The organism is Mycobacterium hubeiense (assembly GCF_002838065.1).
Lineage (GTDB): Bacteria > Actinomycetota > Actinomycetes > Mycobacteriales > Mycobacteriaceae > Mycobacterium > Mycobacterium hubeiense.
This window is the reverse complement of record NZ_PIZU01000004.1, coordinates 1-56,693: the sequence shown is the minus strand read 5'-3', so window position 1 is coordinate 56,693 and position 56,693 is coordinate 1. Positions and strand designations below refer to the sequence as shown.

At 67.1% G+C, this 56,693-nt stretch carries 55 protein-coding genes (1 of these 55 running past the window's edge); 32 read left to right on the top strand and 23 right to left on the bottom strand.

Features of this window, described 5'->3' with window-relative positions; all coding sequences use genetic code 11:
• The 9 genes from CWS39_RS04915 to CWS39_RS04875 form a co-directional block, all read left to right on the top strand.
• On the top strand, positions 1-79 hold the 3' portion of the coding sequence (locus tag CWS39_RS04915) for an adenylate kinase (protein WP_102141796.1). The gene continues 470 nt to the left of window position 1, outside the view; only the last 79 of its 549 coding nucleotides appear in the window; the start codon falls outside the window, past its left edge; it ends in the stop codon at positions 77-79.
• Positions 76-873, top strand: a complete 798-nt coding sequence (gene map, locus CWS39_RS04910; protein WP_199177971.1) for a type I methionyl aminopeptidase — start codon at positions 76-78, stop codon at positions 871-873. The genes CWS39_RS04915 and map overlap by 4 nt, the downstream gene beginning before the upstream one ends.
• 104 nt (positions 874-977) lie before the next feature.
• Positions 978-1,493, top strand: a complete 516-nt coding sequence (locus CWS39_RS04905; protein WP_102141795.1) for a sigma-70 family RNA polymerase sigma factor — start codon at positions 978-980, stop codon at positions 1,491-1,493.
• Positions 1,490-2,218 (top strand): anti-sigma factor family protein, encoded by a 729-nt coding sequence (locus CWS39_RS04900; protein WP_102141794.1) that lies wholly within the window; start codon positions 1,490-1,492, stop codon positions 2,216-2,218. Before CWS39_RS04905 ends, CWS39_RS04900 begins: the two co-directional genes overlap by 4 nt.
• 72 nt (positions 2,219-2,290) lie before the next feature.
• Positions 2,291-4,009, top strand: a complete 1,719-nt coding sequence (locus tag CWS39_RS04895) for a thiamine pyrophosphate-binding protein (RefSeq protein WP_199177970.1) — start codon at positions 2,291-2,293, stop codon at positions 4,007-4,009.
• Positions 3,990-4,658: an SRPBCC family protein gene (locus CWS39_RS04890; protein WP_102141792.1), complete on the top strand. Its 669-nt coding sequence runs from the start codon at positions 3,990-3,992 to the stop codon at positions 4,656-4,658. Before CWS39_RS04895 ends, CWS39_RS04890 begins: the two co-directional genes overlap by 20 nt.
• Before the next feature lie 8 nt (positions 4,659-4,666).
• A complete protein-coding gene (locus tag CWS39_RS04885; protein WP_102141791.1) occupies positions 4,667-5,674 on the top strand; it encodes a 3-oxoacyl-ACP synthase III family protein in 1,008 nt (335 codons plus the stop codon).
• The gene (locus CWS39_RS04880; RefSeq protein ID WP_102141790.1) at positions 5,674-6,714 is read left to right on the top strand and encodes a pyridoxal phosphate-dependent aminotransferase; all 1,041 of its coding nucleotides are present in this window, start codon (positions 5,674-5,676) and stop codon (positions 6,712-6,714) included. The genes CWS39_RS04885 and CWS39_RS04880 overlap by 1 nt, the downstream gene beginning before the upstream one ends.
• Positions 6,715-6,729: 15 nt before the next feature.
• Complete coding sequence (locus CWS39_RS04875; protein ID WP_102141789.1) at positions 6,730-7,236, top strand: MarR family winged helix-turn-helix transcriptional regulator; 507 nt, start codon at positions 6,730-6,732, stop codon at positions 7,234-7,236.
• An 81-nt stretch (positions 7,237-7,317) separates the two neighbouring features.
• Here the strand turns inward: CWS39_RS04875 and CWS39_RS04870 are convergent, their stop codons facing one another.
• Both CWS39_RS04870 and CWS39_RS04865 read right to left on the bottom strand, forming a co-directional pair.
• Positions 7,318-8,523, bottom strand: a complete 1,206-nt coding sequence (locus tag CWS39_RS04870) for a GAF domain-containing sensor histidine kinase (RefSeq protein ID WP_199177969.1) — start codon at positions 8,521-8,523, stop codon at positions 7,318-7,320.
• Positions 8,520-9,185, bottom strand: coding sequence for a response regulator (locus CWS39_RS04865; protein ID WP_102141787.1), 666 nt, complete (start codon positions 9,183-9,185; stop codon positions 8,520-8,522). Before CWS39_RS04865 ends, CWS39_RS04870 begins: the two co-directional genes overlap by 4 nt.
• 77 nt (positions 9,186-9,262) lie before the next feature.
• On the opposite strand from CWS39_RS04865, the gene CWS39_RS04860 reads away from it, so the two are divergent.
• Complete coding sequence (locus CWS39_RS04860; RefSeq protein WP_102141786.1) at positions 9,263-10,081, top strand: HAD family hydrolase; 819 nt, start codon at positions 9,263-9,265, stop codon at positions 10,079-10,081.
• 150 nt (positions 10,082-10,231) lie between these two features.
• On the opposite strand, the gene mmsB is transcribed toward CWS39_RS04860, so the two are convergent.
• The 5 genes from mmsB to CWS39_RS04835 all read right to left on the bottom strand — a co-directional run bounded on the left by mmsB (position 10,232) and on the right by CWS39_RS04835 (position 15,569).
• Complete coding sequence (mmsB, locus tag CWS39_RS04855; RefSeq protein ID WP_102141785.1) at positions 10,232-11,104, bottom strand: 3-hydroxyisobutyrate dehydrogenase; 873 nt, start codon at positions 11,102-11,104, stop codon at positions 10,232-10,234.
• Between the two features lie 8 nt (positions 11,105-11,112).
• On the bottom strand, positions 11,113-12,279 hold the full coding sequence (locus tag CWS39_RS04850) for an isobutyryl-CoA dehydrogenase (RefSeq protein ID WP_102141784.1): 1,167 nt from the start codon (positions 12,277-12,279) through the stop codon (positions 11,113-11,115).
• A 12-nt stretch (positions 12,280-12,291) separates the two neighbouring features.
• Positions 12,292-13,809: a CoA-acylating methylmalonate-semialdehyde dehydrogenase gene (locus CWS39_RS04845; RefSeq protein ID WP_102141783.1), complete on the bottom strand. Its 1,518-nt coding sequence runs from the start codon at positions 13,807-13,809 to the stop codon at positions 12,292-12,294.
• A gap of 101 nt (positions 13,810-13,910) precedes the next feature.
• Complete coding sequence (locus CWS39_RS04840) at positions 13,911-14,663, bottom strand: EamA family transporter (RefSeq protein WP_233213362.1); 753 nt, start codon at positions 14,661-14,663, stop codon at positions 13,911-13,913.
• 294 nt (positions 14,664-14,957) lie between these two features.
• The gene (locus CWS39_RS04835; RefSeq protein ID WP_199177968.1) at positions 14,958-15,569 is read right to left on the bottom strand and encodes a TetR/AcrR family transcriptional regulator; all 612 of its coding nucleotides are present in this window, start codon (positions 15,567-15,569) and stop codon (positions 14,958-14,960) included.
• Positions 15,570-15,667: 98 nt separating this feature from the next.
• Here CWS39_RS04835 and CWS39_RS04830 point away from each other — a divergent pair, with 98 nt between their 5' ends.
• Positions 15,668-16,765: a DmpA family aminopeptidase gene (locus CWS39_RS04830; RefSeq protein WP_102141781.1), complete on the top strand. Its 1,098-nt coding sequence runs from the start codon at positions 15,668-15,670 to the stop codon at positions 16,763-16,765.
• Positions 16,762-18,171, top strand: coding sequence for an APC family permease (locus tag CWS39_RS04825; RefSeq protein WP_102141780.1), 1,410 nt, complete (start codon positions 16,762-16,764; stop codon positions 18,169-18,171). The genes CWS39_RS04830 and CWS39_RS04825 overlap by 4 nt, the downstream gene beginning before the upstream one ends.
• Here CWS39_RS04825 and rfbC read toward each other — a convergent pair.
• A complete protein-coding gene (rfbC, locus tag CWS39_RS04820; protein WP_102141779.1) occupies positions 18,168-18,779 on the bottom strand; it encodes a dTDP-4-dehydrorhamnose 3,5-epimerase in 612 nt (203 codons plus the stop codon). The two genes, CWS39_RS04825 and rfbC, sit on opposite strands and share 4 nt — an antisense overlap.
• A complete protein-coding gene (gene rfbB, locus CWS39_RS04815; RefSeq protein ID WP_102141778.1) occupies positions 18,776-19,762 on the bottom strand; it encodes a dTDP-glucose 4,6-dehydratase in 987 nt (328 codons plus the stop codon). The genes rfbC and rfbB overlap by 4 nt, the downstream gene beginning before the upstream one ends.
• Positions 19,763-19,792: 30 nt before the next feature.
• Between rfbB and CWS39_RS04810 the strand changes: the two genes are divergently transcribed.
• Entirely contained in the window at positions 19,793-20,071 is a 279-nt protein-coding gene (locus CWS39_RS04810) for a YdeI/OmpD-associated family protein (RefSeq protein WP_102141777.1), read from the top strand.
• On the opposite strand, the gene CWS39_RS04805 is transcribed toward CWS39_RS04810, so the two are convergent.
• The 4 genes from CWS39_RS04805 to CWS39_RS04790 all read right to left on the bottom strand — a co-directional run bounded on the left by CWS39_RS04805 (position 20,061) and on the right by CWS39_RS04790 (position 25,026).
• The gene (locus tag CWS39_RS04805) at positions 20,061-20,903 is read right to left on the bottom strand and encodes an LLM class F420-dependent oxidoreductase (protein WP_102141776.1); all 843 of its coding nucleotides are present in this window, start codon (positions 20,901-20,903) and stop codon (positions 20,061-20,063) included. The genes CWS39_RS04810 and CWS39_RS04805 overlap by 11 nt on opposite strands.
• A gap of 11 nt (positions 20,904-20,914) precedes the next feature.
• Positions 20,915-21,751, bottom strand: coding sequence for an LLM class F420-dependent oxidoreductase (locus tag CWS39_RS04800; RefSeq protein ID WP_102141775.1), 837 nt, complete (start codon positions 21,749-21,751; stop codon positions 20,915-20,917).
• A gap of 145 nt (positions 21,752-21,896) precedes the next feature.
• Positions 21,897-23,345, bottom strand: a complete 1,449-nt coding sequence (locus tag CWS39_RS04795) for an ATP-binding protein (protein WP_102141774.1) — start codon at positions 23,343-23,345, stop codon at positions 21,897-21,899.
• Positions 23,346-23,358: 13 nt separating this feature from the next.
• The gene (locus CWS39_RS04790) at positions 23,359-25,026 is read right to left on the bottom strand and encodes an NAD(P)/FAD-dependent oxidoreductase (RefSeq protein WP_102141773.1); all 1,668 of its coding nucleotides are present in this window, start codon (positions 25,024-25,026) and stop codon (positions 23,359-23,361) included.
• Positions 25,027-25,274: 248 nt separating this feature from the next.
• Between CWS39_RS04790 and infA the strand changes: the two genes are divergently transcribed.
• From infA to truA, 8 genes are all read left to right on the top strand, one after another.
• Positions 25,275-25,496 (top strand): translation initiation factor IF-1, encoded by a 222-nt coding sequence (infA, locus tag CWS39_RS04785; protein ID WP_003418601.1) that lies wholly within the window; start codon positions 25,275-25,277, stop codon positions 25,494-25,496.
• Between the two features lie 27 nt (positions 25,497-25,523).
• Positions 25,524-25,637 (top strand): 50S ribosomal protein L36, encoded by a 114-nt coding sequence (rpmJ, locus tag CWS39_RS04780; RefSeq protein ID WP_003879483.1) that lies wholly within the window; start codon positions 25,524-25,526, stop codon positions 25,635-25,637.
• A gap of 149 nt (positions 25,638-25,786) precedes the next feature.
• The gene (gene rpsM / locus CWS39_RS04775; RefSeq protein WP_102141772.1) at positions 25,787-26,161 is read left to right on the top strand and encodes a 30S ribosomal protein S13; all 375 of its coding nucleotides are present in this window, start codon (positions 25,787-25,789) and stop codon (positions 26,159-26,161) included.
• A 3-nt stretch (positions 26,162-26,164) separates the two neighbouring features.
• Complete coding sequence (rpsK, locus tag CWS39_RS04770; RefSeq protein ID WP_102141771.1) at positions 26,165-26,578, top strand: 30S ribosomal protein S11; 414 nt, start codon at positions 26,165-26,167, stop codon at positions 26,576-26,578.
• A gap of 15 nt (positions 26,579-26,593) precedes the next feature.
• Positions 26,594-27,199: a 30S ribosomal protein S4 gene (gene rpsD / locus CWS39_RS04765; RefSeq protein ID WP_102141770.1), complete on the top strand. Its 606-nt coding sequence runs from the start codon at positions 26,594-26,596 to the stop codon at positions 27,197-27,199.
• A 75-nt stretch (positions 27,200-27,274) separates the two neighbouring features.
• Positions 27,275-28,327: a DNA-directed RNA polymerase subunit alpha gene (locus tag CWS39_RS04760; RefSeq protein ID WP_102141769.1), complete on the top strand. Its 1,053-nt coding sequence runs from the start codon at positions 27,275-27,277 to the stop codon at positions 28,325-28,327.
• Between the two features lie 26 nt (positions 28,328-28,353).
• The gene (rplQ, locus tag CWS39_RS04755; RefSeq protein WP_102141768.1) at positions 28,354-28,947 is read left to right on the top strand and encodes a 50S ribosomal protein L17; all 594 of its coding nucleotides are present in this window, start codon (positions 28,354-28,356) and stop codon (positions 28,945-28,947) included.
• A 4-nt stretch (positions 28,948-28,951) separates the two neighbouring features.
• Positions 28,952-29,824, top strand: coding sequence for a tRNA pseudouridine(38-40) synthase TruA (gene truA / locus CWS39_RS04750; protein ID WP_102141767.1), 873 nt, complete (start codon positions 28,952-28,954; stop codon positions 29,822-29,824).
• 59 nt (positions 29,825-29,883) lie between these two features.
• Here the strand turns inward: truA and CWS39_RS04745 are convergent, their stop codons facing one another.
• Genes CWS39_RS04745 through CWS39_RS04730 form a run of 4 tightly spaced genes read right to left on the bottom strand, consistent with a single transcriptional unit; the run spans position 29,884 to position 33,113 of the window.
• On the bottom strand, positions 29,884-30,591 hold the full coding sequence (locus CWS39_RS04745) for a cutinase family protein (RefSeq protein WP_233213361.1): 708 nt from the start codon (positions 30,589-30,591) through the stop codon (positions 29,884-29,886).
• Positions 30,592-30,644: 53 nt separating this feature from the next.
• Positions 30,645-31,298: a cutinase family protein gene (locus tag CWS39_RS04740; RefSeq protein WP_233213360.1), complete on the bottom strand. Its 654-nt coding sequence runs from the start codon at positions 31,296-31,298 to the stop codon at positions 30,645-30,647.
• Between the two features lie 24 nt (positions 31,299-31,322).
• Entirely contained in the window at positions 31,323-32,063 is a 741-nt protein-coding gene (locus CWS39_RS04735) for a cutinase family protein (protein ID WP_233213369.1), read from the bottom strand.
• 30 nt (positions 32,064-32,093) lie between these two features.
• Positions 32,094-33,113 (bottom strand): EamA family transporter, encoded by a 1,020-nt coding sequence (locus CWS39_RS04730; protein WP_102141765.1) that lies wholly within the window; start codon positions 33,111-33,113, stop codon positions 32,094-32,096.
• Between the two features lie 75 nt (positions 33,114-33,188).
• Here CWS39_RS04730 and CWS39_RS04725 point away from each other — a divergent pair, with 75 nt between their 5' ends.
• Complete coding sequence (locus tag CWS39_RS04725; RefSeq protein WP_102141764.1) at positions 33,189-33,740, top strand: CGNR zinc finger domain-containing protein; 552 nt, start codon at positions 33,189-33,191, stop codon at positions 33,738-33,740.
• A gap of 14 nt (positions 33,741-33,754) precedes the next feature.
• The gene (locus tag CWS39_RS04720) at positions 33,755-35,005 is read left to right on the top strand and encodes a saccharopine dehydrogenase family protein (RefSeq protein ID WP_102141763.1); all 1,251 of its coding nucleotides are present in this window, start codon (positions 33,755-33,757) and stop codon (positions 35,003-35,005) included.
• 4 nt (positions 35,006-35,009) lie between these two features.
• Here the strand turns inward: CWS39_RS04720 and CWS39_RS04715 are convergent, their stop codons facing one another.
• Genes CWS39_RS04715 through CWS39_RS04700 form a run of 4 tightly spaced genes read right to left on the bottom strand, consistent with a single transcriptional unit; the run spans position 35,010 to position 42,149 of the window.
• Positions 35,010-37,070 (bottom strand): FAD-dependent oxidoreductase, encoded by a 2,061-nt coding sequence (locus CWS39_RS04715; protein ID WP_142386806.1) that lies wholly within the window; start codon positions 37,068-37,070, stop codon positions 35,010-35,012.
• Complete coding sequence (locus CWS39_RS04710; RefSeq protein ID WP_102141762.1) at positions 37,067-40,255, bottom strand: ATP-binding protein; 3,189 nt, start codon at positions 40,253-40,255, stop codon at positions 37,067-37,069. Before CWS39_RS04710 ends, CWS39_RS04715 begins: the two co-directional genes overlap by 4 nt.
• Positions 40,252-40,758: a hypothetical protein gene (locus CWS39_RS04705; protein ID WP_102141761.1), complete on the bottom strand. Its 507-nt coding sequence runs from the start codon at positions 40,756-40,758 to the stop codon at positions 40,252-40,254. The genes CWS39_RS04710 and CWS39_RS04705 overlap by 4 nt, the downstream gene beginning before the upstream one ends.
• Positions 40,755-42,149, bottom strand: coding sequence for a hypothetical protein (locus CWS39_RS04700; RefSeq protein ID WP_102141760.1), 1,395 nt, complete (start codon positions 42,147-42,149; stop codon positions 40,755-40,757). The genes CWS39_RS04705 and CWS39_RS04700 overlap by 4 nt, the downstream gene beginning before the upstream one ends.
• A 78-nt stretch (positions 42,150-42,227) precedes the next feature.
• Here CWS39_RS04700 and CWS39_RS04695 point away from each other — a divergent pair, with 78 nt between their 5' ends.
• From CWS39_RS04695 to eccB, 3 genes are read left to right on the top strand one after another with little or no spacing between them, the layout of a single operon-like run.
• Entirely contained in the window at positions 42,228-42,914 is a 687-nt protein-coding gene (locus CWS39_RS04695; protein WP_233213359.1) for a hypothetical protein, read from the top strand.
• Positions 42,911-43,963 carry a polyprenyl synthetase family protein gene (locus CWS39_RS04690; protein ID WP_102141759.1) on the top strand — a complete coding sequence of 351 codons (1,053 nt, stop codon included), beginning with the start codon at positions 42,911-42,913 and terminating at the stop codon, positions 43,961-43,963. The genes CWS39_RS04695 and CWS39_RS04690 overlap by 4 nt, the downstream gene beginning before the upstream one ends.
• 54 nt (positions 43,964-44,017) lie before the next feature.
• Entirely contained in the window at positions 44,018-45,379 is a 1,362-nt protein-coding gene (gene eccB / locus CWS39_RS04685; RefSeq protein ID WP_102141758.1) for a type VII secretion protein EccB, read from the top strand.
• Here eccB and mycP read toward each other — a convergent pair.
• Complete coding sequence (gene mycP, locus CWS39_RS04680) at positions 45,365-46,678, bottom strand: type VII secretion-associated serine protease mycosin (RefSeq protein ID WP_233213358.1); 1,314 nt, start codon at positions 46,676-46,678, stop codon at positions 45,365-45,367. The two genes, eccB and mycP, sit on opposite strands and share 15 nt — an antisense overlap.
• Positions 46,675-47,994 carry a type VII secretion integral membrane protein EccD gene (eccD, locus tag CWS39_RS04675; RefSeq protein ID WP_102141757.1) on the bottom strand — a complete coding sequence of 440 codons (1,320 nt, stop codon included), beginning with the start codon at positions 47,992-47,994 and terminating at the stop codon, positions 46,675-46,677. The genes mycP and eccD overlap by 4 nt, the downstream gene beginning before the upstream one ends.
• Positions 47,995-48,101: 107 nt before the next feature.
• Here eccD and eccCa point away from each other — a divergent pair, with 107 nt between their 5' ends.
• The 6 genes from eccCa (at position 48,102) to adh (ending at position 56,630) form a co-directional block, all read left to right on the top strand.
• On the top strand, positions 48,102-51,839 hold the full coding sequence (gene eccCa / locus CWS39_RS04670) for a type VII secretion protein EccCa (RefSeq protein ID WP_102141756.1): 3,738 nt from the start codon (positions 48,102-48,104) through the stop codon (positions 51,837-51,839).
• The gene (locus CWS39_RS04665; RefSeq protein ID WP_102141755.1) at positions 51,836-52,927 is read left to right on the top strand and encodes a type VII secretion-associated protein; all 1,092 of its coding nucleotides are present in this window, start codon (positions 51,836-51,838) and stop codon (positions 52,925-52,927) included. Before eccCa ends, CWS39_RS04665 begins: the two co-directional genes overlap by 4 nt.
• A 72-nt stretch (positions 52,928-52,999) precedes the next feature.
• Complete coding sequence (locus CWS39_RS04660; RefSeq protein WP_102141754.1) at positions 53,000-53,323, top strand: WXG100 family type VII secretion target; 324 nt, start codon at positions 53,000-53,002, stop codon at positions 53,321-53,323.
• A gap of 8 nt (positions 53,324-53,331) precedes the next feature.
• Positions 53,332-53,628, top strand: coding sequence for a WXG100 family type VII secretion target (locus tag CWS39_RS04655; protein ID WP_102141753.1), 297 nt, complete (start codon positions 53,332-53,334; stop codon positions 53,626-53,628).
• Positions 53,629-53,733: 105 nt separating this feature from the next.
• On the top strand, positions 53,734-55,011 hold the full coding sequence (locus tag CWS39_RS04650; RefSeq protein WP_102141752.1) for a GAF domain-containing protein: 1,278 nt from the start codon (positions 53,734-53,736) through the stop codon (positions 55,009-55,011).
• Between the two features lie 95 nt (positions 55,012-55,106).
• Positions 55,107-56,630, top strand: a complete 1,524-nt coding sequence (gene adh / locus CWS39_RS04645; RefSeq protein WP_102141751.1) for an aldehyde dehydrogenase — start codon at positions 55,107-55,109, stop codon at positions 56,628-56,630.
• Positions 56,631-56,693: the final 63 nt, after the last annotated feature.

The window sequence follows — 56,693 nt, the reverse complement described above, 5'->3', positions numbered from 1 at the left end:
CAACAACCTGCAGACCGTCGACGCGGTGGGCAGCCTCGACGAGGTGTTCGCCCGCGCGCTGCGCGCCCTCGGCAAGTGATCACCCTGCCGTCGCTGCGCGGCCGCAAGGTCGTCGCCCAACGCAGCGCCGGTGAGCTCGACGCGATGGCCGTGGCCGGGGCGCTGGTCGCGACGGCGCTGCGGGCCGTGCGCGAGGCCGCCGCGCCGGGCGTATCGACCCTCGCGTTGGACACCATCGCCGAACAAGTCATCCGCGACGGCGGCGGCATCCCGTCGTTCCTCGGTTATCACGGTTTCCCGGCCAGCATCTGCTCGTCGGTCAATGACCATGTGGTGCATGGGATTCCGTCGGCGTCGGAGATCCTGGCGCCCGGCGACCTGGTGTCCATCGACTGCGGCGCCATCGTCGACGGCTGGCACGGCGACTCAGCGATCACCTTCGGCGTGGGGGCGCTGATCCCCGCCGACGAAATCCTCTCCGCGGCAACGCGTGAGGCGATGGAGGCCGGCATCGCCGCGATGGTGCCCGGCAACCGGCTCACCGACGTGTCGCACGCCATCGAAGTCGAGACCCGCGCCGCCGAGAAGCGCTACGACCGCAAATTCGGCATCGTGTCCGGTTACGGCGGCCACGGTATCGGCAGGCAAATGCACATGGATCCGTTCCTGCCCAACGAGGGATCCCCCGGCCGCGGACCGTATCTGGCGCCCGGATCCGTGCTGGCCATCGAACCGATGCTGACGCTCGGAACCACGAAGACCCGGGTGCTCGACGACGAATGGACCGTCGTCACCGCCGACGGGTCGCGCGCCGCACACTGGGAGCACACGGTGGCCGTCACCGAGGACGGCCCGCGGATTCTGACCCGCTGATACCGCTTCAGCAATCTTTGGTCGAACGCCCTCGCGCCGGGTGCGCGCAAAGGTAGTAATGAACCGGATCACCACCAACGTCGTGTCACAGACGGAGGTTGGCAATGGACGATCCGGAGGCCGCGATGATGCGGGTGCTTTACGACGAGCACGCCGCGGCGCTGTGGCGATACGCGCTGCGGCTCACCGGTGACCAAGCCCGCGCCGAGGACGTCGTCCAGGAAACGTTGCTGCGTGCCTGGCGCCACCCCGAGGTGACCAACGACCACGAGCGGTCGGCCCGCGTGTGGTTGTTCACCGTGGCGCGAAACCTCATCATCGATGAGCGACGCAGTGCACGCTTCCGCAACGAGAGCGGTACCCCCGATCTGGAAGGGGTGGCCGATCGCGCCGGACCGGATGAGGTGGACGCCGCATTGGACAAACTGTTGCTGGGCACGGCGTTGAGCCAACTCTCCGAGGAACACCGCGCGGTGATCCGCCGCGCGTACTACCAGGGCTGGACCACGGCGCAGATCGCCGCGGATCTGCAAATCCCCGAGGGCACCGTCAAATCACGGCTTCACTACGCGGTGCGCGCTTTACGGCTCAACCTGCAGGAAATGGGGGTGACACGATGACACAGTTCGGTGCACCCCGAGGCGGTGACGTGGTGAACGGCGATCGCTACGCGACCTGGGATGCGGCCTACGTGCTGGGTGCGCTGACGAGCAGTGAGCGCCGGGAGTTCGAGGCGCATCTGCAGGGTTGCGCGCGCTGCCGGCAGTCCGTCGCCGAGCTGAGCGGTATCCCGGCGTTGCTGGCCATGCTCGACGCCGACGACGTCAAGTCTCTCGACCAGGCGCAGCCCGAACCTCCGCCGCTGCGTCCCGAGGTGTTGGACTCGGTGCTCGCCAAGGTGCGGTGGCGTCGTCGCCGGAACCGGTGGTTGACCTCCGCTGCGGTCGGCGTGGCCGCCGCGGCGCTGGCGGTGGGCATTGTGCTCGCCGTCCGTCCGGACACCGCGGACGAAACTCCACCGCAGGCCGGGCAAACGGTGGAAATGGTCAAGGTGTCACCGACGCCCATTAACGCCACGGTGACGTTGCACGGATTCGGCTGGGGCACCCGGATCGACATGGCCTGCACCTACGGCGACTGGGGCAACCGCGACGCTCCGCCGCAGAATCTGGGCATGGTGGTGGTGGGCCAGGACGGCAGCCACGAGCAGGTGGCGACCTGGCTGGGCCTGTCGGGCGCGACGGCGCTGCCGAGCGCGAACACCCCGCTGCCCAAGGACGAAATCGCTGCGGTGCAACTGGTTTCGGTCGACGACGGCCAGGTCCTGCTGGAAGCAAAGGTGTAGATCCGCCTCTCCGGTGAACCGAACTGCGATGCGGGACGTGTCACTGAGGTAGAGAGCGGAAGCGGGTGACAGATGGCCAGCAGGCATCGAGTGGTCGACCGCATCGTCGGCCATCTCGCGGCAAGCGGGGTGGAGCACATCTTCGGCGTCGACGGCGCCAATATCGAGGATCTCTACGACGCCGCCTTCTTCCGCGACGACATCACCGCGGTGCTCGCCAAGCACGAGTTCTCGGCCGCCACCATGGCCGACGGATACAGCCGCAGCGGCGCCGGGCTCGGCGTGGTGTGCGCGACCTCCGGCGGCGGATGCCTGAACACGGTTCCGGGACTGGGGGAGTCGCTGGCCAGCCGGGTGCCGGTGCTGGCGCTGATCGGGCAGGCGCCGACGCCGCTCGACGGGCGGGGCGCGTTCCAGGACACCAGCGGCCGCAACGGCGCCCTGAACGGTGAAGCGCTGTTCTCCGAAGTGTCGGTGTATTGCCGCCGGGTGACGACACCCGAGGACATCGTCACCGCGCTGCCGGAGGCCATCGCCGCCGCGCGCACCGGCGGCCCGGCGGTGCTGCTGCTGCCGAAAAACGTGCAGCAGGCAGACCTGCGGCCCAACGGGACACCCAACGGGACGTCCGGTGGGATCCAGCACCGCGCGCTCATCGGTGATCCGCAACCGGTCGCGCGGGCGCTGCGCCGGGCCACCGGTCCGATCACGATCGTCGCCGGCGAACAGGTCGCCCGTGATGACGCCCGCGCCGAACTCGAGCAACTACGCGCGATCCTGCGGGCCCGGGTGGCCACCGTGCCCGACGCCAAGGACGTGGCCGGGATCCCGGGGCTGGGCTCGTCGTCGGCGCTCGGCGTCACCGGGGTGATGGGCCATCCCGGGGTCGCGACCGCGATCGCCGACAGCGCGCTGTGCCTGCTGGTGGGGACGCGGATGACGGTCACCGCTCGCACCGGGTTGGACGACGTGCTGGCCGCGGTGCCCGTGCTGTCGATCGGCTCGGCCGCGCCGTATCTGCCGTGCACACATGTGCACACCGAAAACCTGCGCGGGTCACTGGCGCTGTTGATCACCGCGTTGTCGGGCAACGGCCGCCCGACGCATCTGCGGGTGCCGGACGTGTTGTCACGCACCGAGCTGGCGCCGCCGGTATACGACGGGCCGGGGGTGCGCTACCGCGACGCGATGGCGGTGCTCGACGCGCATCTGCCCGACGGGGTGGACATCGTCGTCGACGCCGGAAACATCGGGGCGTCGGCGCTGCACTACCTGCCGGTGCGCCGCGACGGCCGGTTCATCGTCGCGCTCGGCATGGGCGGGATGGGCTACAGCTTCGGGGCCGGTGTCGGTGTGGCGTTCGGCAGAGGTAGACGCACGGTTGTCATTGCCGGCGACGGCGCATTCTTCATGCACGGCATGGAGATTCACACCGCACTGCAATACCGGCTGCCCGTGACATTTCTGCTGTTCGACAACCACGCGCACGCCATGTGCGTCACCCGCGAACAGCTGTTCTACGACGATCTGTACAGCTACAACCGATTCGGGCCGAGCCGTCTGGGCGCCGGCCTGGCCGCGATGTTGCCCGGCCTGCCGTCGACCGATGTGAGCGACATCGCCGGGTTGCCGGGGGCGCTGAGGGCGGCGCTGGACGTCGACGGACCCTCGGTGGTCAGCGTCGAGTGCTCGGCCGACGAAATCCCGCCGTTCGCAAACTTTCTCGGCAAAGCCGCAAAGCCACTTCCGATTCCAAAGGAGAACCGCTCCAATGTCACTGCCCGCGCTTGAGGACATCACCGCCCGCGAAGGGGCCAGCATCGACGGCGTCATCCGGATCGAATCGCATCCCCGCGAAAAGGCCACCCCGATCATCATGGAGATGATGCGGTCGGTGTACCCGCACGATGAGGTGTTCGGCGAATTCTGCACCGTCAACAGCTATATCGACTGTCCACCCGACGAGTTGTTCGACTATATGGCCGACACCCGCTGCCTGGAGGAGTGGACCTACAGTCTGCGCGGATTCGCCCCGACCGAGGAGCCCGGGTTGTGGGTGGCCCACGACATGTTGGGCGCCGGCGAGCGGCAGACCAAGATCTTCACCCGCACCGTCGCCAACAAAGAGGCCAGGACGGTCGACTACCACTGCGCCTGGGACCAGGGCAAGCACCTGTGGATGATCTATTTGATCCGGATCGTCGACGCGCAGCTGGTGTTCGGCAAGCCGGGATCCGTTGTGCTGTGGACTAATTGCCACCACCCGTTCTACGACCACAACCCGTATCCCGAAACGGCACCCCCGCAGCGCCCGGTGTGGGTCGGCGACTTCTGGGACATGTTCGGTGCCGGTCACATGCTGGAACTCAAGACGCTCAAGGCAATTGCCGAATATCGCCATCACAACGGCTTGCCGATCACCCCGGACTGGATGAAGTGAGGACCGACATGACGGTGAGTTTGATCGATGTTTCGACGTACCTGCCCGGGCCGCCGATCAGCGCCGACTACTACGCGCAGTTCGCCGACACCGACGACCTACGCGACAACGTGATGTTTCGCGCGCCTCGGTTCCGCCATCACGTGGCCGAAGACGAAACCGCGATCGACATGGTGGAGCGCGCCGCCGCGGGCCTGGTGGAACGGCACGGTCAGGACACCATCGCCGGCGTCGACGTGTTGATCACCCACACCCAGCTGCCGGACATGCCGTTCTACGGCGGCGGTGGCGGGATGGCGCATCGGCTCGGGATGAAGCCGGGTTGGGTCATCGATCTGCACAACGGCGGCTGCGCGGCATTCGTGTTGGGACTCAAGCTGGCCCGCAATCTGCTGGAGTCCGGTGAGGGTCGCACGGCGATGATCGCCGTCGCGCAGAACGCCGCGGGAACGGTGTTCGACCAGAAGACGATTCGCTGCAAGGCGCAGGCCGCGGTGCCCGGTGACGGGGCCGCCGTCGGACTGATCACGCTGTCGGACGAGTCGCCGATCCTCGACGTCGAATGTCGCACCTATGGCGAGTACGCCGGTGATATGACCATCGCGGTCGATCCGCCTCGCAAGTGGTGGCAGCCCGGGCCCGGCGAGGGGTGCATCGGATTCACCGAAAGCAAGATCACCAAGGTGATGGCGCGGGGCAACCGCCAGGTGCCCGAGGTGTCGTATGCAGTCTGTGATCGAATCGGGTTGAAACCCAAGGACATTGACTTGTTCGTGACGAATCAGCCGAACCGGGTGTTCCTGCGCAACTGGCGCGAGGCCCTGGAGCTGCCGCCCGAACGGCACCGCGACACGTTTGATGAGTGCGGCAATCTGTTCGCCGCCGGGATTCCCATCAACCTGGACAGGGCGATCTCCGACGGCCAGCTCAACAAGGGCGACGTGGTGCTGATGGCCGCGTTCGCGCACGCCGGTGACTTCGCCGGTGCCGCAGCGGTGCGCTGGGGCGGGCGCTGATGAGCATCCTCAGCCAGGTGCGCGAACTCGATCTTCGGACCGACACGCTTGCCGCGTTGCCGGCCGCGGTCAACCCGATGGCGCTGGCGCTCAACGAGAATCCGTTCCCGCCCCTTCCGGCGGTCCGCTCCGCGGTGAGCCAGGCGGTTGGCGTCGCCAACCGCTATCCCGAATTCCTGCCCGAGCGGTTACGCAGTCTCATCGGCGCCCGCATCGGGGTGCTTGACGAGCAGGTGGTGCTCGGGGCGGGCGCGACGGGCGTGGTGAGCCAGGCGTTGCACGCCATGACCCATCCCGGTGACCGAATCGTGCTCAGCACACCGACTTTCGACGGGTATCCCATCCTGACCCGGATGGCGCGGCTGACTTCGGTGCAGGTGCCGCTCGACGAGTACGGCCACCACGACCTCGACGCGATGGCCGACGCCGCGACCGACGCCAAGGTGGTGGTGTTGTGCCGCCCGCACAACCCGACCGGCACGCTGGAATCCGCCGCCGACGTCGAGCGGTTCCTGCGGCATGTGCCGCGCGAGACCATGGTGCTGCTCGACGAGGCCTACATCGAATTCGTCACCCCCGAGCACCGGCTGGACAGCGCCCAGCTGGTGGCGCGGTTCCCGAATCTGGTGGTACTGCGCACATTCTCCAAGGCGTACGGCCTGGCCGGCCTGCGGATCGGGTACGGCTTCGCGTCACCGGAGCTGGCCGAGGAGTTGTCCCGGATGCAGCTGCCGTTCGGCATGAGCATCACCAGTGCCGTCGCCGTCGCGGCATGCTACGAGGCGGAAGATCAGTTGGCTCAGCGCATCCGGTTCATCACCGACGAGCGGCGCCACTTGCGGCGGCGGTTGCAGGCGATGGGCATCGTCAGCACCGACAGCCACGCGAACTTCGTCTACCTGCCGCAGCAGGGCAGGCCGTGGCGCGAGGTGTTCCGCGACACCGGGTTGCAGCTGCGCTATTTCGACAACGGCGCCTTGCGGATCACCGCGGCGGGTCGCGCGTCGACGCAGGCGGTGCTGGCTGCGCTGGCGCGGTAGCTGGTATGAAGAAGCGTGCCGTCCGAACCGTCGGAAAAGCGCGACCCCATCGCGCTGGCGCGCGCCAATTGGGAGCGCGCCGGCTGGGGTGACGTCGCCGACGGCATGGTCGCGGTGACGTCGGTGATGCGGGCCCACCAGATTCTGCTGGCCCGCGTCGAAACCGCACTGCGGCCCTACGACCTCAGTTTTTCCCGCTACGAGCTGCTGCGGTTGCTGGCTTTCAGCCGCACCGGGGCGCTGCCGATCACCAAGGCATCGGACCGGCTGCAGGTGCACGTCACCAGCGTCACGCACGCGATCCGGCGGCTGGAGGCCAACGGCCTGGTGGAGCGGTTGCCACACCCCACCGACGGGCGCACCACACTGGTGCGGATCACCGATCTCGGCCGCTCCACGGTGGAGGATGCGACCGTCACGCTGAACAAAGAGGTGTTCGCCGATATCGGCATGTCCGACGAGGAGTCGCGGGCGCTGGCGAAGGCGATCGAGACGCTGCGCCGGCACGCCGGCGACTTCTGACGGCTCGACTTGGGTCGAGCGTGCGGTTTCATACGCGACGCGCCGAGGAGCCCGTATGAGAATGCACAGTCGCGGGCCCGTTCAGGCTGTCGACGGTAGCGGGATCGTCGCGGTGACCGCCGTTCCCGAGCCCGGCCGCGACCGGATGTTCAGCCGCCCGCCGACGATCTCGGCGCGCTCGGCCATCGACAGCAGGCCGTAGCCGCCCATCTCGTCGCTGCCCAGCGGATGCTCGAAGGTGTCGAAACCGACGCCGTCGTCGACGATTTCGAGCCGGGCGATGTCCTCGTCCACGGCGAAGGTCAGTCGCGCCCGTTTGGCATTGGCGTGTTTGACGATGTTCTGCAGACATTCCTGGGCGATGCGGTAGAGCGCCAGCTCGATGTGGTCGGGCAGCCGCCGCTCGGCCAGCTCGACCTCCATATCGATCTCCGGGATGGACCGGGCCAGGCTGGCCAGCCCGCCGGCCAGACCCAGATCGTCGAGCACCGGCGGCCGCAGCCCGCTGATCGCTGCGCGGGCCTCGGCCAGCGTCAGGTCCACCAATTCCCTTGCCTTACCGAGCTGTTCGGCGACGGTGTCCGGATCGTCGATGCCCCTGGTGGCGGCGTCCAGCCAGTACGACAAGGTGATCAACCGCTGGGAGATGCCGTCGTGGATATCGCCGGCCAGCCGTCGTCGTTCGATCTCCTGGGCCTCGATCACCTGCTCGACGAAGTTCTCGTGGGCGCGTTCGCGGGCCACCAACTGGCGGTGCAGCCGCGCCTGGTGCAGGGCACCGGCGATGAGCCGGCCGATGACGAGCAGCAGTTCCACGTCGCGTTCGGTGAACTCCCGTCGCGCCACGGTGTGCACGTTGAGCACGCCGACCAGCCCGCCGGGATCGGTTTCCATCGGCACCGACACCATCGACGTGAAATCGGATCCCCGCAGCGACTGGAACGGCATGTAACGCGGATCGGATTCCTTGTCCTCGGTGATCACCACGGGTTCGCGGTGGCTGGCCACCCAGCCCGAAATGCCTTGTCCCAGCGGCAGTCTGATCTTGCCTACTTCGCTGTCGAACGGCGGGGTCGCACCGGCCAGCGTCAGCGAGCGCTCGGTGTCGTCGAGCACGTGCACGAAGCAGACGTCGCTGGCGGTCGCGGCGGTGATCATCCGGGCGGCCGCGGCAGCCAGCGGTTCGACGCCCGGCCCGCTGGAGGCGGCCTGGATCAGCTCGCGCAGTAGGGCGAGTTCGTCCTCGGCGTCGACGAGGTCGCGGACTTTCGCGGGCCCGGGGGTCAATGGAATATCCCTTCCCGCAGGGCCGTGGCGACCGCGCCGGCGCGGTCACTGACGCCGAGTTTGCGGTAGATCGAGCGCAGATGGCTTTTGACGGTCTCGTCGCCGATCACCAGTTTGTTGGCGATGCCGCGGTTGGACAGGCCGTTGACCACATAGGACAGGATCTCGCTCTCGCGCTGCGTCAGGCCTTGGCGCGCTCCCGGCCAGAACTCGTCGCGCTGCAGCCGCGCCGCGGTGTCCACCGCGCGCGCCGCCATCCCCGGGTCGATCGCGGTCTCCCCGTTGTGCACGAATTCGAGCTGACGCACCAGCTCGTCGCTGCTGATGCTCTTGAGCAGATACCCCGACGCCCCGACCCGCAGCGCCTGGAAGAGGTACTGCTCGTCGTCGTAGACCGAGAGCATCACCACCTTCTGCTCGGGATCGCGTTCGCGCAGGTCCCGGCACAGGTCTAGCCCGCTGGACCCCTGCATGCGCACGTCACACAGGACGATGTCGGGTTTGAGGTCGGCGATGACGTCCATCGCCCGTTCGGCGCCCACGGCCTGCCCGACGACCTCGACCCGGTCGGCGAACGCGGTGAGCATCGCCTTGAGGCCCTCGATGACCATCTCATGGTCATCTACCAGGACAATCCGTACTGGTGAGCCCGTGGCCGTCATGGCATCACCTTAAATCGCACGCCGAATCCCCCCTACGGGGGACGCGCTCATTGTGTGACGTGGGCCACTCTGACCGCGTGCCTTCCACACAGGAGAGAACGTGGCGTGCCGGACGGTTCTGGTGGGACTGTCCCCGGCCCGATGAAGTGAGCGTGTATCCGGTGCGTGCGGTGATCTTGGATCTCGACGCACTGACCGACCTGGAGTGCGACGGCCATCGCGTGGTCTTCAACGCCGCCTTCGCCGCGCACGGGTTGCCGATCCGGTGGAGCGTGCCGCGCTACCGGCAGTTGCTGACGCTACGAGACGAACGCCAGCGCGTCGTGGCTGAGCTGCGCAAACGGTGTGTGGGCACGGAATGCGATGTGCTCACCGAAATGCTTGCCGACGAGATCTGCGCGACCAAGGCGATGATGTTCGAGGAGATGATTCTCGACGTCGGCCTGGCTCCGCGGCAGGGACTCGTCGACCTGGTCATGGATGCCTTCGCGGCCGGGATTCCGGTGTGCGTGGTGACCCGCGGCCGGCGCAGTTGGGCCGAGGCGCTGGTGCGGCAACTGGTCGGCGACGGGCTGGTCGAAACGATCGTCACTGCCGACGATGTGATGTCGGCGGATCCCACCGAGGCCTATCAGCTGGCGTTGCGTGAACTCGGGGTGTCCCCGCAGCAAGCCATCGCGATCTCGGGTTCCGCGGCCGGCCTGCGGACGGCAACCTCGGCGGGGCTGGCCACCATCCTCGTCGGCGGTGACGTCGCCGCGCCGCGCGATGTCGCGGCCGCGGCCGCGATTCGTGCCGACTATGCAGGCGCCGAGCCGCTGGGCATCGCGACATGCGAGCGGCTCCTCACCCAATGGTGGACCTCGAAACCGGCTAAGACGCCGTCCGCCGCGTAGTAGCTTGGGTGCACGGCGCACGGCGCGTTGGCGGTCGAGGGGTCGCCGACGGGCCTGGCGGCGTTAGGCGTAAGCCGCCAGATTGCACACACGCAGGCCGCTTCTCGAACTTTCCCGGCGTGAATGCAATCTCGCGGCTGATGCGGGTGGTTAGCCGCGCAGCATCTCGATGACCGCGCTGAAATCCTTGTCGGCGTGGTCGGCGGCGAATTTTGCGTAGATCTCGGCGGCGTGGCTGCCCAGCGGGGCTTGTGAACCCGTCGAACGGACCGCGTCCATGGCCAGGCCCAGATCCTTGTTCATCAGCGCCGTCGCAAAGCCCGGCTTGAAGTCGTTGTTGGCCGGTGATGTCGGAACCGGTCCCGGCACCGGACAATTCGTGTGCACCGCCCAGCAGTTGCCCGTCGCGCCGGTGATCACGTCGAACAACGACTGCGCGGACAGGCCGAGCTTCTCGGCGAGCACGAACGCCTCACCGATCGCGATCTGCTGCACGGCCAACACCATGTTGTTGCACAGTTTCGCGGCTTGCCCGGTGCCCGAGGCGCCGCAGTGAATGATCTTGCCCGCCAACGGTTCCAGCACTGGGCGGGCGCGCTCCACCGCGTCCGTTTCGCCGCCGACCATGAACGCCAGCGTGCCCGCCGTCGCGCCCTTGACCCCGCCGGAGACCGGGGCGTCGAGTTGCGCGTGGCCTTGCTCGAGGGCCTGTGCGTGGATGGCGCGGGCGTCGTCGACGGAGATGGTGGAGGTGTCGATGAACAGCGTGCCCTTGGGAGCGGCGGGCAGCACCTCGGCGTAGCACGCCTTGACGATGCCGCCATTGGGCAATGACGTCATCACCACATCGGCCTCGGCGGCTGCAGCGGCCCCGCTGTCAAACACCTTGGCGCCCTTGGCCTCAGCGACAGCTTTCAGATCGGGCACCGGATCGAAACCGTGCACGGTGTGTCCGGCCGCGACCAGGTTGGCCGCCATCGGGCCGCCCATGTGACCTAGCCCGAGGAACGCGACGGTAGTCATATCTCTCCTTACGCGGATGCGCGGGTGCGGGCCGCCTCGGCCCGCCCGATGACCACGCGCATGATTTCGTTGGTGCCCTCCAGGATGCGGTGTACCCGCAGATCGCGGACGATCTTCTCCAGACCGTACTCGCGCAGATAGCCGTAGCCGCCGTGCAATTGCAGCGCCTGGTCGGCCACCTCGTAGCACGCATCGGTGACATAGCGTTTGGCCATCGCGCACAGTTCGACCTTGTCGGGATGGTTCTCGTCGAGTGCGCTCGCCGCGCGCCACAACAGGATTCGCGACGTCTGCAGCGCGGTGGCCATATCGGCGAGGGTGAACCGCACGGTTGGCTCGTCGAGCAGCGGCCCGCCGAACGCCTGCCGGTCGGCCAGGTAGCCGGTGGCCTTGTCGTACGCGGCCTGGGCACCGCCCAGCGAGCAGGCGGCGATGTTGAGTCGGCCACCGTTGAGCCCGTTCATCGCGATGGCAAAGCCGGTGCCTTCACCGTCGGCGCCGCCCAGCATCGCGTCGGCGGGGACCCGCACACCTTCGAAGATCACCTGCGCGGTGGGCTGAGCGTTCCAGCCCATCTTCTGCTCGTCGGCACCGAAACTCAGTCCCGGCGTGCCCTTTTCGACGATGAAGGCGGAGATGCCCCGCGGACCCTCCGAGCCGGTGCGGGCCATCACGATGTAGACGTCGGAGGACCCCGCACCGGAGATGAACTGCTTGACGCCGTCGAGCACGTAGTGGTCCCCGTCTCGGACGGCCTTGGTGCGTAGCGCGGCGGCGTCAGACCCGGCGCCGGGCTCGGTCAGGCAGTAGCTGGCGATGGCCTCCATGGAGGCCAGCCGCGGGACCCAGCTCTTGCGTTGTTCACCGGAGCCGTAGGTGTCCACCATCCACGCGCACATGTTGTGGATGGACAGAAACGCCGCGACGGTGGGGTCGGCGGTCGCGAGTTGTTCGAAGATGCGCACCGCATCGAGCCGGCGCAGCCCGCTGCCGCCGACGTCCTCGCGGCAGTAGATCGCCGCCATGCCGAGTTCGGCGGCCTCGCGCAACACATCGGTGGGGAAGTGATGGGTCTCGTCCCACTCCAACGCGTTTGGCGCGAGGCGCTTCTCGGCGAACGCGGCCGCCGTTTCGGCGATCACGCGTTCGTCGTCGTCCAGCCCGAAGTAGTCCATCTGGCTGTTGGCCTACTTCATGGTCGGGATGACGAACTCTGCGCCGTGGCTACCCGCGGGCCAGCGCTGCGTAACCGTCTTGACCTTGGTGTAGAACTGGATTGACGCGGGCCCGTGCTGATTGAGGTCGCCGAAGCCGGACCGCTTCCAACCGCCAAAGGTGTGGTAGGCCACCGGAACTGGGATCGGCACGTTGACGCCGACCATGCCCACCTGCACCCGGGACACAAAGTCGCGGGCGGTGTCGCCGTCGCGGGTGAAGATCGCGACGCCGTTGCCGTACTCGTGTTCCGACGGCAGCCGCAGCGCCTCCTCGTAATCCTTGGCGCGCACCATGCACAGCACCGGGCCGAAGATCTCATCGGTGTAGATCGACATGTCAGGGGTGACATGGTCGAACAGGGTCGGGCCGATAAAGTAGCCGCTCTCCAGGCTGTCGTCGCCGAATTGCATTTCGTCGCTGGTGCGTTCGCGCCCGTCCACGACGGCCTCGGCACCGGCCTCGACGCCCTGGTTGATGTAGTCCTTCACGCGGGCCAGCGCGGCCTCGGTGACCAATGGGCCGTAGTCGGCCTTGGGATCCAGGCTGTGGCCGACGCGCAGATTGTTGACGCGCTCGACCAGCCTGGCGCGCAGGCGATCTGCGGTCTGCTCACCGACCGGGACGGCGACGCTGATCGCCATGCAGCGCTCGCCGGCGCTGCCGTAGCCGGCGCCGACCAGCGCGTCGACGGCGTTGTCGAGATCGGCGTCGGGCATCACGATCATGTGGTTCTTGGCGCCGCCGAAGCACTGCGCGCGCTTGCCGTGGGCGGCCGCGCCGGCGTAGATGTACTGCGCGATGTCGGAGCTGCCGACGAAGCCGATTGCCTTGATCTCCGGATGCTCGATGATCGCGTCGACGGCCTCCTTGTCGCCGTGCACCACCTGGAACACCCCCGGCGGCAGGCCGGCTTCGAGGAACAATTCGGCCAGCCGGACCGGGACCGACGGGTCACGTTCACTGGGCTTGAGGATGAACGCGTTGCCGCACGCCAACGCTGGGCCGGCCTTCCACAGCGGGATCATGGCCGGGAAGTTGAACGGGGTGATGCCCGCGACGACGCCGAGCGGTTGCCGCAACGAGTAAACGTCAATGCCGGGGCCCGCGCCCTCGGTGTACTCGCCTTTCATCAGGTGGGGGATACCGATGGCGAATTCGATCACCTCGATGCCGCGCTGAATGTCGCCCTTGGAGTCGGCGACGGTCTTGCCGTGCTCGAGCGAGAGCGTCTCGGCCAACTCGTCGACGTTCTTGTTGACGAGCTCGATGAACTTCATCATCACCCGGGCCCGGCGCTGCGGGTTCCAGGCGGCCCATTCCTTTTGCGCCTCGGCCGCGCCGGCGACGGCGGCGTCGATGTCGGCCGCCGAGCCCATCGGCGCCTTCGCCTGCACCTGGCCGGTGTTGGGGTTCATCACGTCTGCAGTGCGGGTCGACTGACCGGCGGTGCGCTTGCCGTTGATGAAGTGGGAAATCTGTGTGGTCATGAGCGTGCCCCTCGGCGATATTGCGGAATACTAGGATATCCTAGTAACTGTTCGGGGTGCTGCGCAAGGGGGCATCGGCGGCTACTGAGCACTCAAGAGCGCTAATTGGCCGGCATGCCGAGCGACCGGCCGTGGGCGGACTTGACCGCGCCGATGCTGGCAACGGTGACGAGTACGACGCCGAGGTAGCCGAGGACGCCGATCTGCTGCCCGAGCACGACCAGCCCCGCCAGCGCCGCGGTCACCGGCGACAGACAAGTGAGCACCGCGAACGTGGCCGCCGAAAGATGGCGCAGCGAGATGAGTTCCAACGAATAGGGAATCACCGACGACAGCAGCCCGACCGCCACTCCCAGCGCGACGATCTGCCACCGCAAAGCGCTGGTGTCGACGGCGATCACCGCGAACGGCGCGGTGACGACGGCGCCCATCGCCGTGGCGAGTGCCAGGCCGTCGACGCGTTGGAACTCGGCGGCGGTGCGAGCCGACGCCAGGATGTAGCCTGCCCACGCCGCTCCGGCCGCGGCGGCGAAGGCGAATCCAATCGGATCGAAATGCCCAGCGTCGCCGGGCAAACCAAGTGCCGAGACGCCGGCGAATGCCAGCAGCGCCCACAGCCATGCCGTCTTACGCGTGGCGGTGATCACCGAAAGTATCAGCGGGCCAAGTGCTTCGATCGTCACCGCGACACCCAACGGAATTCGGGTCAGGGCCGTGTAGAAGCAGAAGTTCATCACCACCAGGGCGGCGGCGAGCGCGGCCGCCGATCCCCACGCGCTGCGGGACAACCCCCGGATCGACGGTCGCACGCCCACGCACAGCACCACCCCGGCGACGAACAGCCGCGCGAACACCGCCCCGGATGGCACCCAGCGCCGCGAACAGTCCGACGGCGAACGCCGCGCCCACCTCCTGGCTGACGGCGGCCACCACGACCAGCATCGCCGCGCCGACGGGCGCTTGCTCGCGACGGCGCTGCATCCCCGCAGCCTAAAACGGCGGTTACCCGTCGCCGGCGTTCGAGTGTGCGCTGGCTGCTTCGAGGGTGAACACACTGCGCGTGATCAGCGGAGTTTCCGCAGTGGATGCACTCTCGACGCGGTGACCGCACAGTCGACATCGCGGCATGCGCGTTATGGCCTCGTCGCTCACACCGTGTCGGGCAGCTGCGCGCCCGTCGCAAGCTCCGCGTACTGCCGCATGAGCCGCAGCGCGGTCTCACGACTCATCGCGGGATCACGCGCGACGATGCGATAACCCAGGTAGTCCTCCATTGCCATCAGCGTCAGCGCGATATCGCGGGCGGGCGAGCCGAGGCGAAAGGTGCCTGCCTTGGCGCCCGCGTCGAGGATCTGCGTGTACAGATCCACCTGCCGGTGGTAGATGTGCTGCACGTCGCGGCGCTGGTCCAATTCGAAGCCCGCAGCCAGTACCGCGCGCCAGATCGCCCGCCACTCAGCGTCTTCCGGGCCCGTTGGAAGCCCTGCCGCGATGGTCAATGCGAGTTGTTCGCGGACATCTTCGGTGCGTTCGACCACGGCGAGCCGGTCGTCGTAGAAGCGGGTGTCGGACCGCTGCGCCAGCTCCGAGAGCAGCTGGTCCATCTCCTTGAAGTAATAGCGCACCGCGTTGGCGGTAAGCCCGAGCTCGGCGGCGATGTCGGCGATTTTCAGCGTGGCCAGGTCGTGGCGTTCGATCAGCGCGATCGCGGCATCGAGGATCTCCTCGCGTCGTTCTGCCTGTCGATTAGGCCGTGCCACGCATCCATCCTTACCGATTTTCGCCGTTTCTCTTGCGCGAGCGGCCTGGCACGTCCATTATTTTCCAAATGTGAAAAAAACTCGGAGCGGAAGGCCCCATGCGCGCGCGAGATCTCGGCGTCGTCGTCGGTGAACATCCGACCGGCCCGCACAACGCCATCACCGACGTTGCGGGCGTCCGGGTCGGCCACGCCACGATCCAGCAGGCCGGGCCACCCGCCGTGCACACCGGTGTCACCGTCGTCGAACCTCACCGCAACATCTGGAACGAACCGGTGTTCGCAGGCGCGCACCGGCTCAACGGCAGCGGCGAACTCACCGGCCTGGAATGGATCCGCGAGTCCGGTGAACTCACCACCGCGGTCGCGCTCACCAACACCCACAGCGTCGGCGTGGTGCGCGACGCACTGGTCGACGCGCAGGTGCAGGCCCGCGGCGACGGGCTGTACTGGTCGCTGCCCGTCGTCGGCGAAACCTATGACGGGCTGCTCAACGACATCAACGGCCACCATGTGCGCGCCGAACACGTGCACGCCGCGCTGGCCGCCGCCAGCAGCGGTCCCGTCGCGGAAGGAAACGTCGGCGGCGGAACCGGGATGATCTGCCACGGCTTCAAGGGCGGCATCGGCACAGCGTCGCGGATCACCGACACCGCCGCGGGTCGATACACGGTGGGCGTCTTGGTGCAGGCCAATCACGGCCGCCGGGAACGGTTGCGCGTCAACGGGATTCCCGTAGGGGAGTTGATCGGGCCCGACCTGGTGCCCGTGCCAGAAATGCCGCGCGAGTACGAGCCGGGGTCCGGATCGATCGTCGTCATCGTGGCGACCGACGCGCCCCTGCTGCCGCACCAGTGCACGCGGCTGGCGCAACGATCGGCGCTCGCGGTCAGCCGCCTCGGCGGCACCGGCGAGCAGTACAGCGGCGACCTGATGCTGGCCTTCGCCACCGGGAACCGCGGCATCCCGCCGTACGCCTGGGACGACGACCCCGACACCGCACGGCCCGAAGTGCCCCTGCGGATGGTCGCGCCGCAACTGATGACGCGGCTGTTCGACCTGACGATCGAGGCCACCGAGGAGGCGATCGTCAACGCGCTCGTCGCCGCCACCACCCTCACCGGGCGCGACGGCCGAACCGTCCACGCCCTTGACCACTCGCTGTTCCGCAAGGCACTGGCCCAGGAGGACCGATGAGCACCGACACCCCCACCGTCGAATCCCAGCGCCTGCACGGACAACTCGGCCCGATCGCCGTCGTCTTCATGGTGGTGGCCGCCGCGGCGCCGCTGACCGTCATCGGCGGCAACATGCCGCTGGCGATGGGATTGGGCAACGGTGCAGGTGCGCCAGTGGGCTTCCTCATCGCCGCGCTCGTGCTGCTGCTGTTCAGCATCGGCTTCGTGACGATGACGCCGCATGTGCCCGAGGCCGGCGCGTTCTACTCCTACGTGACCCTCGGCCTGGGCAAGCGCTTGGGTATGGGCATCGCCGTCGTCGCGCTCATCGCCTACACCGCGATTCAGGTGGGGATTTACGGCTACATCGGGTGGGCCATCGACGACACCGTGCGGTTCTACGGCGGACCTCAAATCGCCTGGCCCGTCTACTCATTCGCGATCCTGGCGATCGTCGCGTTTCTCGGCTACCGCCATATCGAGCTCAGCGCCAAGGTGCTCGGCGTGGCCCTCGCCCTGGAGATCAGCATCGTCGTCCTGCTCGACCTGGTGATCGTCGCGAATCCCGGTCCGGCCGGCCTAACGGTCGCCTCGTTCACCCCCGACGTCTTCATGCAGGGCGCCTTGGGCATCGCCGTGCTGTTCGCGCTGACGGGTTTCATCGGCTTCGAGGCCACCGCGGTGTTCCGCGACGAGGCCCGCGACCCGGAGCGCACGATTCCGCGGGCGACGTATGCCGCGGTGTTGATCATCGGCGGCTTCTACGCGCTGACGTGCTGGGCGTTCGTCGTCGCGATCGGCCCCGACCTCGTCACCGAAACCGCACAGCGCACGCTCGACGGCGAGGCAAACATGTTGCTGGACACCACCAATGACAACCTGGGACGCATCGGCCGCGATGTGGTCAACGTTCTGCTGATCACCAGCCTGTTCGCCTGCGTGCTGTCGTTTCACAATGTGATCGCGCGCTATCAGTTCGTGCTCGCCGGAAAAGGCTTGCTGCCAAGCCGGCTCGCGAGTGTGCACCCCCGGCACGGCTCACCTGGGGTGTCTTCGGTGGTGCAGACGATCACGGCGGCGCTAATCGTGGGCGTGCTCGCGCTTCTCGGGGTCGACCCTTTGGTCGGAGTCTTCGGCTCGATGGCGGGAGTGGCAACTGTCGGGATGGTGTTGCTGATGCTCACCACGTCGGTGGCCGTCCTCGTCTACTTCGCGCGGCACCGCGAGCAGGCGGCCGGCCGCGTGTGGCAGACGCGGATCGCCCCGGCGCTCGCATGTGTGGGCCTGCTCGTGAGCCTGTGGTTGGTGCTGACGAACTTCACACTGGTGACTGGCGGCAGCGCCACACTGAGCGCCATCCTGGCGGCGGTGCCGTTCGTGGGTCTGGTTATCGGCGCGCTCGTGGGGCAGCCGACCGCGAACTAGCGAGAGCGACGGCGTAGCTCCTCGACGAACGCCTGCGATTCCTCCCACGTCGGCAGCAGGCCGGTGGCGCGGACCTCGTCCAGTGTCGGCGCCTCGCGGTCGCGTTCGGAGGTGATCGGCTCGCCGTCGACCACCGGCCACGCGATGCGCAGGGCAGGGTCAAGGGCGTTGATGGTGTGCTCGCGGGCTGGGTTGTAGCTCGCCGAGCACAGGTAGGCCACCGTCGAATCATCTTCCAGGGCAAGGAAACCATGCCCCAGCCCCTCGGAGATGTACACCGATCGGCGGGTCCGGTCGTCGAGCTGCACTGCATCCCAGCGGCCGAATGTCGGTGAGCCGACGCGGATGTCGACCACCACGTCGAACACCGCACCGTGCAGGCACGTCACGTACTTGGCCTGGCTCGGTGGCACCTGCGCGAAGTGCAGTCCACGCAGCACGCCGGCCGCCGACACCGAACAGTTTGCCTGCCGCAGATCGAACCGATGCCCGGCGAACGCGGTGAACTCCGCTTCGGTGAACCACTCGAAGAACACCCCGCGCGCGTCGGAGTGCAGCTGGGGAGTGATCTCCCACGCGCCGGGCACCGCGAGCTCACGCACCGTCACTGGCCCCGCTCCTCGTAGGCGGCCTCGACGACGTCCTTCAATGGTCCCCACCAGGATTCGTTGTCGCGATACCAGTCGATAGTAGCGCGCAAACCCTCGTCGAAGTCGGTGTGCTTTGGGGCCCAACCCAATTCGTCGTACAGCGGTGTCGGGTCGATGGCGTAGCGCAGGTCGTGGCCGGCGCGGTCGGTGACATGGTCGAAATCGTCGGGATCGCGGCCCATCAACGTCAGAATCGTGCGGATCACCGTCAGGTTGTCGCGTTCACATTCCGCGCCAATGAGATACGTGCGGCCGGCCTGGCCGTCGGCGAGGATGCGCCACACCGCGGCGTTGTGGTCATCGACGTGGATCCAGTCGCGCACGTTGGCGCCACTGCCGTACAGCTTGGGCCGTCGCCCGGTGAGCACGTTGGTGATCGTGCGCGGGATGAACTTCTCCACATGTTGGTAGGGCCCGTAGTTGTTGGAGCAGTTCGAAATCGTCGCGCGCACACCGTAGGACCGCACCCAGGCACGGACCAGCATGTCGGCGGCGGCCTTGGTCGACGAGTAAGGGCTCGACGGGTTGTACGGGGTTTCTTCGGTGAACCGCCGCCGGGTGTCCAATTCCAGGTCGCCGTACACCTCGTCGGTCGACACGTGGTGCAGCCGCACTCCGTGGCGGCGGACGGCTTCGAGGATCGTGAACGTGCCGACGACGTTGGAGCGCAGGAACGGTTCGGGATCGGCCAGCGCGTTGTCGACGTGCGTTTCGGCGGCGAAGTGGACGACGGCATCGGCCTCGGCGACCAGCTTGGTGACCAGTTCCGCGTCGGTGACGTCACCCTCGACCAGGCGGATGTCGCCGGCCACCGGCGCCAGCGCTTCGCGGCTGCCCGCGTAGGTCAACGCGTCGAGCACGGTCACCTCGTGATCGCGCACGCTGCCGTGCACGAAGTTGGCGCCGATGAACCCCGCGCCGCCGGTGACCAGCAACCGCATGGGTCAACCCTAGCGGGCTACCCTGGCCGTGTGAGCAGCCAACGAGTACCGGGCGGTGTGGTGCACAAGCTGCCGGCGGATCTCCGCACCGCATTGGTCGGCGACGGTGCAGCACTCGACGCCTGGAACGACATCACGCCCTTGGCGCGCAACGAGTTCATCTGCTGGGTGGAAGACGCCAAGCAGCAGGTGACCCGTGAGCGCCGCATCCGACGGACCCTCGAAGAGCTGGAGGAAGGTAAGCGCCGCCCGTGCTGCTGGCCGGGGTGCAAGCACCGCGAGCGCACAGGCAAAGCCGTCAGCTCGTGAGGCCCAGCGGGCCGGCGAGCTCCGTCAGCGTCGGAATCAGCTTGTCCCAGCCGCCCAGCACCTGAATGGTCACGTGGTCGGCGCCGGCCTCGATGTGCTCACCGAGACGCCGCGCGATCTGAGCTGGGGTGCCGTAGGCGACGACCGAGTCGATGAGCCTGTTGCTGCCCGGTTTGGCGACGTCGGCGTCGGTGAAGCCCAACCGCTTCCAGTTGTTCACGTAGTTGCTCAGGTCGAGATAGAAGCCCACGCTCTGGCGGCCGATCTCGCGTGCCTGCTCGGCATCGGTTGTCAGCACCACCTTGTGCTCAGGCGCCAAAAACACTGTGTTGCCGATCAACTCGCGCGCCCAGGCGGTGTGCTCAGGCGTGGTCAGGTAGGGGTGTGCACCGGCGCTGCGCTGGGCGGACAGCTTGAGCACCTTGGGTCCCAGCGCGGCGACGACCAGCCGGCTGGTCGGCACCTTGGCCTTGTCGAGTTCGTCGAGGTAGGCGACTAGGGCGTCGTAGGGTTTGCGGTACTCCTGGGTGTGCTCCGGATGGCCGACGCCAATGCCGAGCAGAAACCGGCCCGGATACGCGGCCTCGATACGGTGGAAGGACTCGGCGACCGCCTTGGCGTCGGCGGTCCAGATGTTGACGATGCCGGTAGCCACCTGCAGTCTCTGCGTCTGCTCCAGAATCGGCTCCACGAACGACAATTCGGCAGCAGGCGATCCGCCCACCCACACCGCGCCGTAGCCGAGCTTCTCTATTTCGACGGCCTGCTCCGGCTGCACCGGGCCACCGGTCCACACCCCGTAGCGGCCAAGCTCGGGCTTGAGTTCGGTCATGTCGAATCCCCTCAGTTCAGGCCAAGTGGTCCGGCCAGCTCGGCAAGCGCCGGTACTAACTTGTCCGGTCCGGTCAGCACCTGCACGGGCACGTGATCGGCGCCCGCGTCGAGATGTTCTCGCAGCCGCGCCGCGATGGCGTCGACGGTGCCGTACGCGACGACGGCGTCGACGAGTCGGTCGCTGCCGGGCCGTGCCACGTCGTCGTCAGTGAAGCCCAACCGCTTCCAGTTGTTCACGTAATTATTCAGGTTGAGGTAAATGTCGAGCGCCTTGCGGCCGACGGCGCGGGCCTTCTCCGCGTCTGTCGTCAACACGACCTTGTGTTCGGGCGCAAGGAAGGCCTCAGGCCCGATGAGCTCGCGGGCCTTCGCGGTGTGTTCGGGCGTGGTCAGGTACGGATGGGCGCCCGCGGACCGCCGCGCGGACAGCTGCAGGACCTTCGGCCCGAGCGCGGCCACCACCCGCCGCTGCTTGGGGACGCCGTACTCGTCCAGCTTGTCGAGGTAATCTCTCAGCGCTTCAACGGGTTTGCGGTACTCCTGGTGCGCCTCGCGATGCCCGACACCGATGCCGAGCAGGAAGCGGCCCGGATGCGCCGCCTCGATGCGGTGAAAAGATTCGGCGACCGGTCCCGCCGCGGCGGTCCAGATGTTGACGATGCCGGTGGCCACCTGCAGCGTCGTCGTCGCCTCCAAGATGGGCTCGACCCAGTCCAGCGCGGCGGGTGGTGACCCGCCCACCCACACGGCGCCGTAGCCCAGCGCCTCGATGTCTTTTGCTTGCTGTGGCGTCACGCCCCGGCCGAATGATCCGAACTTGCCGAGATCGGGTTTTGCGTCGGTCATGGTGGGGTCAACCTGATCCTCGGTGTCGGCTATTCCTGGGCGGAGACGACGAGAGGTCGCACCGCGCCGCGAAACTGTGGTTATCGTGGTCCCTTCTCGCACTTATCCACGACAACGACAGCCTCGCGGCGTCCGGCGCTGTCCGCTACTCCGGCGCTGGCGCGTTCAGCGGTAGCAGCACGATGAAGCGAGTATCGCCCGGACGCGACTCCACCCGCAGGTCGCCGTGGTGTTTTTCGACGACGATGCGGCGGGCCAAATCCAGCCCGAGCCCGGTGCCCTCGCCGAAGGGTTTGGTGGTGAAGAACGGCGTGAAGATGCGGTCCACGATGTCGTCGGGGATGCCGGGGCCGTCGTCGCAGATCTCCACCCGGATCATCTGCTCGTTTTCCCGCATGGTCCGGATGGTCAGCGTGCCAGCACCGTCCATCGCCTGTATCGCATTGTGAATGACGTTCGTCCACACTTCGTTCAAATCACCTGGATAGCAAGCAATTTCGGGCAGCGACTTATCCCATTCCTTGACCAGCTTGATCGGCTTGTCGCCGCCCACCTTGTCGCCGAAGATCGTCTTGAGGGTGGAGTGCAGCAGTTCGTGAACATTGGCGTTCTGATACGGCGCGCGATCCATCTGCGAGTACTGCTTGGCGCCGGCCAGCAGTTTGGAGATGCGCTCGCTGGCGTCGGCGATCTCCTTCATCAGCAGTTCGGTCTTGATGGTGTAGTTCAGCCAGCCGATGGCGCCCTGCAGCGACGCCGACGCGTCCACTTCGTCGACCGATGCCGAGATGCGTTCTAGCCAATCGATGTCCAACCCGGCGTCGACGAACGTCGGCGCATAATCCCACGCACCCGAAATGCCTTGCTCCTCAAGCCATTCACCGAGACGTTCCTCGCGGTCCGCAGCCTCCAGCGAGGTGAGCTGTTCCGACTTGGACTTCGCGACCTGCTCGGCGACCTCATCCTGGATGCTGACCAGCACCCGCAGCGCCTGGGGCGTGAACTTGCCGTCGGCCAGCATCGCCAGCTTGTGGCGCATCTTGCCGAGGTCCTCGCGAAGCTCGGCGACGGCCCGGGCGGTGGCCGCGGCGGGATTGTTGAGCTGGTGGGTCAGCCCGGCGGTGATGGTGCCCAGCGCCAGCAGCTTCTCGCGCTGATCGATGATCTGCCGAGTTCGCATACCGCCGACCCGGTGGCCTTCGATCAGGTGCACGGCCATCGGAAACTCCGACTGCATGAACCGCGCGAACGCGTCGGCGTCGAGCACGAAGAACCGGGACGGCTTGGTCACCCGCACCGAGGCTTGGTAGACGTGCTCCTCGCCGGGGATGTACGCCGACCACGCACCGGCGTACACGCCACGCTGCGAGGTCCGGTTGGTCTCGATGTCCACGCCGCCCGAGCGCTTCGACATCACCAACTCGCCGTCGAGCAGCACGTAGAAGCACGTCGCGGGCTCGCCTTCGGTGCAGATCGGGCCGGGCTCGAAGGTCTGGATGTGCCCGTTTTCGCACAGCATCTGCAGCTGTCGGTCGGACAGCGCCTCGAACAGGAACAGCGTGCGCAGTTCGTCGGGCAGACAGGTCTCGCCCATCGCAATCAGCTCCTCATGCCTCGGCCAGGTAGCGGTGCACCAGCATCACGGCCATCGATCCGTCGCCGACGGCCGCCGCCACCCGCTTGGCGGATTCGGCGCGCACATCACCTGCAACAAACACACCGGGCACGCTTGTTTCCAGGTGGTGCGGCGGGCGGTCCAGCGTCCAGCCGCAGACGTTGCGCAGGTCGGGGCCGGCCAGCACGAAGCCGTAGTCGTCGCGGGCCACCACGCCGTCCAGCCACTCGGTGCGCGGTTCGGCGCCGATGAAGATAAACATGCGAGCACATGCGACTTCCTCGGTCGCGCCGGTGCGTTGGTCCTCGAGGACCAGCCGTTCCAGGTGGCCGTCGCCGCACACTTCCTTGACGACGGTGCAGGTGCGCACCTTGATGTTGTCGATGGCCTCCACCTGCTGGATCAGGTAGTACGACATCGACGCTTCCAGCGACGGGCCCCGCACGACGAGCGTCACCGACTTGGCGTACTTCGACAGGTTCACCGCGGCCTGCCCGGCGGAGTTCGCGCCGCCGACGACGTACACCTCTTCGCCGCCGCAGTCGGTCGCGATCGAGGTGCTGGCGCCGTAGTAGACCCCGGCGCCGGTGAGCTTCTCGCATCCGATCGCGGGCAGCTGCCGGTAGGAGACGCCGGTGGCCAAGATCACGGCGTGGGCGTCGATGGAGGCGCCGTCTTCGAACCGGATGGTGCGCGCCGAACCGTTGACTTCGAGCGCCACCGCCTTGCGGGCGGTGATCAGCTCGGCGCCGAACTTCTCGGCCTGCCTGCGGGCGCGGTCGGCGAGCTGGCCGCCCGAGACGCCGTCGGGGAAGCCAAGGTAGTTCTCGATGCGTGAACTCTGGCCGGCCTGCCCGCCCGTCGCGGTGCGTTCGATCAGTACCGTCTTGAGCCCTTCGGACGCCCCGTACACCGCGGCCGCCAGCCCGGCCGGCCCGCCGCCGACCACGATGAGGTCGTAGAAGTCCTTGGACGGCGTGGTGGTCAGCCCGAGTTGGTCGGCGATCTCGGTGTCGGCCGGGGCCACCAATGTTTCGCCCTGCTCGGTGATCAGCACGGGCAGCGTCAGACCGTCCTGGTCGGCGGCTTCCAGCAGCCGTCGGCCCTCGGGTTCGTCGGCGCGGATCCACGTGTAGTACAGCCCGTTGCGCGCCAGGAACTCCCGTACCTGCGATGACCGGGCGTTCCATGGGTGGCCGATGATCTTGGTGTGGGGGATCACCCGGTCGCCGTCGGCGCGCCAGGCCTCGAGCAGCGCGTCGATCACCGGGTAGAGCTTCTCCTCGGGCGGATCCCACGGTTTGAGCAGGTAATGGTCCAGGTCGACGACGTTGATGGCGTCGATCGCGGCGTGGGTGTCGGCGTAGGCCGTCAACAGCACCCGCCGGGCCCGGGGGTAGAGGTCCATCGCCTCTTCGAGGAACTGGATGCCGCTCATCTGCGGCATGCGGTAGTCGGCGACCAAGACTGCGACGGTGTCACCGCGCAGTTTGAGCTCGGACAGTGTTTCCAGCGCGTCGGGGCCCGACTCGGCGCGCACGATCCGGTGGTCGTCGCCGTAGTGGCGGCGCAGGTCGCGCGCCACCGCACGGGATACGGCGGGGTCGTCGTCGACGGTCAGAATGACGGGTTTGCGAGACTGTGAGGTGGGGCCGGTCATCGGTAACAAGTATGCGCGCCACGTCCAATCGATATCGGCTCAGCTCAGGCGCCCTGACGTCGGTGTTCGGCGATTTTGGGCACCGCGGCCGAACAGGTAGTATGGACCGACGGTGCGGTCACCGCGCCGACTCCTGCGTGCCCCTGCTCCGGAACTGCTGGAATCTTGGAATTCCCTGCTCCCGGCTCACGTTTTGTAGTCGGAGCGGAAGCTGCGCCAGCGGCGCCAACATAGGGACGACGGAGGATATGGCCAAGAAAGACGGTGCCATCGAGGTCGAGGGCCGGGTGGTCGAACCCCTGCCCAATGCGATGTTTCGCATTGAGCTGGAGAACGGTCACAAGGTGCTCGCCCATATCAGCGGCAAGATGCGGCAGCACTACATCCGCATCCTGCCCGAGGACCGCGTCGTGGTGGAGTTGTCTCCCTACGACCTGTCCCGGGGCCGCATTGTTTACCGGTACAAGTAACTAGACCTAGAAGGATCGAACACAGCCGTGAAGGTGAACCCGAGCGTCAAGCCCATTTGCGACAAGTGCAGGGTGATCCGTCGGCATGGGCGGGTCATGGTGATCTGCTCCGATCCCCGCCACAAGCAGCGCCAGGGATAAGCGGTAGCTGCCAGACAACTTAATGACGAAATCCCAGTTCCACTGAGCGGATAGGCCGCTCGCGTACGTCCGGCACGGAGGCCGGACCCCCGCCGAGCCGGGGAACGGACTGGGACCAGACCTCCGCTTAGAAGAAGGAACACCGCCTGATGGCACGTCTCGTGGGCGTCGATCTGCCGCGCGATAAGCGCATGGAGATCGCGTTGACCTATATCTACGGCATCGGCCGTACCCGCTCCCAGGAGATCCTGGAAGCCACCGGCATCGACAAGAACATGCGCACCAAGGACCTGACCGACGATCAGGTGACCCAACTGCGCGATTACATCGAGGGCAACCTCAAGGTGGAGGGTGATCTGCGCCGCGAGGTGCAGGCCGACATCCGCCGCAAGATCGAGATCGGCTGCTACCAGGGTCTGCGCCACCGTCGCGGCCTGCCGGTGCGCGGCCAGCGGACCAAGACCAATGCGCGCACCCGCAAGGGCCCCAAGCGCACCATCGCCGGCAAGAAGAAGGCCAAGTAACCGATGCCCCAAGCCAAGAAAGCCGCCCCGAAGAAGGGCGCTGCCAAGACCCGCCGCCGGGAAAAGAAGAACGTCCCGCACGGCGCCGCGCACATCAAGAGCACGTTCAACAACACGATCGTCACCATCACCGACCCGCAGGGCAATGTCATCGCCTGGGCGTCGTCGGGCCACGTCGGCTTCAAGGGTTCGCGCAAGTCGACCCCGTTCGCCGCGCAGCTGGCCGCCGAGAACGCCGCCCGCAAGGCCCAGGAGCACGGCGTGCGCAAGGTCGACGTGTTCGTGAAGGGCCCGGGTTCGGGCCGCGAGACCGCGATCCGCTCGCTGCAGGCCGCCGGCCTCGAGGTCGGCGCCATTTCCGACGTCACGCCGCAGCCGCACAACGGCTGCCGTCCGCCGAAGCGGCGCAGGGTCTAGGAGGAATCAGAACTTATGGCTCGTTACACCGGACCCGCCACCCGCAAGTCGCGCCGCCTGGGCGTCGACCTCGTCGGTGGTGATCAGTCGTTCGAGAAGCGTCCCTACCCGCCCGGTCAGCACGGCCGCGCGCGCATCAAGGAAAGCGAATACCGCCAGCAGCTGCAGGAGAAGCAGAAGGCCCGCTTCACCTACGGCGTGATGGAAAAGCAGTTCCGTCGCTACTACGACGAGGCCGTGCGTCAGCCGGGCAAGACCGGTGACAACCTGCTGCGCATCCTGGAGAGCCGGCTGGACAACGTGGTGTACCGCGCCGGACTGGCGCGCACCCGCCGGATGGCTCGCCAGCTGGTCAGCCACGGGCACTTCCTGGTCAATGGCGTCAAGGTCGACATCCCCAGCTACCGGGTGTCGCAGTACGACATCATCGACGTGAAGGAGAAGTCGCTGAACACGCTTCCCTTCCAGATCGCTCGCGAGACCGCGGGTGAGCGGCCGATCCCGTCCTGGCTGCAGGTCGTGGGCGAACGCCAGCGCATCCTGGTGCATCAGCTGCCGGAGCGCGCGCAGATCGACGTCCCGCTCACCGAGCAGCTGATCGTCGAGCTCTACTCGAAGTAAGACTTCCCGTCCGTCCGGATGACGGAAGGGATTTGCGGCATCAAATAGCGGGTGCCGTAGAGGAGGAAAGAAAACATGCTGATCTCTCAGCGACCCACACTGTCCGAAGAAAGCATTGCCGAGAATCGCTCCAAGTTCGTCATCGAGCCGTTGGAGCCCGGATTCGGCTACACCCTTGGCAATTCGCTTCGGCGCACACTGCTGTCGTCGATTCCCGGCGCGGCGGTCACCAGCATCCGCATCGACGGTGTGCTGCACGAGTTCACCACCGTGCCCGGCGTCAAGGAAGACGTCACCGACATCATCCTGAACCTCAAGGGCCTGGTCGTTTCGTCCGAGGAGGACGAGCCGGTCACCATGTACCTGCGCAAGCAGGGCCCCGGCGAGGTCACCGCGGGTGACATCGTGCCGCCGGCCGGTGTGACGGTGCACAACCCGGACATGCACATCGCGACGCTGACCGACAAGGGCAAGCTCGAGGTCGAGCTGGTCGTCGAGCGCGGCCGCGGCTACGTGCCCGCCGTGCAGAACAAGGCGTCGGGCGCCGAGATCGGGCGTATCCCGGTCGATTCCATCTACAGCCCGGTGCTCAAGGTCACCTACAAGGTGGAGGCCACTCGCGTCGAGCAGCGCACCGACTTCGACAAACTGATCCTGGACGTCGAGACCAAGAACTCGATCACGCCGCGTGACGCGCTGGCCTCGGCCGGTAAGACGTTGGTCGAATTGTTCGGTCTGGCACGGGAACTCAACGTCGAGGCGGAGGGCATCGAGATCGGCCCGTCGCCCGCCGAGGCCGACCACATCGCGTCGTTCGCGCTGCCGATCGACGATCTGGACCTCACGGTGCGGTCGTACAACTGCCTCAAGCGCGAGGGTGTGCACACGGTGGGCGAACTGGTCGCCCGTACGGAGTCCGACCTGCTGGACATCCGCAACTTCGGCCAGAAGTCCATCGACGAGGTGAAGATCAAGCTGCACCAGCTGGGTCTGTCGCTCAAGGACAGCCCCGCCACGTTTGATCCGTCCGAGGTGGCGGGTTACGACGCCGCCACCGGCACCTGGAACGCCGACGCCGGTTACGACCTGGACAACGACCAGGACTACGCCGAAACCGAACAGCTCTAGTCCGCTTGTAATACAAGGAGTCACCAATGCCCAAGCCCACCAAGGGCCCTCGCCTCGGCGGTGGGTCCGCCCACCAGAAGGCGATGCTGGCCAACCTGGCCACGTCGCTGTTCGAGCATGGCCGGATCAAGACCACCGAGACCAAGGCCCGGGCGCTGCGGCCGTACGCGGAGAAGCTGATCACCCACGCCAAGAAGGGCACGCTGCACAACCGGCGTGAGGTGCTCAAGAAGATCCGCGACAAGGATGTGGTGCACACCTTGTTCGCCGAGATCGGGCCGTTCTTCTCCGACCGCAACGGCGGCTACACCCGCATCATCAAGGTGGAGGCACGCAAGGGCGACAACGCCCCGATGGCCGTCATCGAGCTGGTGCGGGAGAAGACGGTGACCGCGGAGGCCAATCGGGCTCGGCGGGCGTCTGCGTCGAAGAAGGCCGCTCCGGCCAAGGCGGCAGCTCCGGCTGCTGAGGAGGCTCCGGCTGAAGAGCCCAAGGCCGAGGAGACCGTCGCGGAGGTCAAGGCAACCGACGCCGCCATCGAGGAGGCGCAGACTGCCGAGGCCGAGGCTGAGGTCGCCGAGGAGAAGGCTGACTCCGACGAGGATGCCGACAAGTCCTAAGGGCATGAGCGACGACGAGCCCGCCATCGACTCCGATGGCGGGCTCGTTCGTCTTCGGCTCGATATCGCCTACGACGGAACAGAGTTCGCGGGCTGGGCGGTCCAAAGCGGGCAGCGCACCGTCGCCGGCGTGCTCGACGAGGCATTGTCGACGGTGTTCCGCACGCCGGTGCGGTTGTTCGCGGCGGGGCGCACCGACGCCGGCGTGCATGCGACCGGCCAGGTGGCCCATGTCGACGTGCCCGCTGGGGCGTTGAAGCATGCCTACCCGCGGGTGAGGCCCGATGGTCCGGAGTTTGAGCCACTGGTCCGGCGCTTGGCGCGGTTTCTGCCCGCCGATGTGCGGGTGCTCGACATCGTCAGGGCGCCAGCGGGTTTCGACGCACGGTTCTCGGCACTGCGCCGACACTACGTGTACCGGTTGTCGACGGCGCCGTACGGCGTGGAGCCGTTGCAGGCTCGGTATGTCGTGGCGTGGCCGCGCCCGCTGGATGTGGAAGCGATGGCTGCTGCGTCGCGAGATCTACTGGGGCTGCACGATTTCGCCGCGTTCTGCCGCCAACGCGAAGGCGCCACGACGATCCGAGACCTGCAGCGGTTGCAGTGGGTGCGCGACGGCGATCTTGTCACCGCATACGTCAGCGCCGATGCGTTCTGCTGGTCGATGGTCCGCTCGCTGGTCGGTGCTCTGCTGGCGGTGGGGGAGCACCGTCGTGAACCGCAGTGGTGCGCAAGCCTGTTGGACGCGGCGCGGCGCTCGAGCGACTTCGCGGCCGCTCCTGCGCACGGGCTGACGCTCGTCGGCGTGGACTATCCGCCCGATGACGAGCTCGAGGCCCGTACCAGAGTCACCCGCGATCTGCGCGTCGCCGAGTAGCCAGCGATTTCGGCGCGCGCAGTCGCGGTGAGCGCGACCAACTACGCCGAAATCGCAAGTTAGAGCTTGCTCGCGACGAAGTCGGCGGCCTCGTTGACCATCCCCGACGAGATGTACTGCCCGGCGCTGTGATCGCCCCAGTTGTCCGCCCATGTTTCGGGGTCGGCGGGCACGCAGACCGGGTCGGCGCCGTGACACTTCTCGACCGTCTTGGCCCCGTACGCCGGATTGATCAGGGGCAGCAGGCCGCCGATCCACGGTGCTCCGTTGCCGAACAGGGCGACGGCCGCGATGTGCTGATCCATCCCCGGCGGCAGCGGGCTGTTGAAGCCGAACGCCGAAATCGGCGCGGCCAGCACCACGTCCGTCACCGCCGCGCCCAGCGAGTAGCCGCCGATCACCAAGCGGGTGTCCGGACACGTGGCCGCCATGTGCTGGATGCGGCGGCTCATATCGTTGGCGCCCTCGTCCACCTCGACGTCGGCGGGGTAGTTGACCGCGTAGACGTTGACGTTCTTGTCGACCTTCGACCGCAGCGCGCTGACAAAGGCGTTGCCGACGCGGCCCACACCCGGAGACTCGGTGCGACCGCGCGCGAAGATCACTTCGACGTCGGGGCAGGGCTCCGCGTGTGCGGCCGGCGCGGCGCCCGGAGCGGTGCCGGGGAATGCCGCAGGCGCGACCAACAGGCCCGCGGCGGCGAGGACGGATGCGGCAACGCCGAACCACCGGCGAGCCCAGTTGCTGGAGCCACGATCGATACTCACCCAGCCGATAGTAGCGCTAACAATTGACGTAGTCGTTCGAATTGTGTTTGCCGTTACACTCGGCCGGCCACGAAACTCGCCGCCTGGCTGGCCATTCCGGATTGCACGTAGAGGCTGTGCGCGCTGACGTCGCGGCCCTGCGAGCAGATCGGGTCGGCTCCGTTGCACAGGTCGATGGCCTTGTAGCCGAACAGCGGACTGAGCGCCGTGATGGGCCCGCCGAGCCGGTTCGACGGGTTGCCGAAAACGGCAACGGCGGCAACGCGATCCGCCAAATCCGGCGCCATCGCGGGGGCCAGCGGGATGCCCACAGGCGCGCCGCCTGCGGCGTCGACCACCGCGGCGCCCTGCGAGAATCCGCCCAGCACCATCTTGGTGTCGGGGCATGCATCTCGCATGTACTGCACGCGGCCGGCGGCGTCGCGCGCGCCGTCCCCGATGCCGAGGAAGGTGCGGTTGGCGGCGTAGTTGACCGCATACGCGCCCACGCTTCTCGGTGCGATCTGCGATTGCAGCGCGCCGACAAACGCATCGCCGACGCGTCCGAGGCCGGGCGGTTCACCGGTGCCGCGGGCGAAGATCACCTCGACGTCGGGACACGGCTCGGCAGACGCGGTTGGGGCGGAGGAGATGGAAACCACGCCGGCGGCGAAAACGAGGGCGACAAGTGCCGCGAGCAGGCGGCGCCGAACAAGATCAGAATTCACAGGCAATGTTAACGCGGGAAACCGTCAAACCAATCCCGCGACGAAACGCGCGGCCTGCTCGGTCATACCGGAGCTGACGTAATCGTTGTGCGCGAACGGGTTGCGCCCGCGCGAGCAGATCGGGTCGCCGTCCTTACACAGGTCGATGGCCTTGCCGCCGAAGACCGACGACGTGAGCGGATTGCTGAACTTGGTTGCGGGGTTTCCGAACACCGCCACCGCGGCGATGTTGGGCAGCAGGCTCGCGGGCAACGGCGGCGCCGACCCGATGCTGCCGATCTTGTCGCCCAGCGGCGGGACGCCGGCCAGCATGTCCATGACCGCGGCACCCTGCGAGTACCCGCCGAGTACGAGCTTTGTCGAGGGGCACTCCTGCGCCATCTTGGCGATCCGGTCGGTGGCGTCTGCCGCGCCGTCGGCGGCGGCCAGGAAGTCGTACGACGCGGGATAGTTGACGGCGTACGAGGTGACGGTCCGCCCGCCGACTTGGCGGCGTAGCGCGTCGACGAACGCCTGGCCGGGGGTGCCGAGGCCCGGTGTGTCGTCGGTGCCGCGGGCGAAGATCACCTCGATGTCGGGGCAGGTTGAGGTGGATGTGGATGCGCGTCCGGACCGCGGGCCCGGCGAGGCGGCCCCTGGCGCGTGTTCCACTCCCGGCCTGGGCGGCGGTCCTGGTGCGGGCCCGGGTTCGGCCGCCACCGGGGACGCTGCGCCGGCGAGCACAGTGGCGGCAGATACGACGGCTGCCGCGATAGCACGTGGCAAAGTCACGCCGACAATAGTCACATACGGAGGCTAGCGGGGACCAACCGTTTGCCCGCTTTCCCATTCTTCGACCGGGCCGTCCGGCCACATCGCCTCGTCCAACCGCTCGCTGCGGTCGCCCTGGCGGGCCAGCGCGAGGCCGATCAGCACCACCGCGCCGCCGATGGCCTGGGTCGCGGTGATCGCCTCACCGAGCAGCAGCCAGGCCGCCAGCACGGCGAACATCACCTCGGACAGGCAGACCAGAGAGGCGAAGCGTGGCCGCAGCCGCGCGATGCCCATGATGCCCAGCGTGTAGGCGATCGCGGTGGGGATCAGGCCGAGCGCGATGACCGGCACCACCCACGACGTCGTCCACCCCGCGACGACCGCGTCGTTGGCGGTGAACCGCAGCGGCATCACCCCGGCCGCCCCGAGCACAGCGACCGCGGCCGTGCCCACGACCAGCCCGCCGGCCGCCAGCGTGATCGGGTGCAGGCCGTCGCCGTCGGCGGACGTGTTGTTGACGCGGTCGGACATCATGAAGTAGCAGGCCGCGCAGACCGCCGCCGCCAAGCCCCACCCGACGCCCACGACGTTGACGTGGGCACCGGAGAAGACGTTGAGTACCAACATGATTCCGGCCACCGCGAGGGCGACGCCGGCGAGCGTGAGGTTGCTGGGGCGACGGCGGGTGGTCGCCCACAGCCACGCGACGACGAGGATCGGCGCGGTGTACTCCAGTAGCAGTGCCACACCGACCGACAGGTGCGCGACGGCGTTGTAGTAGAAGAGTTGCGCGCCGGCGATCGGGATCAACCCATAGGCCACCACCGTCTTGGCGTGCTTAAGCGCCTGGCGTGCCCACCCGGGCGTCACGAGGGTGGCGTAGATCGCCATGAGCAACGCGCCGCCGGCGAGTCGGGCGGTGACGGCGGCGGTCGGGCTCCAGCCGGCCTCCATCAGTGATTTGGCCAGCGGGCCGGACATCCCGAAGCTGAGTGCCGAGCCGACGGCGAGCACCAGACCCAGCCGGAAGTGGTCGACGGCGGCGGGGGTCGGCGCGGCCATGACTACCTCCGGAGGTTGTAATGAGTAAACTGAGATTTGGTCATGACATTAACGCCGAAGGGAGTCATGAGTCAAATGATTTTCACTCATGACACGGAGCTCACACTGCGGGCGGCCTGTGTGCTGATCAACAGCGACCGGGTCGACGGTGAGCAGCTCGGCGACCTGGCGGCGCTGGACGCCTACTTGGACGGGTTCGGCTGGACCGGCCGGCGCGATCACGACGCCGCGGAGCTGGAGGCCGTGCACCGGCTGCGGGCCCGGCTGGGCAAGATCTGGGCGGCGGCCAACGACGAGGAACGCGCCGTCGAACAGGTGAATGCGCTGTTGTCCGACACCCGGGCGGCGCCGTGGCTGACCCGTCACCCGGAGATGCCGGAGTGGCATCTGCACCTGGCGTCGGTACACGATCCGCTGTGGCAGCGGATGGGCGCCGAGATGGCCATGGCGCTGGCCGACCTGATCCGTGCGGGGGAGTTGCGACGGCTCAAGACGTGCGCGGCACCGGATTGCGACGCGGTGCTGATGGATCTGTCGCGTAACCGGTCGCGGATCTTCTGCGATACCGGCAATTGCGGGAACCGTCAGCACGTGGCCGCATATCGCGAGCGCCGCGCGAAAGGGTAGTAACCTCAGCCAGCATGCTCGCCGGCGAGCGTGATCTCGACATCGTGCTTTACGGTGCCACCGGGTTCGTGGGCACATTGGTTGCCAGGTACCTGGCGCGAGTTGGTGCCGGAATTCGCGTCGGGCTGGCTGGCCGCTCCCTCGATCGGTTGCAGGCCGTCCGCGACACCATTGGTGGCCGAGCGCGGAAGTGGCCGCTGATCATTGCCGAGCTGAATCAGCCGGCGGCGCTACGGGAAATGGCCGCCCGAACGCAGGTCGTGCTCAGCGCGGTCGGTCCGTACAGCCGCCTCGGCCTGCCGGTCGTCGCCGCGTGCGCCGCCGTCGGCACCGACTATGCCGACCTCACCGGTGAAGTGCCGTTCGTCCGCGAGAGCATCGACCGATACCACCAACTGGCCATCGACAACCGCTGCCGCATTGTGCACTCATGCGGATTCGACTCTCTCCCTTCTGATTTGACGGCTTATGCATTGCACCGCCGTGCCGTCGACGATGGCGGCGGCAACCTGGCCGACACCACACTGGTGCTGCGGGCCTATTCCGGCGGCTACGCAGGAGGCTCGATCTCCACGATGGTCGAGTTGATGCGCATCGCGGCTGAAGATCCCACGATGCGACGCATGCTCGACGACCCGTACAGCCTGAGCCCTGACCGCAGCGCCGAACCCGAACTGGGAACCCAGCCGGACCTTCCGCTATGTGAGGGGTCCGCGATCGCACCCGAGCTGAAAGGGCTGTGGTTGGGCGGTTACATCATGGCTCTGTACAACACCCGCTGCGTTCGCCGCAGCAACGCGTTACTCGGTTGGGCCTACGGCCGCCGCTTCCGGTATTCGGAGACCATCACCATGGGGTCGTCGGTGGTGTCCCCCTTCATCGCCGCCATGTTCAACATGGGGATCGCCGGTGCGTCCAGATTCGGTGGCGAATATCTGCGATTGCTGCCCCGCGGCTTGGTCGATCGCGTCACGCCCGCCCCGGGCACGGGGCACGACGAAGGACCGCGTGGCTATTACAAAGTCGAGACGTACACCACGACCACGACGGGGCAACGCTATCGGGCGACGATGAGCCAGCAGGGCGATCCGGGCTACAGGGCCACCGCCGTGATGGCCGGTGAAAGTGCCCTGGCGCTGGTGGTCGACCGGGATCGACTGACCGATCGGTTCGGCGTGCTGACACCGGTATCTGCAATGGGCGAGGTACTCCTGGACCGGCTTCCGGCCGCCGGGGTGAAACTCGAAACGGCGCAACTGAATTGACGGGTCAGGGTAGGTAGAAACCCCGAATCCGGTGGTACCGTCCACGACCCAACAACGCGTTGGCTGCTTGCAGGCCCGACATCACGGCGGCTTCGATGCATCCGGCGTTCATCCCGGAGTCGGTCCAGTCACCGGCCAGAAACAGGTTGTCGTAACCGCTTTCGTCAGGCCGCAGTCGGTATTTGTCCGACCCCGGGACCGACTGCACGTAGCGGTCCGAGGGGTCGATGTTCACGCTGACGTGCTGGGTGTCCAATGCTGAGCTGCCACTCGCGCCGTCGGCGCCGCTGAGCAGATGCCAGGCGAAACCTCGCTCGGTGACCGCGCCGGGCAGGTAGAGCCCAACGTGGTGGTCGAGGTAGCGGACCGCGTGTGTGCGGACGTCGCGGCTGCAGCGGGCGACGTATTCGTCGTGGTCACCCTCTGGCGGCCACTCGGCGTCGAAGGCACCGCAAAAGTAGGCGACGGTGCGTGGGCTGTCGTGCTCCGGCCAGTCTTCGGCCCACAGCGTTTGGGGCATCGACGCCCAGGTGTCGAACGGGGCGACGTATCCGCTCGTGGTGACGCCGGGGCGGTGCCAGCCCAACGCGGATTCCTCTGGGCGAAGCCAGAGTTGAAAGGCCTGGGTGGCGACGGTGCGCATATGCGCGGTCATCTCCCGCCAGTCCGGACGGTCGACGATCAGCTCGTCCGCCACCAGCTCGACCATGCCCAGTGATACGGCCAGTACGAGCTGATCGAAGTCGACGCCGCGACGCAGCACGACGGTCTCGACATCGTCGCGATTGCTGAAATGTGATTCCAGACCGTCGATTCCGGCACTGCCGTCAATCTGATCGGCCAGCGGGGCGTTCGGGAAAACCGGAAGTCCGCCGACGGTGGTGAGAGGTTCGTACTCGTCAACTCCGTCTGCGAGCCGGACCTGACGGCCGACGGTGACCGCCGCGATGGCGTGGCGAGACTGGTCGAGATGCAGTGCGTCGACCCGGTGAAAAAATTCGAACCGAACACCCCGCCGGCGCAACACCTGGTACAGCGGGGCGATCACGACGTCGCCCATCCCGGCGGTCATCTTCCAGAAGAAGGCGCCTTTGTACTGGAAGAGCGCGATGCCGGTGAGCAGGACGGCCACCCCCGCCGCGAACGACGGCCGCTCGTAATCCCCGTCCTCGTAACCGAACACCATGTCGTACATGCCGCGAACCAGCGAGAAATCGAGTACCTCCGGGTGGGCGCCGTGCCGAAGTAGCCACTGGCCGTAGTCCTCGTCGTTGATCGCCCGGAACCCTCGCGGATCGGTGACCAGGTTGTCGACGATCAGGCCACGGGCGGTGGCGATCAGCATCGACAGCAGCAGCCAGATCCGCTTGTGGTCCGGTCGATGCGCAGAGTCGAGGGCCTCGCGGACCGAATCGGCGAAACGCCGCAGCACGCCTTCTCGAAAGATTTCGGCCGCAAGCAGATCTTCCCTGGTCGCCGATTCGAGTGCGGCGCGCAGCCCCCGCTGGACGATGTGAAGCCATTGTGTCGCAGCGGGATCGGAAGATGAAGACAGCACCAGTTCGCCCGATTCGTCGAGCGAATCGATGAAGTCGAGCAGCAATTCGGCTGCCCGGTAGAGGAATTCGACCACAGTGAACTCGCGACCCGTCGCGTCGGGTTCGCCGGGCAAGCGCTCGTTGCGGCTGAACTTGCCGGGCCACACCAGCCAGCCGTCGCCCCAACGGTCGGCCATCGCAAGATTGTCGGCGGGGATCAGCGCTTGGTCCCAGGTTCTGATTGGGCAGCCGGGATCGGTTGTGGCTCGGTCCAGTTCGGCGTAGCACTCGCGAAGCAGGGCGAAAGCATTCTCATACGATCCCAGCCAGACGTGAAGACCGTGCTCCTCGATGCGGCCGTGGGGCCCGCGGCTCGATGCACCCTTTCCACCGAGTCGCCAGCCGCGCTGATAGACAGTGATGGACTCGAAGCGATCCTGCCAACCGGGTTCACTGAGCCGCCAGGCAGCGCTCAGACCGGCCATGCCGCCACCGAGGATGGCCACCCGCTTGCGAATGCGCCTCACCGCAGCAAGGCTCGTGCGCGCGCCAACTCCGGCCAGCTCTGGTCGGCCGGGAAGCGGCTGAGCGCGTCCTGCAGACTACCTCGTGCGGACTCACCGAACAGTCTGTAATTGTCTGCGGCAGCACGTAGTTCGAAGACGGCGGAGCCCTGTCGTCGGGCCAATTCGATTGCGGCGAAAAGATCGGTGCGCTTGGCGTCTGGGTCGTCATACGTGTGCGCCCGCACGCGCAGCAACTCGGCGTCGTAGAAATGTATCCCGGTCTCGTCCGCCATCTCCAAAGCGAGCCTCATGCGTTCGCGCGCCTCATCCGTCCTGCCGGCGGCGGTGAGCAACCACGCCAAGACGGCGTCGTAGCACGCGAGGAACGTCTTCAATTCGGCCGCGCGCCACGCGTCGACGACCGCGGTCATGTTGTCGATGTGCTCCTGCAAGTCGGCGGGGAGAGCCTTTCCCGAAACCAGCGCGCTGCGTGCGGCCAGGGTGAGTTGGTTGCAGGTCGCCACCATCACGTATTCGTCGAAGCCGTGCTGCTCGCCTCGGCGGGCAACCTCCGCCGCGAGTTCGACCGCACGGTCAATCCGGCCAGCCTCGATACATGTCAACGTTTCCAGCCCGCGCGCGAAGCACAGTGTGAACGGGCCCTGGGGGAAGCGCAGCTTTTCGCACCGGCCTTCCACTTCGGCGAAGGCGGACTCGGCGCCGGCAAGATCGCCCTGAAGGAACCGCACGAGCCCGATCGCGGAGTACACCCCGGCAACCGGGTCGTAGGGCGCAAACCACGGCCCCTCGATAGAGGGCGAGCCGATGCGGTCGAGTGTCGCCGCGGCTGCCTCGAGCGTGGCGCGCGCGGTACCGAAATCGCCTTGGAAAATCTCCAGCATGCCCAACACCACATCGTTGGCCGCCCGATACCCTTCCGCCACACCCTCAAAGCTTCTCAACGCCTCCACCAGGTGGGTGGCCCGGCGGAGGTCACCGCGGGTGGCGCAGTAACTCCAGAGGGCACTGAACGTCGCGTACAGCTCCGGAGTGGGCTCGTCCCCGATGATCTGCAGGCACCGTTCGAACTCGGCGGCGACCTCTGCGCTCGCCTGGCCCGTCGCCGTCGATGCGAGGAAGCCGCGTTCCAGGCGAACGGCGACCTCGCGGCGATCGCGTGCCGGATTCGGTTCCATCCGCTCGATGTTCTCGAGTGCGCGGGTGAGGTGGCCGCGGGCTTCTGCGAGAGCGCCACGGTGTCGGGCGTTGGCCGACGCTTTCTGGTATGCGGAGGCTGCCTCGTCAAAGCGCTCGGCTTGTTGGTAGTGGTGCGCTACGAGTCTCCATTCCGGCCGTCCGTCGGCCGCGGTGGCGACGAGCGCGTCGGCGATCCGGCTGTGCACGCGGCGCCGCACGGTGGGCGGGGAGAGTTCCGCGGCGACTTCACGCAGAAGTTCGTGGTGGAAGCGCCAGCTGTCCTTGCCTGCGGCCCGCAGCACCCTGTTGCGCGTGAGTTCCGCCAGCACGTCGGTGAGTTCGCGCTCGCCGAGGTTGACCACGGACGACAGCACACGTTTGTCGATGCGGCTTCCCATCAGTGCGGCTGCTTCGACGACGACCAACGCGTTCCTGCTGGACCCCAGCCGCGCCACCAATGTCTCGTACAAGGTGTCGGGCACCTCGGTGGATTCGCTCAGGTCGGGGTGCCGCTCCTTGAGCTTGGCCACCACCTCTTCGATGTAGAGCGGGACGCCGTCGCATCGCTCCTGCACCGCCCGTCGGGCGTCTGGCTTCATCTCCGGGTGCAGCGCGCGAATGAGGGTGTCGGCTTCGGCGTCGCTGAGCGGGTTCAACTCGAACCGTGTCTCGTCGGACAGGGCCGGAACGTTGCGACCCGTGATGATGACGAGCAGCTGCCCACGGTTCTCCCGTAAGAGCGTCCGCACAACCTCGATGGTGTCCTCGTCGAACCAATGGATGTCTTCCACCAGCAACAGCCCGGGCCCGGCTCCGACGCACGCCAGCAGATAATCCTTGACCGCGGCAGTGATCTCGCCGTACAGCCTGTCGGCATTGGTCGTGACCGGTTTGTACCCGGAGGGGGGATCGATGCCGAGCACCGGGGCGAGTAACGGAACCATCGTGGTTGGATCCATCGCCCGGCGTTCGACCTCTGCCCGTAGTTTGTGCAGGCTCTCCGCGGGGTCGCAGTCGCGACCGATGCCGCAGCGGCGCTCGAGTAGCCGGCGCACCGGGCGCAGCCCGACGTCGGTGTAGAACGGGGATCCGAACAGAGCGAGCACCTCGGCACCAGATCGTTCGGCCATGTCCACGGCCGCGCGTGCCAGGCGGCTCTTGCCAATTCCGCCCTCTCCGCAGAGCACCACAGCGGGTGTGGGCAACGTGCCCGCGACGGCCTTGCGCCAAATGTCTTGCAGCTGTGCAAGTTCGCGGTCGCGGCCGACCAGTGGACCACGCGCGAGGCTGGCGACGTCGCGTTCGGCGACCACGCGGTAGTGGACGATCGGCTCGTCGAAACCCTTGACCTGCTTCGCGGGGCAGCTCTGTAAATCGAACTGGTCGCGCACCACCCGTTCGATTGCCGCTGAGACCGCGACGGTTCCCGGCTTGGCCAGGCTGCACATGCGGGCGGCGAGGTTGGCGCCCATGCCGTAGACATCGTCCTGCGCGATGTCGAGATAGACCAAACCGCGGTGTATGCCGACCCGAACATCGATGTCGAAACCGAAGCGTCGACGTACGCGTTTGCTCAGCCGGTCGATCTCATGCGTGATGTCCAGACCGGCCTGCACAGCCCGATGTGCATCGTTCTCGTGCGCTCGGGGATGGCCGAACACCGCAAACAATCCGTCGCCCTTTGTCGAGCAGAGGTGGCCTTCGTATCGGTTGACGATGCCGATGACCTCGTCGCGGTAGCGCCCGACAACGGTGCGGTAGACCTCTGGGTCGACCCGTGTCGACAATGCGGTCGAATCCACCAGATCCGCGAAAAGCATGGTGAGACGGCGTATCTCGCCGCTGTCCATCGGGGCGGCGAGCAATTCTTCCGCGTCGGGGTTCGCGCGGTCGACAGCCAGCACCTGCCCGGCCAGCGCGTTTGCTGTCGCGCGGTCGCCCTGATTGATTGCGCCCACCGCCCGATCGAGCAACTCATCGATCGCGGACTGGTTTTCAGAAGCGCTCACAGTCCGACGACGACCTCCATCTGGTCGGGCTCGGCGGTGCCGCTGGTGGCGGTCAGAAACACTGTGCCCTTGTAGTTCGCGCCGAGGAACCGGTCGTCCTTCAGCACTATTCGGTACTCGGTGAAGCCCGCGGGCAGGATCTCGGGTTCGAAGCCGAGGCTGTAGGGCGGAATCGTCATCGTGGGAAGGCCAACTCGTTTGAACGTGGAAGCGTTCAATTTCCGCGGATAGTTCGTTTGCTCCACCGTGATCGGATCGGTCTCTATCGGCGCGTCAGGCGATTCGGTGGCCGCCCACCATGGGCCGGCGATTCCGGCCCGCAGCACCGTCGCGAAGGTGCGCACCTGGAGGTCGAAGAGGTCATGGATGGTGACGATCCAGCCGTCCACGCCCCACTTTCCTGCCTTGTCGATATCCGACGCGTTTTGCGTGATCTGGTTGATCTCGTCGAGGTACCCCTGCAGGAACTTGTTGGTCTGCTTCCTGATTTGATCCGTTTTCATTGGCCGCCGTCCCGCCGTGCGTCGCTTGTGTGCCGGTTCCGGGGCCGGTTCACCCGCTCCAGGAAGTTCAGCGGTGCGTTGATGAGATGCCCGGTGAACTGTTGGCTGAAATCCGTGATGTCGGTGAGGGTCAACCCGCCCGCCATCCATTTCTCGGCGAGGTCGAAGTAGTCGTTCGTCAGGTCTCGGACCGCCTCGGTCCACAGACCGACCGCGGTGGCCGCGACATGCGTTGCCGGGCCGTCCTCGTCGGTAAGGCCGGCCTGCGGCGCCACTCCCGCTTCGTAGTACGCGAATTCCCGCGTCTCGTCTGGAGGGTGGGCTGCCGGGCCGAATAGGAATTCGTTGGAGGCGGTGCCGTACCCGGTGATGCACACCAGCCGTTGTTGCGCGAACGGGGACAAACCCTTGATATGGACCACTTTCCGGGTCCGCACGCGGACGCCTGGCTGATCCGGGTCGCGATCGGCGTTGGTCGCCCACATGTTGATGAAGCCCCTGTCGACGAGCACCTGGCCATCGCCTGGGCCTGGCGTGGGATCGTCGAGGTCGTAGTCAATCCGCGCTTCGCCCTTTCCCTCGCTGGGGTAGTACTTGAGCGCGGTGGTGATCCAGCTGCCCTCAAACTTGTCGAAACCGACCGATTCGAGGACTTGCCGCCAGCCGTCCGGTCGGTGAGGTTCAGGGCACGGGGTCATGCGCTGGAAAAAGTCGCTGTAGTTTCTAGCCCAATTGAACGGATTGACAACCTTTTTCAAGTTCGTCAGCGTGATGTCATCGGAACTCATAGCAGTGTCGATGACCACTGATTGGATCCCGTTGATCGTCCGAACCACGGCTCGGCACAACGGAATCCGCTGCAACACCGGGTCGACCATGCCAATGTCTGCGGTGGCACTTCGAAGGGTTTCGAAGTGCTTCCATCCGCCGAACTCGGACTGCGCGGCGGCGACAAAATCGGCCTTGCAGCCCTGTGCTTTGGCGAGGCTCGAATCCCAGTGTGCGGGGTCGTCGTCGGGTCCGATGGCGGCCACCACGCCGTCGAGCGCGTCCTGGAAATCGTCGTCATCAAACGAGGGCAGCGCCTGCGTGCCAGTGATCTGTTTGATGCGCGCCGCCGCGGACAACCCGTACAGCAGCCGGGATTTCTGGGGGTTGGTCAGTGGCGCTCCGGCTTGGGCCTGCTCGCCGATCCGACGGCATGCAGCTTGCAGGTTCGGCGAAGTTCTTGCGTTCTCGCGGAAGAAGAACTCCTCGATCTCGCGGTACCAGCCAGTGTTCGCGGAAGCATCAGGCAGGAAATCATCGAGCGCGGTGGCGACTGCCGGATCGGCCGCGGCCGCCTCGTCGAGCGCGCCATACACCTCGAGAAGATCACGTAACGCCGCCATCGCCCCTCCTGCCGCCGTCCGCGCAGCTAGCATACCGTGATGCGGGCGTTGCGGGGGGTTAACTGAGGGGGCGAGTAAATGGGCGTGGCCAGCGGAAACGGCGACGGACCGGGTAACGATCTGCCGTGGGCGTCGGTGTTCGATTCGGCCGCCAACATGCGCGCTCTCAGTGCCATTCAGTCAGAAGGCTTCCGGGCCGCCAGCGCGCTGGTCGATCGCTTCATCCGGCTCGCGTCGAGCGGCCTTCAAGCGAGTGAGGGCGTTTCCTCGCCGGAACCGCTATCGCGGGCCGAGCGCGCCGATCTATTCGGTGCCACCGACATCGAGCCGTTGATCCGGTCGTGGTGGGTGATGCTCGGTCAGTTGTTACTCGGCGCTGCTCCGCGGGCTGCTGAGACTCCGACAGCAGTGCCAGCCGCTTTCGACGTTTCGGCCGCCGACGCGAGAGGTCGGATCATGCTCGACGTGGTGGCGCCGGGTGTTGCGACGGCAACGGTGTGGCTACACAACACGGGGACGACGGACATGGGCCGGACCCGGCTGCGGTGCAGTGACCTGATCGCCGAGCACGGTGGCGTGGTGGACGCCGGGCACGTCGCCTTTGATCCCGCCGACATCCCGGTGCCGGGCCGTTCGAGCCGGGGCGTCGACATCTCGATCAACGTCGAACCCGACGTGCGGCCCGGTGTGTACCGCGGCATCTTGCTGACCGCGGGCCACCCGGACCTGTGGCTTCCGGTGGCGCTAACCGTTCGGCTCGAATGACGGACATCACTGACCGGTCCGAGCTCGTCGCCGGCGTCGAAGATCGGTTACGCAGGGTTGCCAAGGACGTGCGGCGCGCGATGCTGGACGCGTTGCCCGACGGTGAGCCGGTGCGGTGGCTGTACGGGCCGATGCGTGACTATCCGTCCCGGCCCGGGAAGGGCCTGCGGCCGGCCCTGTGCCTTTCGGCCGGAACAGTTTTCGGCGCAGACCCCGCCGACTTGTCGGGTATCGCAGTTGCAATCGAATTGCTGCACAACGCCTTTCTCATTCATGACGATGTGGCCGACGGTAGTCTGATGCGCCGCGGCAGACCCACACTCGCCGCTACCCACGGACTTGCCGCGGCGGTGAACACCGGCGATGGCGTCGCAGTGGTCGCCGGGCAGGTGTTGCGCCGAGCCACCCGCCGCTTCGATCGCGACCTCGCCGAGCTGGTATGGCAGGAATTCGACACGATGGCCTTGCGCACGCTGGAAGGCCAAGCGACTGAAGTGGGTTGGCTACTGGATGATGTCGAAGACGTCGGTCCGGATGACTACCTCGATCTCATCATGCACAAGACGTGCTGGTACACCACGATCCACCCGTTGCGCGTCGGCGCATTGGTCGGGTCGAGGGGCGAGGCCGACTTGGCGCCGTTGGTGCGCTTCGGGTTTCACTTTGGTGCGGCGTTTCAGATCCGCGATGATCTGCTCAACCTCGTCGGCGACGAGCGTACCTACGGCAAGGAGATCCTCGGGGATCTCTACGAGGGCAAGCGCACGCTGCCGCTCGTCCACCTGATGGCCAACGCCGACGGCGACGACCGCGCGCTGCTGCGTAACTACCTGCGGCGCACCAGGGCCGAACGCTCGGCCGAGCAGGTGCAGACGGTGCGCCGGCTGATGGACGACTACGGGAGCATCGCGTTCACCCGCGAATACGCCGAGGGCATCCTGCTGGTCGCCGAGGAGTACTTCGAGCAGGCTTTTGCGGTCGCCCAACCGGGCCCGGATCTGGACTTCCTGCGTGCGCTGGTGCCCTACGTGTGGGCCAGGTGGCGCTGAAACTGGTGACATCAGGCCCCTGCACCGGCCACTACGCTCGGTGTCGGGGGATACATGGGTCCGAAACCGACAACCCGGCTGCAGGTCAGCGGCCATCGCTTCCTGGTGCGCCGGATGGAGCATGCACTGCTGCGTGGCGATGTCCGCATGCTCGACGATCCTGTGCGCGCGCAATCACTTTCGCTGGTCGCAGGGTGTGTTGTGGCCGCGATCGCGGTGGCCGCCTGCGGGATGCTGGCGCTGCTCCGGCCGCACGGCACCATCGGCGACGCCGCTATCGTCATGGGCAGGGAGTCCGGGGCGCTCTACGTGCGCGTCACCGACACCCTGCACCCGGTCCTCAATCTGGCGTCGGCCCGTCTGATCGCCGGTGCACCCGCCAATCCGGAGATCGTCAGCGATGACACGATAACCTCGGCCAAACGCGGTCCGCTGCTAGGTATCCCAGGCGCCCCGGCGACCATCGGTGAACCGTTGCGCAGTGACGAGTCGGCGTGGACAGTGTGCGACGACCACGGGTCCACCACCGTCGTCATCGGCGCGGTTGACCATCCGGGCCTTGACGCAGGGCACGCAATCCTCGTCACCGACGCGGCGGCAGGCCCCGCGACCACCTACCTGCTCTACGACGGCCGACGGGCGCGTATCGACCTGCGCAACTCTGCCGTCGTCCGGGCGCTGCGCCTTGACGGTGTTGAGCCGCAGCTGGTTTCACGTACCCTGCTCGACCTGCTTCCCGAGGCGCCGGCGATCGCAGTTCCGCAGATACCGCAGGCGGGGTCACCCGGACCGGCGGCACTCGGCGGGCTGACCGTCGGCACCGTGGTGCGGATGACGCGCGTTGACGCCGAGGAGCACTACGTGGTGCTGGCGCACGGCGTGCAGCGGATCGGCGAGGTGGTCGCCGACATGATCCGCTTCTCGGTACCCCAACCCGACCGCGAGCTTCCCACCGTCGCGGCCGACGCCGTCGCGGCGGTGCCGGCACTCGACACCCTGCCGATCTCGACCTACCCGTCAAGCGCACACGTCACCAAAAGCGCGGTGGTGTGCACCCATTGGGCCGCCTTCGAATCGAAAGTCCTCCTGGGTGACTCGCTGCCTCGTGGTGGGCGCGTGACCACGCTCGCCCAGGCCGACGGCGACGGACCGAACATCGACGCCGTGGTCGCGGCCGCCGGCCGAAGCGCCTACGTGCGGTCGACCGGAGTCGTCGGCGGAACACCCGGCTCCCGGTTCCTCGTCGACGATTCAGGTGTGGTGTACGGCATCTACGACGAGGCCGCCGCGAAAAACGTTGGCCTGCCCGATCCCCCGGTGTCGGCGCCGTGGCCGGTCCTCGCGCATTTACCCCGCGGGCCCGAATTGCACAAGGACGCCGCATCCCTCGCGCGGGACGCTCTACCGCCGTCGTAGCCGGCCCGTCAATGCGGTCGCAGTGACCACGACGCCGACGCAGATCGCCGCCGCCGAGAAGACGAAGCCGACCGGTCGGGTGTCGGGGGCGGCGACGGATGTCGATACCGGCCGCGGCGTGACTCGGGCATATGACCCACCGGCACCAGGGTCACCGCTCACAGCCGCCACTGCGTCGATGACACCATGTCCGACAAAAGGATCCCAGCCGGAAGGCGGGCGTTGCGCGGTGTCCTCGATGCGCGCCATCACCTGTCGCGCGGTGAGGTGAGGCCAGCGTGATCGCACTAGCGCGGCGACACCGGCGACGACGGGCGCGGCGTAGCTGGTGCCCGATATCGGTGTGGTGCCGCCGGATTCGGGTAGCCGGTCGATCAGACCCTCGCCGTCGGGATCGAGCGACACGATCCCCTCCCCGCGGGCGGCGACGTCAACCCACGGGCCGGCCAACGTGAATCCAGACGGCTCGCCGTCCGGCCCGACCGAGCCGACGGTCAAGACCAGATCGTCGTACCACGGGGGACTCACCACCACCCGCACGGCGTCCCAGTTGGGTTGGCCCGGTGCGGCCGGATTTTGCTCGGGGCAGCGTCCCGGGCCGCCGACATTGCCAGCCGCGGCGACCACCACGACGTTCTTGACGTCCACCGCGTACGCCAACGCCGCACCCAACGCCCGGTCGTCCAGCGCATCGGCGACGCGCAGGCACGCGACCGACGAGACGTTGATCACCGTCGCACCCGAGTCGGCGGCCGTGCGTACCGCCTGCGCCAGCGTGTTCACGTCGCCGAACCCGGAAACCGACGCTGGATTAGCGGCGCGGAATTTGTTGCTGGACTGGCGGATACTCATGATGGTGGCGTCCGGGGCGACGCCGCCGAACCCGTCAGAGCCTTCTGTGGACGCCGCGCCGACGATGCCGGCGACGATGGTGCCATGGCCGTCACAGTCCTCGGTACCGTCGCCGCTGGACACATAATCTCCGCCGCCGACGAGGCGGGGCAGCATCCGATGGCGCGTCACACCGGTATCGATCACCGCGACGGTTTGACCCGAGCCCCGCGTCAACTGCCACACAGTCGTGAGCTCTTCGTCAACCGCTCCAGTAACTTTGGTTCCCGGCGCGGAACTGAAGCACGGTTCGAATTGCTCCGTCGGCTGCGGCGGCGCCGCGGGGCCCGGCTTCGGCAGCAGCAAGTCGTCGACCGGTGGCGGCACCACCGCCGACGCCGGCGGAGCTGCGAGCATCGGCAGCATCGTCAAGGCGACTGCGGCGCAATGCATCAACCGGTTCGTCATGTCACGTTCAGTCCTCGGACCAAGCCATAGACATCGGCGATCCAGCACGCCAACGGCAGCACGGCAGCCAGTGCCGGGTATTCGACGGCATCGACCGCGCGGCGCGCAACCGGGCTGGCCGACTGTAGGGACCCCGGGCGCAGGGCGGCCAGTCCGGCGCCGACAGCGGCAATCCCTGCCCAGCCGGCCGACATCGGCGACGACGCGACCAGAAGAACGAAACTCGCTGTGGCCGAAAGCAATCCGCCGATGACCAAGATGAGGCGACGATGCGCGTCGGCGTGGCTTCGTGACTGCAGAAGCAACACCACGGCCACGACCGCGGCGAAGGCAAGACCGCGGACCCACGACGGGCCGCCGCGCAGGCAGTCCGACACCACCACCGTAGATCCCGCTGCGGCGGCACCCGTGGAACCCGCGACCAGTCCCGTCAGTGTCTGATGGCCGTGCATCGCGCGGTCGTCGACCTCGCCTACCGTCGGCGCCGACGGGATGAGGCCGGCGACCAGGATCGCGAGCCTGGCCGCGACGGCGAGAATGCCGAGCGAGACGGTCACGAGGACGGCGCCCACGACAGAGGCAGACAGTGGCCACACCACAGCAGGAGCCGCGGCCACGGCCATTGCGGTGGCCAGCGTCGCAGCAGCCGTCAAAACCACTGTCCCACAGTTCGAGACGCCGATCAGCACCACCGCGGTCGCGGCGCCGACGGCAGCTGCGAGAAAGGCCTTGGCCGCCACGGGGCCCGGCGGGCCGACGACGTAGCCTGTCACCGCGGCAAGTGCCACGGCGACGCTCTGCAGCACCGCACACGGCAGCGCGGCGACTCGGAGGCGAGGAGCGACGACGGCCGCCGCCACCACCGCCGCGGCGATTACCGCAGCAGTCACGGCCTGTCCGCCGCCGCCCGGCCACGCCAGCGCCAGCACGCCGAGCCCGGCCATCCACACCGATACCGCTGCGCCGAGCGCCGTCGGTGTTCCGGTTGTCTGCCGCATTGCCGCGACTGTGAGGCACTGATCGCGGATGAGGGCTACCGGCGGGGGAGTGTCGGCGGCCGCCAACAACAGCAGGTCGCCGTCGTGAATACCGTTCTGCGCCAGAGTCGTCGACTCGTCCAGCGCAGCTTCGCCGATACGGGACAGAAGCCAACGCCGCGGCAAGCCGTCGTCGTCGTCGTCATTATCATCACCGACCACCTCGATGATCGACGGAATCAGCTGCGCCACCGGAAGTTCCGCGGGCAGCGCAACGTCGACCGCGACGGGCGGATCGGAGCACGTGTGAATCGACACCCGTCGTAGCGATCCCGCCATCACATCACCCCCATGCGTCACCGTAATCGAGGTCCGCCCAGAGGTGACGCAGTAATTTCGGCGCCTGTGGATGGAACCGAGCGCGGTCCGCCGACGTCCAACAACCGATGGACTTCATCCGCCAGACCCGAATTGCCGCGCCGGACCTGCCCGTGGGCGAGCTCGCGGTGGCGGCCCCGCCGGAGCTACCGCGGGCCGCGCCGGCGAACCCGCTCGCCCGGTTGTTGCCCATCGCGATGTTGGTGGCCGCCGCCGGGATGATGGCCCTGTACTTAAGCTCCGGCGCCACCATGGCGCGCAGCCCGATGTTCCTGTTCTTTCCCGTGATGATGCTGGTGTCGGCGCTGGGCACGGTGGCCTTCGGCGCGCGGGGGACCAATCGCACCGCCGAGATCAACCAGGCCCGGCGCGAATATCTGGTATATCTCGACGGTTTGACCGCGGCCGTCAACGCCGCCGCGGAGTGCCAACACCGGTCACTGCACTTCAGTCACCCGGATCCGGCGGCGTTGTGGACGCTCGCGGGCGGTCCGCGGATGTGGGAGCGTGTGCCCACAGACGCCAATTTCGGCCTCGTCAGGATCGGCACAGGGACGCAACCGCTTTCGATGCGGCTGCTGGCACCGGACCAAGAACCGGCCGCCGAGTGTGATCCCGTCACGTCGACGGCCTTGCAGCGCTTGCTCGATGCCGGATCCGCGGTACCCGGCCTGCCGATCACGGTGATGCTGCGTGATGCCGGCGTCGTGACGATCGACGGTGAGGCGTCGCAGGCGCGGGCCGTCCTGCGGGCCATCATCTGTCAGCTGGCGATGCTGCACAGCCCCGAACACCTGAAGATCGCTGCAGTCGTCAGCATTTCGGCAGGCGGCGAATGGGATTGGCTGAAGTGGCTGCCGCACCATCAGCATCCACACGCGGTCGATGCTGCGGGCCCGGTCCGGCTGACGTACCGGAGCCTGCAAGAAGCACGGCTGGACGATTCGGTCTGGACCGTCGTAGTCGTCGACGGCAGCGTGGTGACTGACGTTGATCCGGGAGTGACCGTGCTCAAGGTTGGGTCACCGTTATCCGGTGTGACGGTGCGAACCGATGCCGGCGCGCAACACGTCGCGGCGCCGGATGGCCTGACACGCGGTCAAGCGTTGGCGTGTGCACGGCGACTCGCCCGGTTCGAGCCCGCGATGACTTCGGTGGGTTCAGGGGTGTCGACGGACTGGCCGGAGTTGATGGGCATCGGCGACCTTGGGCGCATCGAGCCCGCCAGACTGTGGCGGTTGCGGGATGAAAGACGGCGGCTGAAGGTCCCGATCGGTGTCGCCGAGGACGGCACACCCGTCGAACTCGACCTCAAAGAGGCCGCACAGCAGGGCGTAGGCCCACACGGATTGTGCGTCGGGGCAACGGGATCCGGGAAATCCGAGTTCTTGCGCACACTGACGCTGGGACTCGTCGCCACCCACTCCCCGGAGGAGCTCAACCTCGTCTTGGTGGATTTCAAGGGCGGCGCCACCTTCCTCGGGCTGGAGCGCGCCGCGCATGTGTCCGCGGTGATCACCAACCTGGCCGACGAAGCCCACCTGGTGGCCAGGATGAAAGACGCGATCGCCGGTGAAATGAACCGCCGTCAGGAATTGCTCAGGGCCGCAGGCAACCTCGCTCACATCGCGGATTACCGAACTGCCCGGGCCCGAGGTGCTGCGCTCGCAGCGTTGCCCGCGCTGTTGATCGTGGTCGACGAGTTCTCGGAACTACTGCACCAACACCCCGACTTCGCCGAGTTGTTCCTCGCCGTCGGCCGGGTCGGGCGGTCACTCGGTATGCACCTGCTGCTTGCCAGCCAGCGGCTTGACGAGGGTCGGCTGCGTGGCCTGGAAACCCACCTGTCGTACCGGATCTGCTTGAAGACGTTCTCGCCCACCGAATCGCGGGCGGTGCTCGGCGTGCCCTGCGCATACGACCTGCCGAACGAACCCGGTGCCGCCTACCTGAAGACCGCATCCGGTGAGTTGATCCGGTTCCAAACCGCGTTCGTGTCCAAACAGTACGGCCACCGCGCCAGCACACCAAGCACCGTCAACTCGACGTCTGCGCAACGGTTCACCGCGGCGGCCGTCGGGCACGTGTCACCGCCGCCGGCGGATCGCCAGGCGGTCGTCGACCGCACCGTGCTCGATGCGGCACTGGACCGGCTGTCGGGTCACGGCACGCCGGCGCACCAGGTGTGGCTGCCACCACTGGCCGAGTCGCCGACCGTGGACGCGTTGCTCGCCCAGCCCAATACCGTTGCTCCACTGAGCGTCCCGGTCGGCATCATCGACCGCCCGTTTGACCAACGTCGCGAGCCGCTCGTCGTGGCGCTGGCCGGGCCGGGCGGAAATGTCGCGGTCGTCGGCGGCCCGGGGTCGGGCAAGTCGACGGCCCTGCGAACGCTGGTGACGGCGCTCGCCGCCACCCATGACCCCCGCGATGTTCAGATCTACTGCCTGGATTTCGGTGGTGGGGCGCTGTCGTCGTTGCGGCCGCTGCCCCACGTCGGATCGGTGGCCGGACGGGCCGACGCGGATCTGGTCCGCCGCACCGTGGCCGAGCTGGAAACGATTGTGCGGTCCCGTGAAGCGCGATTCCGCCAACAGGGCATCGACTCTGTGGCCGAGTACCGACGACGGCGCGCGGCCGACGATGAGTTCGGGGATGTGTTCCTCGTTATCGACGGCTGGGCGACGCTGCGCCAGGAGTTCGACGGACTGGAGACCGCTATCACCTCGCTTGCCGCGCAGGGCCTTTCGTACGGCGTCCATATCGTGATCGCCGCGTCGCGGTGGGCGGAGATCCGTCCGGCGCTGAAGGACCAGATCGGAACTCGCATCGAACTGCGGCTCGGCGATCCGGCGGAATCCGAGATGGATCGCAAGCGCGCCCGTCTGCTCGCAGATGCGCCGCCGGGGCGCGGCATCACCCGCGACGGGCATGAATTCGCGATCGCCCTGCCCCGATTGGACGGCCGCTCGACGACGGTCGGCCTCGCCGACGCGCTGACGGCCTGCGGCCATGCATTGCAGACCCGCTATCAGGGCCGGCGCGCGCCGCGGGTCGAGTTGCTGCCGACGCAGGTGCACATCCAGGCGATCGCCACCGCGGCCGGATCTCCAACCCAGCTGACCCTCGGCATCGGCGAACGCGAGTTGCGGCCCATCGCTGTGGATTTCGCCGAGCAGCACAGCATGATCGTGTTGGGCGAGGGTCAGTGCGGCAAGACGACGGTGCTGCGCACGCTGTGCCGCGAGCTTGTGCGGACCAACGACCCCGCCGCCGCCCAGCTGCTGATTGTCGATTACCGACGGACTCTTCTCGGCGTCGTCGAAACCGAGCACGTCATCGGCTACGCGATATCGGCCATTGCACTGGAATCTCAATTGCCTCGATTGCTCGACCGACTGCGGAGCCGGCTGCCGGGCGAAGACGTCACCCAGCAGCAGCTGCGGACCAGAAGTTGGTGGTCGGGACCCGAAATCTACGTGCTCGTCGATGATTACGACTTGGTCGCCGGTGTCACCGGTAACCCGCTGACACCGCTGCTCGACTACCTGCCGCACGCCAAGGACGTCGGCCTGCATCTCGTGGTGGCGCGTCGGTCCGGCGGCGCCGCGCGCGCGATGTTCGATCCGATCCTGGCGCGCATGCGCGATCTCGGGTGCATGGGTCTGCTGATGAGCACCAGCCCGGAGGAAGGTGTCCTGCTGGGGTCGGTCCGCCCATCGATACTGCCGCCGGGCCGTGGCACGCTCATCGCGCGGGCGCAACCGGAGCAGCTCGTCCAGGTTGCCTGGAGTGATCCACCGTGAGCGGCACCGTCGTCGAGGCCGGTCCGGTCTTGGTGCGCGGAATCGGGGATGTCCCTGCGGAACTGGCTGCGACGGCACTCGAATGCATCGATGACGAGATCGCATTGGTGGACGATCAGCCGGTCGCGGTCGCCGAACTCTGGTGTGAGGTCTTGCGAACGGCGGCTGTACTCGTCGTCCCGACATGGTGGACCGAGTCACGAGTCGACCGGGTCCGTGATGCCGCGCCACCCGATGTGACTGTGCTGACGCGGATCCAAGCTCTGGGAATGCAATCGCCTACGCCGACGATCGTGGAGATGGCGCCCGACCTCGTCGTCGTCGCACGGGATGGAGTCATCGACGCGGTCATCCCGCGAATTGGCGATGTCGCCGAGGCGGTGACCGCGGGAATCAACACCGCGGCATCGGTGCTCGTGGATGCACCCGTGGGCGTGGAGTGCACCGTCATCATCGAGCGGCTGCGTGCGGACGGCATTGCGGTCTGCGTTGCCGATTCTGGCTGGCCGTTGCGAGTAGTGCCCGAGAAGCGTCGTCCGACAATCGAATGGCACGACGAGAAACCCGTGCGTCAGCGCACACGGCGCGCGATGGCCGTGCTCGCAGGAACATTGGCCGCCGCCGCGGGAGCCGGCGGTGCATTCGTGGCGGGCAGTCGAGTTCCCGAGCAGGCCGATGTGCCGATGACGTTGTTGGTGGAAGGGCGGGTCGGGGTGATGGTGCCGGCGGCATGGACCGTACAGCGAATCACGTCGGGCCCGGGATCGGCACGGGTGCAGGTTGTTTCACCCGTGGACGCCCACACTGCCCTGCACATCACCCAATCCGCCATACCTGCGCAGGACATGCTGCACAAGGCGTTCAGTGAGCAGCCCGCTGGTGTGTTCGTCGACTTCAACCCAAACGACCGCCGTGCGGGCAGACCCGTCGCCACCTACCGGGAGGTTCGCGACGGACACACCATCGAGTGGGCGCTGATCCACGACGCCATCCGCATCGGCATCGGCTGCCAAGCCGCGCCGGGCAGCGAGCAGACGGTCAGGCACGCCTGCGAGCAGGCCGTTCGGTCCGCGCACGCAGTGTTCTAGAAATGCGTGGAACCGAAACGGTCTCGCCTGCGTCGAATCTTCATAGATCACACCCAAACCGGAAGGATCCCGATGACGTCACCCGCAGGTGGATCGCTCAACACCGATTTCGAACTGATGACCGCGGTCGCAGGCAAGATCGATGCCCGCAACGACGAGATCCGCGCGATGCTGCAGTCCTTCATCGGCCGGATGAGCGGTGTGCCGCCATCGGTGTGGGGAGGCGTCGCCGCCACCCGGTTCAAGGGTGTGGTCGACCGCTGGAACGCCGAGTCGCTGAAACTGCACGCTGCGCTGCAGCGCATCGCGGAAACCATCCGCCTCAATGAACAGACGCTGCGCGAGGCCGCGGAAACCCACTCGCACCAGATCGGTGCCATCGGCGGAAACCTGTAGGGGGCGTCATGGAGAACGTGTTGTCATACAACTTCGACGAGATCGAGTACACGGTGCGCCAAGAAATCCACGCCACCCACGCCCGGCTCAACGCTGCCCTGGACGACCTGCGGGCCCAGATCGCTCCGCTGCAGGAGATCTGGACGCGCGAGGCCGCCGAGGCGTACCGCATCGAGCAGGCCCGGTGGGAACAGGCGGCGGCGTCACTCAACGAGATCCTGTTCAGCCTGGGCAACGCGGTTCGTGACGGCGCCGACGACGTCGCGGCCACCGACCGCAGCGCCGCCAACGCCTGGGGCGCGTAACCACCCAAGACTCTGTGCCGTCCCGTCTGGAGGAGAGCCAACGGGACGGCACAGTACTGGGCTATCGTGGCGGCCACGCGCACAGCGCGGGGAGCGTGATCGCCGATGCCTGAGTCAAAGACCTCGGGCGGCCGGGTCGCAGCCGGGCCGCCGTCGTCGACGCTGCGTAAAGTCCACGAACTGTTCGTCGCCGGCCAACTCGACCTGACGTCGACGCCGCTACGGCCGATCATCGCCGACAGCTGGCGGCGCAGTCTGGCCATCGGCGTCGACCCGGATCGAGCGCAGGCCGCTTTCTCACCCCGCCTCGAGCAACTGCGCCAGACCCACCCGCTGGCGTCGGCGCTGCCCGTCATCCGCCGCCTGCTCGTCGACGACGCCACCGATTCCGGCGTCGTCGTCGCGGTAACCGCGGCCGACGGCACCCTGCTGTGGGTCGAAGGCGACCGCGCGGCCTGCCGTCGGGCCGAGGCGATGAACTTCGTCCCCGGCGCCGACTGGAGTGAGCGCAGCGCCGGAACCAACGCACCCGGCACCGCGCTGGCGTTGGACACCGAATTGCAGATCCGCGGCAGCGAGCACTTCTCCCGCATCGTCCAGTCCTGGACATGCACCGCGGTGCCGGTCCACGACCCCGACACCGGCGTGCTCCTCGGCGCGATCGACCTGACCGGCGGTACGCAGGTCGCCTCCTCACAGACGCTTGCGCTGGTGCGGGCCACCGCCGTGGCCGTCGAGAACCACCTGGCGCTACTTCGGCTGACTCAACCCGCCGTCGACCGCAAGGCTGCCGGCCGACTGACGGTGCTGGGCGCCGACCGCCCGCGCTGGCACGCCACCGACGATCAAGGCCGGCTGCACACCAGCACGCTGACCGGCCGGCACGCCGACATCCTGGTGCTGCTGAGCCGCCATCCCGAAGGCCTCAGCGCCGATCACCTCGCCATGCTGCTCGACGACAAGGACCTCGACGTGGTGACGATCCGCGCCGAGATGTCGCGGTTGCGCCGTGTCATCGGCGCCGAGTTCGTCGCCTCGCGGCCGTATCGCCTGCTGTCACCGATCGACAGCGATGTCGACGAGGTGTTCGATGCCCTGGAGAAGGGTGACGTCGACGCCGCTCTCACCCGCTACACCGGCGCCCTGCTGCCGCAATCGGTGTCGCCGGCGATCGCGCGGCTGCGGACCGAGCTGAGCGCCACCTTGCGCAACGCCGTCTTGGCGTCGGGAAACCTTGCGTTGCTTCGTCGTTGGCTCGATCTGCCCGAGGGGCGCGACGACCGGCACGGCTGGCGGTTGCTTCATGAGCAGGCACCGGCCGGTTCGGCGACCCGGGCGCAGGCGCACGGGCATCTGGCAGGGCTGGATTTCGACCTGGCCTAAGCGCTGGGCAGCGTGCAACCGTGTTGCAACCCCCGTCTACCTACCTTGAGTGACGACCGACACATCTACGTCGTCTCAAGGCAGGAGTAAGCGCCATGACCGTCTACGCACGACCCGGGGCCGAAGGCTCGGTGATGTCGTTCGAGCCCCGCTACGACAACTTCATCGGCGGCGAATGGGTGCCGCCCGTCGACGGCAAATACTTCGAGAACGCGAGCCCGGTGACGGGCCAGCCGTTCTGCGAGGTGGCCCGGTCGACCGAGGCCGACATCGAGAAGGCTCTCGACGCCGCGCACGCGGCGGCACCTGCATGGGGCAAGACCACGGCCGCCGAACGCGCGCTGATCCTGAACAAGATCGCCGACCGCATGGAGGAGAACCTCGAGTCGATCGCGGTCGCCGAGTCCTGGGACAACGGCAAGCCGGTGCGCGAAACACTGAACGCCGATATCCCGTTGGCGATAGACCATTTCCGTTACTTCGCCGGCGCGATCCGGGCCCAGGAGGGCTCGCTGTCGCAGATCGACGGCGACACTGTCGCCTACCACTTCCAGGAACCGCTCGGCGTCGTCGGCCAGATCATTCCCTGGAATTTCCCGATCCTGATGGCGACGTGGAAGTTGGCACCGGCGTTGGCCGCCGGCAATGCCGTGGTGCTCAAACCGGCCGAGCAGACGCCGGTCTCGATCCTGTATCTATTCTCGCTGATCGGTGATCTGCTGCCGCCCGGCGTGGTCAATGTGGTCAACGGCTTCGGCGTCGAGGCGGGTAAACCGCTGGCATCATCGAAACGCATCGCCAAGATCGCGTTCACCGGTGAGACGTCGACCGGCCGGCTGATCATGCAGTACGCCAGCCAGAATCTCATCCCGGTCACGCTGGAGCTCGGCGGCAAGAGCCCCAACATCTTCTTCGCCGATGTGCTGGCTGCCGCCGACGACTTCCAGGACAAGGCTCTGGAGGGGTTCACCATGTTCGCCCTCAATCAGGGCGAGGTGTGTACGTGCCCGTCGCGCAGCCTGATTCAGGCCGACATCTACGACGAGTTCCTGGAACTGGCCGCGATCCGCACCAAGGCGGTGCGCCAGGGTGATCCGCTGGACACCGAGACGATGATCGGCGCGCAGGCCTCCAACGATCAGCTCGAGAAGATCCTGTCCTATATCGAGATCGGCAAATCCGAAGGGGCCAAGGTCATTACGGGCGGCGAGCGCGCCGAACTGGGCGGTGAGCTGAACGGCGGGTTCTACGTGTCGCCGACGGTGTTCGAGGGCAACAACAAGATGCGCATCTTCCAGGAAGAGATCTTCGGCCCGGTCGTGGCTGTCACGTCCTTCAAGGACTACGACGACGCCATCGCGATCGCCAATGACACGCTGTACGGGCTTGGCGCCGGTGTGTGGAGTCGCGACGGCAATACCGCGTACCGAGCCGGGCGGGACATCAAGGCTGGCCGAGTGTGGACGAACTGCTACCACGCCTATCCAGCACATGCGGCGTTCGGCGGATACAAGCAGTCCGGCATCGGCCGGGAGAACCACAAGATGATGCTGGACCACTACCAGCAGACCAAGAACCTGCTGGTGTCCTACTCGAACAAGGCCCAGGGCTTCTTCTAGACAGCGATTTCGGCGCGCTGGGTTGCGGTGAGCGGGCTGTATCGAAATGGTTTCGCGCCGATT

What these genes read in the sequence shown, in the direction of transcription:
- CWS39_RS04700 (WP_102141760.1), bottom strand. Translation starts at nt 42,149, where the DNA reads ATGGCGGCGTTACGTGATCTTCTCGAGGTGTATGGCGCGCTCGACGAG.
- CWS39_RS04725 (WP_102141764.1), top strand. Translation starts at nt 33,189, where the DNA reads ATGATTTTCACTCATGACACGGAGCTCACACTGCGGGCGGCCTGTGTG.
- mmsB (WP_102141785.1), bottom strand. Translation starts at nt 11,104, where the DNA reads ATGACTACCGTCGCGTTCCTCGGGCTAGGTCACATGGGCGGCCCGATG.
- CWS39_RS04890 (WP_102141792.1), top strand. Translation starts at nt 3,990, where the DNA reads ATGTCACTGCCCGCGCTTGAGGACATCACCGCCCGCGAAGGGGCCAGC.
- rpsK (WP_102141771.1), top strand. Translation starts at nt 26,165, where the DNA reads ATGCCCCAAGCCAAGAAAGCCGCCCCGAAGAAGGGCGCTGCCAAGACC.
- CWS39_RS04760 (WP_102141769.1), top strand. Translation starts at nt 27,275, where the DNA reads ATGCTGATCTCTCAGCGACCCACACTGTCCGAAGAAAGCATTGCCGAG.
- eccCa (WP_102141756.1), top strand. Translation starts at nt 48,102, where the DNA reads ATGGACTTCATCCGCCAGACCCGAATTGCCGCGCCGGACCTGCCCGTG.
- eccB (WP_102141758.1), top strand. Translation starts at nt 44,018, where the DNA reads ATGGGTCCGAAACCGACAACCCGGCTGCAGGTCAGCGGCCATCGCTTC.
- CWS39_RS04800 (WP_102141775.1), bottom strand. Translation starts at nt 21,751, where the DNA reads ATGACCGACGCAAAACCCGATCTCGGCAAGTTCGGATCATTCGGCCGG.
- rfbB (WP_102141778.1), bottom strand. Translation starts at nt 19,762, where the DNA reads ATGCGGTTGCTGGTCACCGGCGGCGCGGGGTTCATCGGCGCCAACTTC.
- CWS39_RS04805 (WP_102141776.1), bottom strand. Translation starts at nt 20,903, where the DNA reads ATGACCGAACTCAAGCCCGAGCTTGGCCGCTACGGGGTGTGGACCGGT.
- rpsM (WP_102141772.1), top strand. Translation starts at nt 25,787, where the DNA reads ATGGCACGTCTCGTGGGCGTCGATCTGCCGCGCGATAAGCGCATGGAG.
- CWS39_RS04845 (WP_102141783.1), bottom strand. Translation starts at nt 13,809, where the DNA reads ATGACCACACAGATTTCCCACTTCATCAACGGCAAGCGCACCGCCGGT.
- truA (WP_102141767.1), top strand. Translation starts at nt 28,952, where the DNA reads ATGAGCGACGACGAGCCCGCCATCGACTCCGATGGCGGGCTCGTTCGT.
- rpsD (WP_102141770.1), top strand. Translation starts at nt 26,594, where the DNA reads ATGGCTCGTTACACCGGACCCGCCACCCGCAAGTCGCGCCGCCTGGGC.
- eccD (WP_102141757.1), bottom strand. Translation starts at nt 47,994, where the DNA reads ATGGCGGGATCGCTACGACGGGTGTCGATTCACACGTGCTCCGATCCG.
- CWS39_RS04885 (WP_102141791.1), top strand. Translation starts at nt 4,667, where the DNA reads ATGACGGTGAGTTTGATCGATGTTTCGACGTACCTGCCCGGGCCGCCG.
- CWS39_RS04905 (WP_102141795.1), top strand. Translation starts at nt 978, where the DNA reads ATGGACGATCCGGAGGCCGCGATGATGCGGGTGCTTTACGACGAGCAC.
- CWS39_RS04660 (WP_102141754.1), top strand. Translation starts at nt 53,000, where the DNA reads ATGACGTCACCCGCAGGTGGATCGCTCAACACCGATTTCGAACTGATG.
- CWS39_RS04730 (WP_102141765.1), bottom strand. Translation starts at nt 33,113, where the DNA reads ATGGCCGCGCCGACCCCCGCCGCCGTCGACCACTTCCGGCTGGGTCTG.
- CWS39_RS04650 (WP_102141752.1), top strand. Translation starts at nt 53,734, where the DNA reads ATGCCTGAGTCAAAGACCTCGGGCGGCCGGGTCGCAGCCGGGCCGCCG.
- CWS39_RS04825 (WP_102141780.1), top strand. Translation starts at nt 16,762, where the DNA reads ATGAGCACCGACACCCCCACCGTCGAATCCCAGCGCCTGCACGGACAA.
- rplQ (WP_102141768.1), top strand. Translation starts at nt 28,354, where the DNA reads ATGCCCAAGCCCACCAAGGGCCCTCGCCTCGGCGGTGGGTCCGCCCAC.
- CWS39_RS04900 (WP_102141794.1), top strand. Translation starts at nt 1,490, where the DNA reads ATGACACAGTTCGGTGCACCCCGAGGCGGTGACGTGGTGAACGGCGAT.
- CWS39_RS04850 (WP_102141784.1), bottom strand. Translation starts at nt 12,279, where the DNA reads ATGGACTACTTCGGGCTGGACGACGACGAACGCGTGATCGCCGAAACG.
- CWS39_RS04720 (WP_102141763.1), top strand. Translation starts at nt 33,755, where the DNA reads ATGCTCGCCGGCGAGCGTGATCTCGACATCGTGCTTTACGGTGCCACC.
- CWS39_RS04655 (WP_102141753.1), top strand. Translation starts at nt 53,332, where the DNA reads ATGGAGAACGTGTTGTCATACAACTTCGACGAGATCGAGTACACGGTG.
- CWS39_RS04880 (WP_102141790.1), top strand. Translation starts at nt 5,674, where the DNA reads ATGAGCATCCTCAGCCAGGTGCGCGAACTCGATCTTCGGACCGACACG.
- mycP (WP_233213358.1), bottom strand. Translation starts at nt 46,678, where the DNA reads ATGACGAACCGGTTGATGCATTGCGCCGCAGTCGCCTTGACGATGCTG.
- CWS39_RS04895 (WP_199177970.1), top strand. Translation starts at nt 2,291, where the DNA reads ATGGCCAGCAGGCATCGAGTGGTCGACCGCATCGTCGGCCATCTCGCG.
- CWS39_RS04795 (WP_102141774.1), bottom strand. Translation starts at nt 23,345, where the DNA reads ATGGGCGAGACCTGTCTGCCCGACGAACTGCGCACGCTGTTCCTGTTC.
- CWS39_RS04865 (WP_102141787.1), bottom strand. Translation starts at nt 9,185, where the DNA reads ATGACGGCCACGGGCTCACCAGTACGGATTGTCCTGGTAGATGACCAT.
- CWS39_RS04705 (WP_102141761.1), bottom strand. Translation starts at nt 40,758, where the DNA reads ATGAAAACGGATCAAATCAGGAAGCAGACCAACAAGTTCCTGCAGGGG.
- infA (WP_003418601.1), top strand. Translation starts at nt 25,275, where the DNA reads ATGGCCAAGAAAGACGGTGCCATCGAGGTCGAGGGCCGGGTGGTCGAA.
- CWS39_RS04695 (WP_233213359.1), top strand. Translation starts at nt 42,228, where the DNA reads ATGGGCGTGGCCAGCGGAAACGGCGACGGACCGGGTAACGATCTGCCG.
- CWS39_RS04790 (WP_102141773.1), bottom strand. Translation starts at nt 25,026, where the DNA reads ATGACCGGCCCCACCTCACAGTCTCGCAAACCCGTCATTCTGACCGTC.
- adh (WP_102141751.1), top strand. Translation starts at nt 55,107, where the DNA reads ATGACCGTCTACGCACGACCCGGGGCCGAAGGCTCGGTGATGTCGTTC.
- CWS39_RS04830 (WP_102141781.1), top strand. Translation starts at nt 15,668, where the DNA reads ATGCGCGCGCGAGATCTCGGCGTCGTCGTCGGTGAACATCCGACCGGC.
- CWS39_RS04690 (WP_102141759.1), top strand. Translation starts at nt 42,911, where the DNA reads ATGACGGACATCACTGACCGGTCCGAGCTCGTCGCCGGCGTCGAAGAT.